Origin of the sequence: Pseudomonas sp. Tri1, assembly GCF_017968885.1 — a bacterium.
In the GTDB taxonomy this organism is placed as follows: Bacteria; Pseudomonadota; Gammaproteobacteria; order Pseudomonadales; family Pseudomonadaceae; genus Aquipseudomonas.
The window spans coordinates 3,319,754-3,377,424 of the sequence record NZ_CP072913.1 but is presented as its reverse complement, the minus strand read 5'-3'; the positions used below and the strand labels follow the sequence as shown (position 1 = coordinate 3,377,424).

General features: G+C 59.8%; 44 protein-coding genes (1 of these 44 cut by a window edge). 13 read left to right on the top strand and 31 right to left on the bottom strand.

Annotation, left to right across the window (positions count from 1 at the left end; genetic code table 11):
* The 4 genes from J9870_RS14405 to J9870_RS14390 form a co-directional block, all read right to left on the bottom strand.
* Nucleotides 1-121, bottom strand: partial view of an alpha/beta hydrolase gene (locus tag J9870_RS14405; RefSeq protein WP_210638694.1) — the 5' portion only. The gene continues 656 nt to the left of window position 1, outside the view; 121 of the gene's 777 nt are visible here — the first part of the coding sequence; it begins with the start codon at nt 119-121; its stop codon lies off the left edge, out of view.
* A 23-nt stretch (nt 122-144) separates the two neighbouring features.
* Nucleotides 145-651 carry a cytochrome P460 family protein gene (locus tag J9870_RS14400; RefSeq protein WP_210638693.1) on the bottom strand — a complete coding sequence of 169 codons (507 nt, stop codon included), beginning with the start codon at nt 649-651 and terminating at the stop codon, nt 145-147.
* A gap of 20 nt (nt 652-671) precedes the next feature.
* Nucleotides 672-1,748, bottom strand: coding sequence for an alpha/beta hydrolase (locus tag J9870_RS14395; RefSeq protein ID WP_210638692.1), 1,077 nt, complete (start codon nt 1,746-1,748; stop codon nt 672-674).
* Between the two features lie 378 nt (nt 1,749-2,126).
* Nucleotides 2,127-3,638 (bottom strand): methyl-accepting chemotaxis protein, encoded by a 1,512-nt coding sequence (locus J9870_RS14390; protein WP_210638691.1) that lies wholly within the window; start codon nt 3,636-3,638, stop codon nt 2,127-2,129.
* Nucleotides 3,639-3,822: 184 nt separating this feature from the next.
* Here J9870_RS14390 and J9870_RS14385 point away from each other — a divergent pair, with 184 nt between their 5' ends.
* Nucleotides 3,823-4,971: a PatB family C-S lyase gene (locus J9870_RS14385; protein ID WP_210638690.1), complete on the top strand. Its 1,149-nt coding sequence runs from the start codon at nt 3,823-3,825 to the stop codon at nt 4,969-4,971.
* Nucleotides 4,972-5,036: 65 nt separating this feature from the next.
* Here J9870_RS14385 and J9870_RS14380 read toward each other — a convergent pair whose 3' ends face one another.
* Together J9870_RS14380 and J9870_RS14375 are read right to left on the bottom strand one after the other, a co-directional pair.
* The gene (locus tag J9870_RS14380; protein WP_210638689.1) at nt 5,037-5,441 is read right to left on the bottom strand and encodes a VOC family protein; all 405 of its coding nucleotides are present in this window, start codon (nt 5,439-5,441) and stop codon (nt 5,037-5,039) included.
* Nucleotides 5,442-5,544: 103 nt separating this feature from the next.
* Complete coding sequence (locus tag J9870_RS14375) at nt 5,545-6,045, bottom strand: CinA family protein (protein ID WP_210638688.1); 501 nt, start codon at nt 6,043-6,045, stop codon at nt 5,545-5,547.
* 167 nt (nt 6,046-6,212) lie between these two features.
* Here J9870_RS14375 and J9870_RS14370 point away from each other — a divergent pair, with 167 nt between their 5' ends.
* Nucleotides 6,213-6,824 (top strand): Yip1 family protein, encoded by a 612-nt coding sequence (locus J9870_RS14370; protein ID WP_210638687.1) that lies wholly within the window; start codon nt 6,213-6,215, stop codon nt 6,822-6,824.
* A gap of 86 nt (nt 6,825-6,910) precedes the next feature.
* Here the strand turns inward: J9870_RS14370 and ligD are convergent, their stop codons facing one another.
* Genes ligD through J9870_RS14350 form a run of 4 tightly spaced genes read right to left on the bottom strand, consistent with a single transcriptional unit; the run spans nt 6,911 to nt 13,057 of the window.
* Nucleotides 6,911-9,529: a DNA ligase D gene (gene ligD, locus J9870_RS14365; RefSeq protein WP_210638686.1), complete on the bottom strand. Its 2,619-nt coding sequence runs from the start codon at nt 9,527-9,529 to the stop codon at nt 6,911-6,913.
* Nucleotides 9,526-10,689, bottom strand: a complete 1,164-nt coding sequence (locus J9870_RS14360) for a carboxylate-amine ligase (RefSeq protein WP_210638685.1) — start codon at nt 10,687-10,689, stop codon at nt 9,526-9,528. Before J9870_RS14360 ends, ligD begins: the two co-directional genes overlap by 4 nt.
* Nucleotides 10,661-11,662 carry a class I SAM-dependent methyltransferase gene (locus J9870_RS14355; RefSeq protein WP_210638684.1) on the bottom strand — a complete coding sequence of 334 codons (1,002 nt, stop codon included), beginning with the start codon at nt 11,660-11,662 and terminating at the stop codon, nt 10,661-10,663. Before J9870_RS14355 ends, J9870_RS14360 begins: the two co-directional genes overlap by 29 nt.
* A 9-nt stretch (nt 11,663-11,671) precedes the next feature.
* Nucleotides 11,672-13,057, bottom strand: coding sequence for an iron-containing redox enzyme family protein (locus J9870_RS14350; protein ID WP_210638683.1), 1,386 nt, complete (start codon nt 13,055-13,057; stop codon nt 11,672-11,674).
* 244 nt (nt 13,058-13,301) lie between these two features.
* Here J9870_RS14350 and J9870_RS14345 point away from each other — a divergent pair, with 244 nt between their 5' ends.
* The gene (locus tag J9870_RS14345) at nt 13,302-14,639 is read left to right on the top strand and encodes a cation:proton antiporter (protein ID WP_210638682.1); all 1,338 of its coding nucleotides are present in this window, start codon (nt 13,302-13,304) and stop codon (nt 14,637-14,639) included.
* A gap of 65 nt (nt 14,640-14,704) precedes the next feature.
* Here J9870_RS14345 and J9870_RS14340 read toward each other — a convergent pair whose 3' ends face one another.
* The 4 genes from J9870_RS14340 to J9870_RS14325 form a co-directional block, all read right to left on the bottom strand.
* The gene (locus J9870_RS14340) at nt 14,705-15,241 is read right to left on the bottom strand and encodes a hypothetical protein (RefSeq protein ID WP_210638681.1); all 537 of its coding nucleotides are present in this window, start codon (nt 15,239-15,241) and stop codon (nt 14,705-14,707) included.
* 427 nt (nt 15,242-15,668) lie between these two features.
* Nucleotides 15,669-17,600: a PAS domain-containing sensor histidine kinase gene (locus J9870_RS14335; RefSeq protein WP_210638680.1), complete on the bottom strand. Its 1,932-nt coding sequence runs from the start codon at nt 17,598-17,600 to the stop codon at nt 15,669-15,671.
* A gap of 116 nt (nt 17,601-17,716) precedes the next feature.
* The gene (locus J9870_RS14330) at nt 17,717-20,059 is read right to left on the bottom strand and encodes an ATP-dependent DNA helicase (protein ID WP_210638679.1); all 2,343 of its coding nucleotides are present in this window, start codon (nt 20,057-20,059) and stop codon (nt 17,717-17,719) included.
* A gap of 67 nt (nt 20,060-20,126) precedes the next feature.
* Complete coding sequence (locus tag J9870_RS14325) at nt 20,127-21,806, bottom strand: VRR-NUC domain-containing protein (RefSeq protein WP_210638678.1); 1,680 nt, start codon at nt 21,804-21,806, stop codon at nt 20,127-20,129.
* Nucleotides 21,807-22,028: 222 nt separating this feature from the next.
* Between J9870_RS14325 and J9870_RS14320 the strand changes: the two genes are divergently transcribed.
* Nucleotides 22,029-22,253 carry a YgdI/YgdR family lipoprotein gene (locus J9870_RS14320; RefSeq protein ID WP_058543094.1) on the top strand — a complete coding sequence of 75 codons (225 nt, stop codon included), beginning with the start codon at nt 22,029-22,031 and terminating at the stop codon, nt 22,251-22,253.
* A 42-nt stretch (nt 22,254-22,295) separates the two neighbouring features.
* On the opposite strand, the gene J9870_RS14315 is transcribed toward J9870_RS14320, so the two are convergent.
* The 9 genes from J9870_RS14315 to J9870_RS14275 form a co-directional block, all read right to left on the bottom strand.
* Entirely contained in the window at nt 22,296-22,682 is a 387-nt protein-coding gene (locus J9870_RS14315; RefSeq protein ID WP_348772627.1) for a hypothetical protein, read from the bottom strand.
* A gap of 159 nt (nt 22,683-22,841) precedes the next feature.
* The gene (locus tag J9870_RS14310) at nt 22,842-24,695 is read right to left on the bottom strand and encodes a polyurethanase (protein ID WP_210645058.1); all 1,854 of its coding nucleotides are present in this window, start codon (nt 24,693-24,695) and stop codon (nt 22,842-22,844) included.
* Nucleotides 24,696-24,816: 121 nt separating this feature from the next.
* Nucleotides 24,817-27,837 (bottom strand): autotransporter serine protease, encoded by a 3,021-nt coding sequence (locus J9870_RS14305; protein ID WP_246883147.1) that lies wholly within the window; start codon nt 27,835-27,837, stop codon nt 24,817-24,819.
* A 182-nt stretch (nt 27,838-28,019) separates the two neighbouring features.
* A complete protein-coding gene (locus J9870_RS14300) occupies nt 28,020-29,363 on the bottom strand; it encodes a TolC family outer membrane protein (protein WP_210645053.1) in 1,344 nt (447 codons plus the stop codon).
* Nucleotides 29,364-29,377: 14 nt separating this feature from the next.
* On the bottom strand, nt 29,378-30,712 hold the full coding sequence (locus tag J9870_RS14295) for an HlyD family type I secretion periplasmic adaptor subunit (protein ID WP_210645052.1): 1,335 nt from the start codon (nt 30,710-30,712) through the stop codon (nt 29,378-29,380).
* Nucleotides 30,709-32,487 carry a type I secretion system permease/ATPase gene (locus tag J9870_RS14290; protein WP_210645050.1) on the bottom strand — a complete coding sequence of 593 codons (1,779 nt, stop codon included), beginning with the start codon at nt 32,485-32,487 and terminating at the stop codon, nt 30,709-30,711. The genes J9870_RS14295 and J9870_RS14290 overlap by 4 nt, the downstream gene beginning before the upstream one ends.
* A 117-nt stretch (nt 32,488-32,604) precedes the next feature.
* A complete protein-coding gene (locus J9870_RS14285; protein WP_210645048.1) occupies nt 32,605-33,042 on the bottom strand; it encodes an AprI/Inh family metalloprotease inhibitor in 438 nt (145 codons plus the stop codon).
* Between the two features lie 58 nt (nt 33,043-33,100).
* Nucleotides 33,101-34,558 (bottom strand): serralysin family metalloprotease, encoded by a 1,458-nt coding sequence (locus J9870_RS14280; protein ID WP_210645046.1) that lies wholly within the window; start codon nt 34,556-34,558, stop codon nt 33,101-33,103.
* Between the two features lie 331 nt (nt 34,559-34,889).
* Complete coding sequence (locus J9870_RS14275) at nt 34,890-35,795, bottom strand: LysR family transcriptional regulator (protein WP_210645044.1); 906 nt, start codon at nt 35,793-35,795, stop codon at nt 34,890-34,892.
* A gap of 129 nt (nt 35,796-35,924) precedes the next feature.
* On the opposite strand from J9870_RS14275, the gene J9870_RS14270 reads away from it, so the two are divergent.
* Nucleotides 35,925-37,388: an MFS transporter gene (locus tag J9870_RS14270; RefSeq protein ID WP_210645042.1), complete on the top strand. Its 1,464-nt coding sequence runs from the start codon at nt 35,925-35,927 to the stop codon at nt 37,386-37,388.
* Between the two features lie 193 nt (nt 37,389-37,581).
* Nucleotides 37,582-37,860, top strand: coding sequence for a DUF1652 domain-containing protein (locus J9870_RS14265; protein WP_003201764.1), 279 nt, complete (start codon nt 37,582-37,584; stop codon nt 37,858-37,860).
* A 46-nt stretch (nt 37,861-37,906) separates the two neighbouring features.
* Here the strand turns inward: J9870_RS14265 and J9870_RS14260 are convergent, their stop codons facing one another.
* The 5 genes from J9870_RS14260 to J9870_RS14240 all read right to left on the bottom strand — a co-directional run bounded on the left by J9870_RS14260 (nt 37,907) and on the right by J9870_RS14240 (nt 47,085).
* Nucleotides 37,907-40,378 (bottom strand): UvrD-helicase domain-containing protein, encoded by a 2,472-nt coding sequence (locus J9870_RS14260; protein ID WP_210645040.1) that lies wholly within the window; start codon nt 40,376-40,378, stop codon nt 37,907-37,909.
* Nucleotides 40,379-40,665: 287 nt separating this feature from the next.
* Nucleotides 40,666-42,312, bottom strand: a complete 1,647-nt coding sequence (gene pgm, locus J9870_RS14255) for a phosphoglucomutase (alpha-D-glucose-1,6-bisphosphate-dependent) (RefSeq protein WP_210645038.1) — start codon at nt 42,310-42,312, stop codon at nt 40,666-40,668.
* Nucleotides 42,313-42,402: 90 nt separating this feature from the next.
* Nucleotides 42,403-43,800 carry a PLP-dependent aminotransferase family protein gene (locus J9870_RS14250; RefSeq protein ID WP_210645036.1) on the bottom strand — a complete coding sequence of 466 codons (1,398 nt, stop codon included), beginning with the start codon at nt 43,798-43,800 and terminating at the stop codon, nt 42,403-42,405.
* 96 nt (nt 43,801-43,896) lie between these two features.
* Nucleotides 43,897-45,372, bottom strand: a complete 1,476-nt coding sequence (locus tag J9870_RS14245; protein WP_210645034.1) for a hypothetical protein — start codon at nt 45,370-45,372, stop codon at nt 43,897-43,899.
* Nucleotides 45,373-46,059: 687 nt separating this feature from the next.
* Nucleotides 46,060-47,085: a zinc-dependent alcohol dehydrogenase family protein gene (locus J9870_RS14240; RefSeq protein WP_210645032.1), complete on the bottom strand. Its 1,026-nt coding sequence runs from the start codon at nt 47,083-47,085 to the stop codon at nt 46,060-46,062.
* A gap of 244 nt (nt 47,086-47,329) precedes the next feature.
* On the opposite strand from J9870_RS14240, the gene J9870_RS14235 reads away from it, so the two are divergent.
* Nucleotides 47,330-48,244 carry a LysR family transcriptional regulator gene (locus J9870_RS14235; protein WP_246883128.1) on the top strand — a complete coding sequence of 305 codons (915 nt, stop codon included), beginning with the start codon at nt 47,330-47,332 and terminating at the stop codon, nt 48,242-48,244.
* A gap of 24 nt (nt 48,245-48,268) precedes the next feature.
* On the opposite strand, the gene J9870_RS14230 is transcribed toward J9870_RS14235, so the two are convergent.
* Nucleotides 48,269-49,162, bottom strand: coding sequence for a LysR family transcriptional regulator (locus J9870_RS14230; RefSeq protein ID WP_210645030.1), 894 nt, complete (start codon nt 49,160-49,162; stop codon nt 48,269-48,271).
* 100 nt (nt 49,163-49,262) lie between these two features.
* On the opposite strand from J9870_RS14230, the gene J9870_RS14225 reads away from it, so the two are divergent.
* The 4 genes from J9870_RS14225 (at nt 49,263) to J9870_RS14210 (ending at nt 53,605) form a co-directional block, all read left to right on the top strand.
* The gene (locus J9870_RS14225; protein WP_053123197.1) at nt 49,263-50,432 is read left to right on the top strand and encodes a mandelate racemase/muconate lactonizing enzyme family protein; all 1,170 of its coding nucleotides are present in this window, start codon (nt 49,263-49,265) and stop codon (nt 50,430-50,432) included.
* 102 nt (nt 50,433-50,534) lie between these two features.
* Complete coding sequence (gene dctA, locus J9870_RS14220) at nt 50,535-51,842, top strand: C4-dicarboxylate transporter DctA (RefSeq protein ID WP_210645028.1); 1,308 nt, start codon at nt 50,535-50,537, stop codon at nt 51,840-51,842.
* 144 nt (nt 51,843-51,986) lie between these two features.
* The gene (locus J9870_RS14215; RefSeq protein ID WP_246883127.1) at nt 51,987-52,835 is read left to right on the top strand and encodes an isocitrate lyase/phosphoenolpyruvate mutase family protein; all 849 of its coding nucleotides are present in this window, start codon (nt 51,987-51,989) and stop codon (nt 52,833-52,835) included.
* Between the two features lie 26 nt (nt 52,836-52,861).
* Complete coding sequence (locus tag J9870_RS14210; protein WP_210645026.1) at nt 52,862-53,605, top strand: NAD(P)-dependent oxidoreductase; 744 nt, start codon at nt 52,862-52,864, stop codon at nt 53,603-53,605.
* A gap of 157 nt (nt 53,606-53,762) precedes the next feature.
* On the opposite strand, the gene J9870_RS14205 is transcribed toward J9870_RS14210, so the two are convergent.
* Nucleotides 53,763-54,353, bottom strand: coding sequence for a TetR/AcrR family transcriptional regulator (locus J9870_RS14205; RefSeq protein WP_210645024.1), 591 nt, complete (start codon nt 54,351-54,353; stop codon nt 53,763-53,765).
* Nucleotides 54,354-54,453: 100 nt separating this feature from the next.
* Here J9870_RS14205 and J9870_RS14200 point away from each other — a divergent pair, with 100 nt between their 5' ends.
* Nucleotides 54,454-55,212, top strand: a complete 759-nt coding sequence (locus J9870_RS14200) for an SDR family oxidoreductase (protein WP_210645022.1) — start codon at nt 54,454-54,456, stop codon at nt 55,210-55,212.
* A 260-nt stretch (nt 55,213-55,472) separates the two neighbouring features.
* On the top strand, nt 55,473-56,207 hold the full coding sequence (locus J9870_RS14195) for an NAD(P)-binding domain-containing protein (protein ID WP_210645021.1): 735 nt from the start codon (nt 55,473-55,475) through the stop codon (nt 56,205-56,207).
* Nucleotides 56,208-56,605: 398 nt separating this feature from the next.
* On the opposite strand, the gene J9870_RS14190 is transcribed toward J9870_RS14195, so the two are convergent.
* Nucleotides 56,606-57,541: a helix-turn-helix domain-containing protein gene (locus J9870_RS14190; RefSeq protein ID WP_210645019.1), complete on the bottom strand. Its 936-nt coding sequence runs from the start codon at nt 57,539-57,541 to the stop codon at nt 56,606-56,608.
* Nucleotides 57,542-57,671: the final 130 nt, after the last annotated feature.

Below are 57,671 nucleotides of genomic sequence, written 5' to 3'. Positions count from 1 at the left end.
TTGAAGCATCGGCAAAGGCGCCGTGCACCAAGACAACGGTGGGTTTTTCAGTTTGTGCGAGCGCGTTGGCCGCGATGAACAGGCTGGCGCTGCACGCCAGTGCAGTCATGACTTTTTTCATTGGGAACTCCTTGGATGACAGAGCTATTGGGCGAATCGGGTGAAGACGAAGTCGTGGTTCTGCACGCGCGCCTGATGGCAGGCGAAGCATGTCTGGTGCTGTGCCTCATCGGCGGGTTTGCCGTTGATAAAGCGGCCAAAACCCCAGCCGCCGGTGGCGGCATATTTGCTCGAGTCCTTGACCATGACCTGCACGGTGGTCGCCGCGCCGGGGATCGAAGCCGGCTCGAACTCCGGCGACTGGACGTGTTTCCACGCCAGCTTGACCAGCACCGTGCCGTCCGGGAACGGCAGTGTTGAATCCTGATAAGCCTCGATCGCCAGGTCATTACCCAGTACCGCTCTCAGCTCGTTCAGGGGCTCCGCCTCCTGGGCCGGAGCTATCAGCGCCCATTGGCGATACCCATCGGGAAGCTTTACGCCGTAGATCGGTGACGCCTCGCCGCTGCCGGCGTCGCCCAGGGCGATGCCGGTCGCGGTCAGTGCGGCCACCGCAATGGCAGCGGACACTGCCAGTTGCTTGAGTTTCATCGTTGCTCTCCCGGCTGGCGTCATTGGAGGTGATCGGCGTCGATCACGGCCTGGGCGAACGCTTGCGGGGCCTCTTGCGGCAGGTTGTGGCCGATACCGCCATCGATCAGGCGATGTTGGTATTGGCCGGTGAAACGCTTGGCATAGGCCTCGGCCGGAGGGTGCGGTGCGCCGTTGGCGTCGCCCTCGAGGGTGATGGTCGGCACGCTGATGGACGGAAAGGTCGCGAGTTTCTTCTCCAACTTGTCGTACTTGGCCTCGCCCTTGACCAGGCCCAGGCGCCAGCGATAGTTGAAGATCGAGACGGCAACATGATCGGGGTTCTGCAAAGCAGCGGCGCTTCGGTCATACGTCGCGTCGTCAAAGTTCCACTTCGGCGACGCCAGTTTCCAGATCAGCTTGGCGAAGTCGTGGGTGTTTTTCTCATAACCGAGGCGGCCACGCTCCGTCGCAAAGTAGAACTGATACCACCACTGCAACTCGGCGGCCGGCGGCAGCGGCGTCTTGCCGGCTTCCTGGCTGCCGATCAGGTAGCCACTCACCGCCACCAGGGCTTTGACCCGCTCCGGCCACAGGGCCGCGACGATATCGGCGGTGCGGGCGCCCCAGTCGTAACCACCGAGCACGGCCTGCTTGATCTTCAGCGCGTCCATGAAGTCGATCAGATCGCTTGCCAGCGCAGCAGGCTGGCCATTGCGCAGGGTCTTGGCCGACAGGAAGCGCGTATCGCCATAACCCCGGGCATAGGGAATCAGCACGCGATAGCCCTTCTCGGCCAGTGCCGGCGCTACGTCGGCGTAGCTGTGAATGTCATAGGGCCAACCGTGCAGCAGGATGACCACCGGCCCATCGGCAGGACCGACCTCGGCATAGGAAACGTCCAGCAGGCCAGCCTTGACGTGTTTCAACGGGCCGAAAGACGTGTGGCTGCCCGGCGTGATGGAGGCGATGGTGCTGGCAGGTACATCCGCGGCGCTCGCCTGTGATGAGGCAAAGCCCAAGGCGCCCAGTTGCATCATGGCGAACATCAGGATGGATGGACCGAACAGGCGCCGAGGCCGTGCGGTGGATGTGTGGTTCAACAGAGTCGTGTCCATGGTGAATCTCCCTTGCTAGCGGTGGTGAGCCCCTGAGACGGTTTGTGCTATCTCGATGGAGCCCATTTGACGCCGGCCAGGTATCCCGGATGTGTCACGGACGGGCCTGAAAGAAACAGTCCGTATCGACAGGGAGGCTGGATACAAAGAGATACATTTATCGCGAGCAAGCTCGCTCCCACAGGAGATTTGTGATGACCGCCCGACCTGCGTACACCCGAGAACCGGTGTGGGAGCGAGCTTGCTCGCGATGACGACGGCACATTCAACATGGATGCTGGCTGACTCTCCGCTATCGCGAGCAAGCTCGCTCCCACAGAGGATTTGTGATGACCGCCCGACCTACACCCGAGAACCGGTGTGAGGGCCGTGCTCGGCTCAGGCCGCCCCGCCCTTGCCATGAAACGCCTGCCCCAACACCGCCAACCGCTGCGCCAACGGCGGCAAGCACTGGCTGCTGCGAGTCAGGATGCCAATGTTGTCGGCATTGCGCTCAGCCACGGCCTGGACGGTCTGCAACCGCTCATTGATACCCATCGACGCCTTGGACTGTTCCTGGGTGGTGCTGGCGATCAGGTCGTTGAAGTGGTTGATCACCGCAATGTCTTCCACCACGGCGTGCAGCAGTTGTGAGGCGAGTTGGCTGGCGGTTACGCAGCGTTGCACTCCGTCGCGGCTGTCTTGCATGGCGACAGCGGCTTGGCGACTGCCCTGTTGCAGCTTGGCGATGATCTGCTGGATTTCCGTAGTGGAGGTCGATGTCTTTTGGGACAGGGTCCGGACTTCGTCCGCCACCACGGCGAAACCGCGCCCCTGCTCGCCGGCCCGGGCGGCTTCGATGGCCGCGTTGAGGGCCAACAGGTTGGTTTGTTCGGCGATGCCATTGATCACATCCAGCACCTGACCGATCTGTTGCGCCTGTTCGGCCAGGACCTGCACGGTTTCATTAGTCAGATTGATACGCCCGGCCAGTTCGACGATTTCTTCGCGGGTCTGGTCAACGGTGCTACGCCCTCGGTTGACCTGCTCGTTGGCCTGTCCGGCGCGTTGCAGCGTCTGATCGACGTGGCCAGCGATGTTTTCCATGGCCTGGATCAAATGGCTGATCGCACCGCTCATCTGCGCCACTTCGTCCAACTGGTGACGAGCGCCGTTTTCCAGGGTCAGGCCGACCTGGGACAGGTCATGGCCAAGGTCCGAAAGGTTTCGGGTATCGCGCACCACGCCGTCCACCAGGTTGGTCACCTGCTCCAGGAAATGATCGAAACGCTCCGCCGAGGAGACTTTGACACCCTGGCTGCGCTGGGCATCGGCGTTGCTACTCAACTTCGTCGCGGCTGCCAGCACCTTGTCGAGCACCTCCTGGTTGTCCGTGGCGTCGGCCAGGCTCTGGTTCGCCAGGTAAATCAGGATCACGCTTTCCACCACCACGTAGAACGCGTGAAGCAAGACCATGTTCCAGCCGCCATGGGCATCCATGACGAACACCGGATAGCCCTGATGCTGAAGCCAGTGGAAACCCAGGTGGTGGACGGCAATGGTGGCGGCGGCCACGACAATCGGCAGCCAGTCCCGGTAGAACGTCAGCACCGCCAACAGCACGAAAATCCCGAAGTGGAACTCGATCACGCCATGGGTCTGGTTGATGTGTAGCGCTGCCATGACCATCAGCGCCACGGCGATGATGCAGCGCATGGCACGGCTGCCGCCCAAGCCGCGATAAAGGGCGGTGGTCAGCACGCAGGTGCTCGCCCCCACCAGCAACGCCTGGGTGAACGTCGAATGCATGAACGCCAGGCACACGGAATACAGCAACGTCAGCCAGAGCAGCCCCAGCATAATGCGATCGGCTTTGCGGTAATGATCGTTGAAGCGCACGGGCGAGGTCATGGGGGCTGTCCTTTTCGGATACTTGGAGGGTCCGTTACCAATGCCGGTTTCAGGCCTTATCGGCATCTCGCAATGGAACTGTAACTGATTACCATCAATTGGTGGCATTGCGCCACTAACCTTTTATCCGCGACCTTTGCTTTATGATGTCCGCCATCTCAACTCCCGAACTGATGGAACCCCCATGACTTTCGATTTCGATACGGTGTTCGAGCGCCACGGTACCGGCAGCACTAAATGGAGCCGTTACCCGGCCGATGTGTTGCCGATGTGGGTGGCCGATATGGACTTCCCTGCTCCGCCGGTGATCATCGATGCACTGCACAAACGTCTGGAACACCCGATGCTGGGCTACAGCGTGGCCCAGGACAACCTGCGTGCGGCCATCGTCGCGGATCTGTGGAACAAGTACGCCTGGCGCGTCGAGCCCCAGCAGATTGTGTTTCTGCCCGGCGTCGAGCCGGGTTTCAACATGGCGCTGCACGCGCTGGTAGAACCGCAGCAGAATGTCGTGGTACAGGTGCCCAACTACCCGCCGCTGCGCAACGCCCCGGGTCACTGGCAACTGAACAAGGTGGAACTACCGTTCGACCCGGTCGATGGCGAGTTTCATACGCCGCTGGCCGCGTTGCGCGAGGCGTTGCAGGGTGGTGGCGCGCTGTTGCTGAGCAATCCTCACAACCCGCTGGGCAAGGTGTTTGACCGGGAAGAACTCAAGGCCGTAGCAGACATTTGCCTGGAGCAGGACGCCTGGATCATCTCCGATGAGATCCATGCCGAACTGTGTTTCGACGGTCGAGTGCACATCCCCACCGCGTCCCTCAGCGCGGAAATTGCCGAGCGCACCATCACCCTGATGTCCGCCAGCAAGGCCTACAACATCGCCGGCTTGAAAACCTCGTTCGCCATCATCCAGAACGCCAAGGTCCGCGAGCGAGTCAACAGCGCCCGGGCCGGCATGGTCGACAGCGTCAATGCCCTGGGCCTTGAAGCCACCCGCGCGGCCTACAGCGAAGCCGGTCCGTGGCTCGACGGCCTGAAGGTGTACTTGCAAGCCAACCGCGATTACCTGGTCGAAGCAGTTGACACTCGCCTGCCGGGCATCACCATGACGGTGCCCCAGGGCACTTACCTGGCCTGGCTGGATTGCTCCGGGTTAGGGCTGGACGACCCGCACGGGTTCTTCCTCAAGGATGCCAAGGTCGGCCTGAGCGCCGGGCTGGATTTCGGTGACGATGCCGGGCAGTTCGTACGCCTGAACTTCGGCTGCCCGCGGGCGCTGCTGGAGGAAGGGATTGCGCGGATGGAGCGGAGTTTGAAAGCCAGGGGCTGATTGCACAGACCAGGGGGTTCCTGTGGCGTGGGAGCCAGCTCCCTCGCCACAATTGGCTCAGCGTCTTACCCGTGCATCTCTGGCGTATACACAAAGCACAACTTGTTCCCCTCCGGATCCCGGCAATACGCCCCGAAGTACCCAGGCGAATAATGTGGCCTGGGGCCCGGAGCACCTTCGTCGAAGCCGCCCAGGGCAATGGCCTGTTCCCAGGCGGCGTGCACGGTTTCCGGAGAATCTGCGGCGAAACTCACTTGCATGCCATTGCCCCACGTGGCGGGCAGGCCGTTGAACGGCAGTTGCACGAAGACCTGTGGCCACGGCTTCCCAGGTTGATGCCAGCCCTCCCCAGGTGGCCCCGAGTCGTTTTCGCTCGCCATGCGCACCAACCCCAGGCAACCGAGAACGGCATCATAGAAGGCGACCATTTTCGGCAAATCGCGCGCGCCGATCTGTATGTGGCTGAACATGTCGTGCTCCTCGTATTTCGACGGTGCGGTTGCTCAGGACGGCGCCTTGGCAATCACCCAATCTTCCCGTTGCGCTCGTAATCACAAACCTGCTCGGCCCGCCCTATCTGCGTTCACCGGTCAAAGCCCGTTGATGAAAATAGCGCAGTTGAACGAGTGCGTGTTCAGCGGCCCACAACTGCACCTGGCCGCGACTGCCGAAAAAGCGTTCCTGGCGACTGAACAGTGCCCGTTGGCCATTCACATCGAACGCCCAGGCAAAACACACCGTACCGGCGGGGATACCATCCATGTCGTCCGGCCCGAGAATGCCGGTGGTGGCCACCGCCGCGTTGGCGTTAGCGTCGTGCAAGGCGCCGAGAGCCATTTCTTCGGCCACTTCGCGACTGGTGAGATTGAACATCTCGATGGTGCGCGGGCTGACCCCAAGCAGCCGTTGTTTGGCCTCCGGGGAATACACCACATAGCCGCTCTCGATCAGCGAACCGCAGCCCGGCACCTCGGCCAGTAACGTGACGATCTGGCCGGCGGTGCAGGATTCGGCTGTGGTCAGGCGAAGTTCATGTTCACGCAGATACTCACAAATGAAGTGGGCAACGGTCATGGCAAGCAGTCCTTTCATGGTGCTGATGGGTTGACCCTTGCCACTGTGATTCATTCCCTTTATCGCGCCATGGCCTGCACACGGCAAATAAATGAAACCGCTCCCCGCTCCTGTACCTCAAATTCATAGGAGCCTCGTGCGGAGGCTGTCTTGATCAGGAGGTCGTCATGTCTGCACCTTTCGTCAAACTGTTCACTCATCCCGAGTTCGCCTGGGCGGACATCCGCGAACAAGAGCAGGCTCACCCACGGCATTATCTGGGGCATTTGCTGTTACTGGCCTTGATTCCTGCGGTGTGCCTGTTCATTGGCACCACCTGGACTGGCTGGAGCCTGGCCGAAAACGAAACGGTACGGCTCAGCAGCGCCAGCGCACTGCAGTTGTGCGTGCTGCTGTACCTGACCATCGTCGCTGGCGTGGCCCTCATGGGGTTGTTCATTCGCTGGATGTCACGCACTTTCGACGTGCGTCCAACGGTCAACCAATGCATTGGTTTCGCGGCCTATACCGCCACGCCTTACTTTCTGGCCGGGATCTTCGGGCTCTACCCTAACCGTTGGCTGGCGGTCGCCGTATTGGCACTGGCCTCGGCTTATTCGACGTTTTTGCTGTTTGTCGGGCTGCCCAAGTTCATGAGTCTCAAGAAGGAACAAGGCCTGCTGTACTCGGCCAGCGTCTGGGGCGTCGGGTTGTTGGTGCTGGTCACTATCCTGGTGGAGATGATCCTGCTGTGGTTTAACGTGTTGCAGCCGGAATATCTGCGTTTTCCAGCGAGCTGACAGACACGCCAGGCATCCGGATGAAATACCTGAATGTTTTTTTGGCGAGGGAGCTTGCTCCTTCGCCATGGGGTGCCCTGCCAGCCCTACTTGTCAGCCTTCTTCATACCAATGCGCCGGCGCATGTCGGCGGTGATGCTTTGGCGGGTTTTCTTGAGGTCGGCCCAAGGCTCGTGACCGACTTGCGCCAGACGCTCATGCACGTTGTGCACATTCCATAGATTCGCCCCCTTGAGCTCGGCGACCTCTTCGCGAAAGATCGGTACCGACACCGGCAATCCCTCCCGGGTGCGGGCGGCATAGGCGCAGATAGTGGTGGCGCCCAGACCGTTGCGCAGGTAATCGATGAAGATCCGCCCTACCCGGTTTTTTGGCCCGGACACGGCCGAGAAACGGTCCGGTAGCAGCTTGGCCATGTGGCTGACGATCGCATGGCTGAACCCCTTGACCTCATCCCAACCCAGTTTTCGCGTCAGCGGCACCACCACATGAATGCCCTTGCCGCCGCTGGTCTTGAGAAACGCCTTGAGCCCCAGCTCATCGAGTACCGATAACGTCAGTTGGGTGGCCTCCACCATGCTTTTCCAAGGCAATGCCGGGTCCGGGTCAAGGTCGAGGACAAAGCGGTCGGGCTTGTCCAGGTTCACCGTCGTGGCGTTCCAGGTGTGCAGCTCCACCGTGCTCATCTGCACCGCGCCAATCAAGGCCTCGGCGTTATTGATGATCATCACTGGCTGCCCTGTTAGTGCTTTGTCCAGGCTGGTAATGCCAGTAATTGCCAAGTGCTCGGCATTCTTCTGGAAAAACAGCTCACCCGCGATGCCGTCCGGTGCCCTGACCAGCGCCACTGGGCGGTCCGCCAGCTCAGGGAGGATGAACTCGGCAACGCTGGCGTAATACTCAGCCAGTTGCAGTTTGGTGGTGCCACTGCTGGCGTCGATGACGCGATCCGGATGGGTGATGCGAACTTTGCCGTCCATGGCCGGCACTTCGCTGGCTTTGTGTCTGGCGTTCGCCTTGGATGTGCTCGATGGCGCTTGAGCGGAGGTTTTCTTTTGGGTGGAGGGCTTTTTCACCGGTTTCGCCAGCTCCTGAGTAATCTCCTTGGCCGGTTTGTCATTGCGCAGTCCATGGAACACCGCATGGCGCACCGAACCTTCCTTGGTCATCTCGGCAAACGCCACTTCGGCCAACAAGGTCGGTTCGAGCCAGTGCACGCCTTTGGCTTCGTAGCCGGTGGGCGGGTTGACCACGGCGGCCTTTTTCGTCTCCAAGGGCAACAACTGTTGGTAGATGCTTTTGAGGGTGGTTTCGTTGAACCCGGTGCCGACCTTGCCGGCGTAACGCAACTCACCACTGTCGGCATCATGCAGCCCCAGTAGCAAGGCGCCGAAGGCGTTACGGGCACCCTTTGGATCGCTGAAGCCGACCACCACGAACTCCTGGCGGTTCTTGCACTTGAGTTTGATCCAGTCATTGCTGCGCCGGGAAACATAGGCGCTGCCCAGCCGTTTGCCGATCAGCCCTTCCATCTGCATCTGGCAAGCGCTGTTGAGCAGTGCCTCGGGGGTTTCTTCGAAGGCATCGGAAAACCGCAGCAGAGGGTCTTTGTTACGTTCCAGCACTGCTGCCAATGCGGCCCGGCGTTGCTCAACGGCCACTTTGCGCAGATCCATGCCGTTGAGGTACGGCAGGTCGAACAAGTAATACGCGATCTTGCCACTGCTGCCGGCCTCGAAGGCATTTTGCAAGGCCTGGAAATCCGGCACGCCCTGTTCGTTGGCCACCACCATTTCACCGTCGAGCCAAGCCGATTCCAGCCCCAACCCGGCCAGGGCCTTGGCTTGCTTGGGCAATTTATGGGTCCAGTCATGGCCGTTACGGGTGATCAGGCGCACATCGCCGTTTTCGATACGGGCCATGATTCGGTAACCGTCGAACTTGATCTCGTAAAGCCATTCGCCGTCGGGTGCCCGTTCGACCAGCGTGGCGAGCTCCGGTTTAAGCGTCTCAGGCATCGGCCCGGCCGTTGCGCCGCTGAGGGTAGTTTTCGCGGTCCTTTTCGTCGACTTGGGTCGAGGGGCTTTTTCGGGCGGCTTCACGGGCTTGGCTGGGGCGGCCTTGCCTCGATGCTTGGGCACGATCGAGCGATCGCTGAGCACGCTGTCCGGCTCAGCCTGCACCACGTCATATTCGCTCTCGGGCCGAGCCGCTTCATCCTGATGCTTGATCAGGAACCATTGCTCCTGCTTGCCGGGCATGTGGGTGCGCACCAGGTTCCATAGGCCGCTGAGCTTTTCGCCTTGCAGCTCGAACTTGAGCCGGCCTTTTTCATAGTCCTGATGGGCATCACCCTGGGGAATCCACACGCCCCGGTCCCAGACAATGACCTCGCCGGCGCCGTAATGGCCTTCGGGGATGCTGCCTTCAAACGTCGCGTAATCCAGCGGGTGGTCCTCGACATGTACCGCCAAGCGCTTGACCTTGGGATCCAGCGACGGCCCCTTGGGCACCGCCCAGCTCTTCAACGCGCCGTCCAGCTCCAGGCGGAAATCGTAGTGCAGCCGCGAGGCATCGTGCTTCTGGATGCAGAACTGCAGGGCGTGGGCGCTTTTCGCCGATTTGCCCGCGCGCTTGCCCGCTGGTTCCGGCGTGGCGGCGAAATCGCGCATGCGGTTGTAATCATCAAGGGTCTTGCTACTCATGGACCACCTGCTACGTGTTGCAAGGCCGGGTCGGCCGCAGGCCTCCCGGCGGTTTCCGCCAACAGTTGATCGACGACTCGGCTCAAGGCCTGTTCGGTGGAGTCCCCCAGCAATAACCCTTGTTCATAGAGAACGACCTGCCGGTCGGCACTGATGCCTTCCTGCACGATACGGCGTGCTTGCTTGAACACATCCTGGACGCCCAGTTGCGCCGCGGTTTCACCGAAGGTTTGCTCGGCCAGAGTGAGCCATTCACCGATAAGCATGGGTTGCTCCTGCCCCTGGACAATGAACTCCGCGAGAATCCCGTAACGCTTGGCCCGCCAGCGGTTTTCCTTGAGGATCCACTGGGACATCGGGCTGTAATGGGCACCGGGTCGCGGTTGGGCGATGGCATGGGCCACCATCAGGCGAAACAGCGAGACGATGCACAGGACGTCTTCGACCCGAGGGCAGGCATCGCAAATGCGCAATTCCAGGGTCGGGTAACGCGACGAAGGTCGTATCACCCACCAACAGTCGCTGGGTTGGCGTATGGAACCGGTGCGCATGAGCAGGTCGACATAACCGGCGAACGCCGACTCGTCCTCGAAAAACTCCGGCACACCCATGCGCGGCCATTCATCGCAGGCAACTTGTCGATAGCTGCTAAAGCCCGTGTAGGCGCCGTTCCAGAACGGCGAAGAAGCACTCAGCGCCAGGAACATGGGCAGCCAAGGCAGCACCTCATTCATGACCCGCACCCGGTCCTGATTGGCCGGCACCTCCACATGCACATGCAGGCCCGACAGCACACTGCGCCGCGCCACCCGCTGGTAATCGTCGAACAGTTGCTGGAAATGCAGTTCATCGGTCGGTTGCAGGACCTGGGTGGCCATTGGATGTGAACCGGCGCTGAGCAGCCCCAGGCCATGGGGCGCCAGTCGCTGGTTCAGGCCGGTCCGGACCTGGTTCAGGTAATCGGCGGCCTCGGCCAGGCTGCGAAAGATGGGCGATGCCATCTCTATCTGGCATTGGAACATTTCATGGGCAAAGTGCTTGCCCAACTGCTCCTGGCACGCAGCGACCGCCGTCGTGGGCGGCTCACCGGGCATGTGGCGGGTTTGCAGGTCGGTGATGAAATACTCCTCTTCAATCCCGAATTTCATGCGCCTGTTCATCGATAATCCCTCCGATACCCGCGCCGATGCGGGTTACAACCAACGCCACCACGGCGATCCTTTCCACGTCCTGATAACCCGGCGTGAGCAATTCCTCGCCAAACACATCCGGGTCCAATTCTCGATAAGTCCAGCCAAAATCCGTTGAGTCGCGCCACGGCCCCAGCGCTTCCAGGAACGGGTCGCGGCCATCGACCATTGCCACGCCGGTGTAGAGCACCAGCGAGCCACCCGGTGTGAGCCGAGGCAAGGCCTGCTCGATGATGCGCAGCGACAGCCCGGCGCCGAGTGTCCCACCACCATGGCGATAGGCGCGCTCGGACGGGTCGGCCATGTAGGGTGGGTTGGCGACAATCAGGTCGAAATTCCCCTCTACGTCCTCAAGCACGTCGCTACGGGCGATCTCGACGTTGGCCACCTCGGCCAGCGCTGCATTCACCGCACTCAGGCGCAGGGCCAGCGGGTTGATGTCCAAGGCCAACACCTGGGCCTCGCGCCGGGCCCGGGCAATCACCATGGCCCCGACACCCGCGCCGCAACCGATGTCCACGGCGCGGTGCACCGCCGTGAAACTCTGTTGCAGATGAGTATGGATCAGTTGGGCGAAGCGGTAGCTGTCCGGGCCGAAAAACACCGCATCGTTGGCTTGGGTGGGAAACTGCGAATGGGCGAACAACAAGCCATCCAGGCTCGACCAACGCACCCGGCTGTGCCACAGGCCGTCGCGTTCTTCCAACACTTGGGCTTGCTGCAATTGCCGCTGCTCATCGGCGCTGATCAGCCCCGGAGCAAACGGCCGTGACCAGCCAAACACATCCCGCAGGGTTTTGGCGCATTCGTTGCCGGGCCTTTGGTTGACCCGTTCATGGGTCAGGGGCGTCGGCGTGATGAAACGGTAACCGTCGGCCTGCAGGCGCCGGCCCAGTTGCAGCAGCGCCAGGTCAGCTTCGGACAGGCGTTCTTCCTGATTCATGCAGGGCTCCTAGCGCAATACGGATTTGAGTTCGATGAACTTTCGGGTCGCCAGCAGCCCGGCCGGATGACTGTGGCAACGGGCCGAGAGCCAGGGCATCAGGGTTTGCATCTGCTCATCAGGCGCCTGGCCTCGCAGGGTCTGCTGAAGATTCTGCACATCAGGATCGTCGATTGCCGTGTGTGGCTCGCTGGCCGCGCCGAGATTACGGCGCGGGCTGCCACGCGCGCCCTCCTTCAGCCAGTCACCGGCGATCCAGTCGTGCAGCAGCTGCTTTTCGTAAGGGCTGAATACCCCGAACATAGCTGCCCCCGCCCCCTCGATCAGGGTCCAGAACCGACTGTTCTGCGGGTCCTCATGACGCTTGATCCAGCCCTTGTTCTGCATTGCCGTCAAAAATCCCTCCAGCTGGCCTGGTGCCGAGAGCCACTGGTTGACGGTCTTGCCTTCGAACTTGCAGTAATCGGAATGCATGTGCTGGCCGAACGGGCGTTTACGCTCAAGCATGTCCAGTACTTCCTGATAAAGGTCGAATGACTCGATGATCGCTCGGCTGCCCTGCCCCAGGTCATTGAGGCGATAGCCCAGGGTAACCCGGCGCCAGAAGGATTCACGGCCGGCCTCCATCGGCATCAGTTGCAGCAGCGACTGCACAGCTTTGTGGGCATGGCCGGTGCTAGCGTTGTCGATGGTCACATGGAGGGTGAAGTAGTACGGATCGATGTCCAGTTCGCTCAGTTCGTAAGCGCTGATCAACAGATGCAAGGGCAACTGCTCGTAACCCAGGTTGTAGCCGATGACCTCGGGCAGGTATTCATCCCCTGCGTAGCCCAAGGCCAGTTGCACCGCGCCTTGCAGGTAACGTTCGTCGTCGATGTCCGGGGCATCCTGCAGGCCGTGCTCGGCGAGCAGCTTGCGGTAGATCACCACGTGGTTCTGTGCTGGGTTACCGTCGCCCAATTCTTCCAGATAGGTACACAGCAGCCCTTCGAAGCGGTGGTCGTGCCAATGCTTGAGCACCCCATACAGCCAGGCGCCGTCGACGAGTTTGGTGGGTGCCACGGCTTGCAGGAAATACAAGGCGTGAGCCTTGCTGCTGAAGAATTCGCGCGGGCCGCCGCCTTTGCGCCGCTCCAGGTACTCGGCGTATTGCCGGGCCACGCCAGCGCTGTGTTGCTCGACCCAGGCTTGCAGCGCCATAGGGTCATCGGGCATTTCCTGAGGGAGTGTCGCAGCCTGTTCGGCACATTGCTCGATAAACGCTTGGGCGACGGCTTGTTTATCAGCATCGTCGGGGCCCTGGAGCAGTCGTTCGTAGCATTGGCGCACTGTCCCGGCGTCAGTGACAGGTTGCACGGTGGCAGGCCGGGATTGGAGGGTTGTCAGCGCAGTCATAAGGGCCTCTTGGGTTCTTTGCAGGACGCTGAGTCAGCACGTCTCTATTTTTGCAGAGCGCTTTGTGCGACGAAAAATTCCCTTGAGTTGAAACGCCGCCGGATAAACGGAGCCGTGCCGTTTTAGTGGGAACCCTTGCGTCGCTCTAACCCTCGAATGAATGGCAAGTGCTAACGCTGGCTTCATTTTGTGGCGCCACAGGTTTCATGTCAGTCAGGGCCTTCCCCGTGTCCAAGGAGCCACAATGATCTTCACTGTATGGGTAGCGGTGCTCGGTGCCGTATTGCTGACCCTGGCCCTGACCTCTTCCTACTTGCGCTGGATGCCGGTCACCACCTCGGCGATGTGCCTGGTGCTGGGTGTCGCCATCGGGCCGTTGGGATTGGAGCTGTTGAAGCTGGACATCACCGACTCGTCGGGCTGGATGGAGCACCTCACGGAAGTTGCCGTGGTGTTTTCGTTGTTCGTCAGCGGCCTCAAGCTGCGCTTGCCCCTCAAGGACCGGACCTGGCGTGTGGCTTATGGGTTAGCCGGGCCGGTGATGATCCTGTCGATCGTTGGCCTGTGCCTGGCGCTGCATTATCTGTTTGGCCTCGGTTGGGGCGTGTCGATGCTGATCGGCGCGATGCTCGCGCCTACCGACCCGGTGCTGGCGGCGTTGGTACAGGTCAACGATGCGCGGGATGACGATCGAGTGCGTTTCGGCCTGTCGGGCGAAGCTGGATTGAACAATGGCTCGGCCTTTCCCTTTGTGATCCTGGGCCTGCTGATGCTGCGCGAGGATGGCAGCGGCTTTCTCGCTGACTGGGCCCTGCGCAGTGTGTTGTGGGCGGTGCCGGCCGGTTTGCTCATTGGCTATTGGATGGGGCGCGGTATCGGCAAGCTGACCCTGTCGATGCGCATCAAGAATGCCGACAGCACCTTGTCACCCAACGACTACTTGGCCTTGGCGCTGATCGCCCTGGCCTATGTCGCTGCCGAAGCGGTCCAGGGCTATGGTTTTCTTTCGGTGTTCGCCGCCGGGCTGGGCCTGCGTCAGGCTGAAGTGCAGTCCACCGACGGTGACTCAACGCCAGCCGAACACCGGGTGCAACCGGTGGTAGGCCACGAAGCCATCGATCCCCGGCAAGCGGTCCTGGGGGATACCGAGTCCCTCGACGAAGGCCAGGTGGCCGCTGGCGTCATGATGAGCGACATGCTCGCGTTCGGTAGCCTGGTGGAGCGCTCCATGGAAGTGTTCCTGGTTACCCTGCTGGGGGTCGTGCTGGCCAACCATTGGGATTGGCGGGCCTTGGCCATTGGTGCCCTGTTGTTTGCCGTCATCCGCCCGTTGAGTGTACTGGCGATGCCCTGGGGGCGACTGCTGGACGGGCCGCAACGGCTGCTGATCGGCTGGTTCGGCATACGTGGTATCGGCAGCCTGTTTTATCTGTTCTATGCCTTGAACCACGACTTGCAGCCTGGGGTGGCACAGCTGTGCATTAACCTGACCTTGTCGGTGGTGGCTTTGAGCATCCTGGTTCATGGGTTGAGTACACAGCCCACATTGGCGTGGTATGAGCGCCATAAAAAATCGGCTTGAGGCCTGTGGCGAGGAAACTCGTCCCCGCTCGGGCGCTTAGCGCCCGTATGTTTTCACAGGGCGCATCAACCGCCCGGATTGCTTATCTGGATATAAACCGAATACACCCCGAGCAATACCCAGAATGTGGCAAAGATCCACGGCGTGCGCACCGAAAACAGCAACGACTTGCGGTAGCCCTTGTGGGTCGATTCCCGCTCGCTGAACAGCGGCGAGTCATCGTAGGCCAAGCCCATCAGCGGTTCGGCGCGCAGCAATTCGCTTTGTTTGAAATGCCAGTGGTCAATGATGTCGTAGGCCGCCCGGATACCCGGCCAGGCGTTGAGCGAACTCAAAAATCCCAGCAGGGCCAGGAATGGCGGCACGATCAAGGTGAACAACTTGCCCCACTCCGGGTTCAGGTTAGCCATGCACGAGGCAAAGGCAATCACCAGGAAGGACTGGGCTGCCAGGTACGCATCGGTTCGATTGGCCAGGATGCTGGTTTCGTATTGGATTTCCCGGCGATAAAAGTCCAGTCGTTCCTTGGGGGAGCCGAACAGCTTGGCGTTGTGTTCAGTCAGTTCTTCTTCCGGGGTTGGCCCGGTGAGTATTCTGGGCATGTGTACAGGCGGCGCCTCGATGATGATTCGGACTCGTTAGAAGAACCGGGCACCGGGCAAGTTCCAGGCAAAGGACCAGAGGTCCAACGAAACGCTCGACCACCATCAAGTGTCTCTAAATCATCAAAGCGTATGAGGAGGGACACGTGGATTATCTTGGATGGGTGCAATGGCCGGCGATGGTGGTGACCGTATTGGCTGCCTGGTTGATCGGCTCACGCCAGCCGCGACGCCGGATGGCGGGGTTCAGCTGTTTCATTGCCAGTAACATTCTGTGGGTTGTCTGGGGGCTGCACTCAGATGCGTATGCGTTGATCGTGCTGCAGTTTTGCCTGTGCGCAATGAATTTGCGCGGGTTCCGGAAAAACACCGAGTAAACACCTGCCCCCTCGCCACATAGCGTCAGCAATAGATCACCGGTGCGTGTCTACTCCATCGTCTGCCCGATGATCTGCACCAGATCGATCTGTTTGAACGGCTTGGTCAGTCGTGGCAGTTGGCTGGCGAAGCCTTCCAGACGCTCGGCGTAACCGGTGGCCAGGATAATCGGAAGACTCGGTTGCTTCTCACGCAGCAATTTCGCCAGCTGTGCACCGTCCATCTGCGGCATGGCCATATCGGTGATGACCAGATCGATGTCCCGATTGCGCTCATACAGCTCCAGCGCCTGAGACCCCGAGGGGGCGCAAAGGACCCGGTGGCCCAGGTCTTCGATCAGTAAACGGGTGGAGGTCAGCACCAGGCTGTCATCGTCGACCACCAGCACCAGCAGCTCGTTTACCAGCTGCGAGGCCGGCGCTTGACTCAACGCTTTGCCCACTGCCGAACCTTGCGCCACAGGCAACCACAACTCGGCGACAGTACCGATGCCTTTCTGACTCTTGAGTATCAGGCGGCCGCCCAATTGCTCGGCCAGGCCATGCACCATGGACAACCCCAGTCCGGTGCCCTTGCCGACGCCCTTGGTGGTGAAAAACGGGTCCACGGCCGAGGCCAGTGTCTGCTCATCCATGCCCTCGCCTTCATCGGTGATCGACAGGCAAACGTAGCGACCGGGCGCCATCGGTTTGTCCGGTCCAGCCTCGCTCCCCTGGCGTTCATCGGCGGTAATCACTATTCGACCGCCATGGGGCATGGCGTCGCGGGCATTGGTCGCCAGGTTGAGGATCGCCAGCTCCAATTGGTTGACGTCGGCCCACACCGGCGAGAGCGCCTCGATGAAGTCGGTCTGGATGTGAATCGACGGGCCCATGGAGCTTTGCAGCAAGCCACTGATGCCCCGCACCAGCGCTGACAGCTCGACCGCTTCGGAGGTCAGTTTCTGTCGGCGGGCAAACGCCAGCATCCGTTGGGTCAGGGAAACACCGCGCAGCGCGCCCTGGGTGGCGTTGTCCAGCAATTGGGTGAGTTTCGGATCAGCTGGCATGCGCTTACGCACGATTTCCAGATTGCCGAGAATCACCGTAAGCAGGTTATTGAAGTCATGGGCAATGCCGCCGGTGAGTTGCCCGATGGCGTGCAGTTTCTGCGACTGGAACAGCGCTTCACGGGCCTGTTCCAGGGCCTGCTGCGCCTGGGTGGCGTCGGTGATGTCGCGGGTGATCTTGGCAAACCCCAGCAGCGTACCGGTGTCATTACGGATCGCATCGATGACCACATGCGCCATGAACCGCGTGCCATCCTTGCGTACACGCCATCCCTTTTTTTCGAAACGCCCTTCGCTGGCGGCGATGGCCAGCGCTCGTTGCGGTTCGCCGGCTTCACGATCCTCAGGGGTGTAGAACATCGAAAAATGCCGGCCGATGGCTTCCGCTGGAAGATAACCCTTGATCCGCTGCGCTCCCAGGTTCCAGTTGGTCACCTGCCCGTCCGGGTCGATCATGTAGATGGCGTAATCGGTGACGCTTTGCACCAGCAGGCGAAACTGCTGCTCGCTTTGTTTGAGGGTTTCCTCGGCCATCTTGCGATCGGTCAGGTCACGGGTGATCTTGGCGAAACCGAGCAACGCGCCACTCTGGCCATCGATGATCGGGTCAATCACCACGTGGGACCAGAATAACGTGCCATCCTTGCGCACACGCCAACCCTCGCCTTCGAAGCGGCCCTCGCGCAGGGCCGTGTCCAGCGCGCGTTGCGGTAGGCCGGCGGCGCGGTCCTGCTCGGTATAGAAACGGGAAAAATGCTGGCCCAGGATCTCGGACTTTTCGTAACCCTTGAAACGCCTGGCGCCGGAGTTCCAACTGGTGATGATACCCGAGGGGTCGGTCATGTAGATGGCGTAGTCGACCACCGCATCGATGAGCAGGCGAAAGCGCTGTTCTTCGTTTATGAGTGAGGTCTTGGGGGCGTTATCAAGCATCTGGCCGGGGCATCCGTGTGGATTCTTTTTTTGGAGTATGGGGCAAGTCAGGCGCCAGGAAAAACTCTCGAATCGGAACACCCTGTGGGAGCGAGCTTGCTCGCGAAAACGGGCAGTCAGTCAACTTTGATGCAGACTGACAGTCCTCCATCACGAGCAAGCTCGCTCCCACAAGGAGATTTGTGCGCCTCTTGAGTAACTGACCACCAACGCGGCAACAAGTGCTGCACCCTCGCCTCACCGAAGCGATCATCAATGAGCATCACCACTCCGCGGTCCTGTTGAGTACGAATGACCCGACCTGCTGCCTGCACTACTTTTTGCAGGCCGGGGTACAGATAGGTGTAGTCGTAGCCGTCGCCGAATATCGCGGCCATGCGCTGTTTCATTTGCTCATTGACCGGATTGAACTGCGCCAGCCCCAAGGTAGCGATGAACGCACCGATCAGGCGTGAGCCCGGCAGGTCGATACCCTCCCCGAACGCGCCACCGAGCACCGCAAAACCGATGCCCTGGCTGTGCTCCATGAAGCGTTCGAGAAAGGCCTGCCGTGGCGCCTCCCCCATGCCGCGCGATTGCGCCCAGGTAGCAATCTGCGGATGCCGCTCGGCGAACAGCCCGGCCACCTGTTGCAGGTAATCGAAACTGCTGAAGAACGCCAGGTAATTGCCGGGACGCTGACTGAACTGACGGGCCATCAACGCGACGATAGGCTCCAGGGATGCCTGGCGATGGGCAAAACGGGTAGAGATCCGACTGACAATCTGCACGTCCAACTGCTCGGCCTGGAACGGCGACTCGACATCGATCCACACCGTGTCCGCCGGCGTACCCAGCAGGTCGGCGTAATAGCGCCGAGGGCTCAAGGTCGCGGAAAACAGCACGCTGCTGCGCGCCGCTTTCAGTCTCGGGCGCAGGAAGCCGGCGGGCACCACGTTGCGCAGGCACAGGGTCGACAGGCTGCGCTGGCGGCCGAGTTCACGCTTGTGGATGTCGAACAGGAAATGTTCGTCGAAGGTTTCCGCCACCCGGCCAAACTGCAAGGCGTCGAAGTAAAACGCCTGCAATCCGCTGTCCAGGCCTTGGGGATGGTCGTTGAGGTAATCGCCGATGGCCGTGGTACAGCTTGCCAAGGCCTGGAGCAGCTTTTCCGGAGGCTTTTCATACGCCTGATAGGCCATCACCTGCGGCGCGTGCAAAGAATTCCACTGGCGATTGACCCGCTCCAAGGCTTTTTTCAGCGGTTCAGGGGCGGTTTTTCGCACCGCTGCCAGCGTCGACTGATCGAGCGTCGCGCTGTACATCTGCCGCCCCCGCTCCACCAGGTTGTGGGCTTCGTCCACCAGGGTCGCGACCGTCCAGCCATTGGCCTGCGCCAGGCCGAAAAGCAAGGCGCTGAAGTCAAAGTAGTAGTTGTAGTCGGCCACCACCACGTCGGCCCAACGGGCCATTTCCTGGCTCAGGTAATACGGGCAAACGCCATGGGCCAGGGCAATCTCGCGCAACGCCGCCTGATCCAGCAGCGTGACCTGGCTCGCGGCCGCCCGGGCCGCCGGCAGACGGTCATAGAACCCGCGGGCCAGTGGGCAGGATTCGCCATGGCAGGCTTTGTCCAGGTGCTCGCAGGCCTTGTCCCGGGCAATCATTTCCAGCACCCGCAATGGCATTGACGGCGCGCTGCGAGTGATGACTTGGGCGGCATCCAGTGCCAGCTTGCGCCCGGGGGTTTTCGCCGTGAGGAAGAACACCTTGTCCAGTTGCTGCGGCGCCAGGGCCTTGAGCATCGGGAACAGCGTACCGACGGTCTTGCCGATGCCGGTGGGGGCCTGGGCCATCAGGCAGCGGCCGGTGCTGACGGCCTTGAACACCGACTCGGCCAGGTGCCGTTGCCCAGGCCTGAAGCCGGCATGGGGAAAGACCAACGTCTGCGCACCGCGATTGCGCGCCTGGCGGTGGGTCATTTCCTGTTCGGCCCAGGCCAGGAACAGCGCACCCTGCTCCTCGAAAAAAGCCCGGAGTTGCGCGGCCTCGAAGCTTTGCGTGAGGCAGGTTTCCTTTTCGCTGATGATGTCGAAATACACCAGGGCTACGTCAATGCGTGGCAACTGCAATGTGTTGCACATCAGCCAGCCGTAGATTTTCGCCTGGGCCCAATGCAACTGGCGATGATTGGCCGGTTGCTTGCTCAGGTCGCCCCGATAGGTCTTCACCTCTTCGAGGCAGTTGCGCACGGGGTCATAGCCGTCGGCCCGACCTTTGACTTTCAACGTTTGGTAGTGGCCTTCGAGGCTGACTTCAGCCTGGTAACCCTCACTGCGCCGCGACGCCACGGTGCGATGGCCGGCAATGCCTTCCAGGGCCGTCGGCGACGGTGTGAAGCGCAGGTCAAGATCGCCCACCTTGGCGGTGAACTCACACAACGCCCGCACGGCAATGCTGTAGCTCGGCGTCGGGGTCATGCGCGCCCATCGCGAGCAGGCTCGCTCCCACATTTGAGCCGGGCTGGCTCGAGATGTCCTGTCACTGCTAGCCCCCTGTGAGAACGAGATTGCTCGCGCTGGGTTGTTCGGCCCATTGCACGTAGCAAACGGCGACGGGCATCTGGTGCTCCTGGCAGAACTCCAGCCAGCGCAGTTGGTTGTCTTGCAGGCGATCACCTGGGCCTTTGACTTCGATCATCCGGTAGGTCTTGTGCTGCGGCCAGAACTGGATCAGGTCCGGCATGCCGGCACGGTTGGCCTTGATGTCCAGCAGCAACCGGCTGAACCACTGTTTGAGGTGTGCGGCCGGCAGGCAATCGAGGGCCTGATCCAACAGCTCTTCGGACAGCGCCCCCCAGAACACGAAAGGCGACTGCACGCCCCACTTGTCTGCATAGCGGCGGACAATGGTGTCCCGATAGCGCCCGTCGTCCAGCTCGGCGAAGCAGGCCGCGAACAGCTCGGCGCGGCGGGCATGGAAATCTTCGTTGAGCAGGTCGACCGGTCCGCGCTGGAACGGGTGGAAAAACGCCCCGGGCAACGGTGCAAAAATCGCCGGCCAGCACAGCAGGCCGAACAGCGAATTGATCAGACTGTTCTCGACGTAATGCACCGGGGCGGTTTCGTCGTGCAAATGGGCCTGGACGTAATACTCGACCGACAAGGCCGGATCGACCCGCGGTAGCCGCAGGTCCAGGCGCTCCATCTCCCGGGCCATGGCGCGCGGCACCGGCGGCCCGCCGAGCTTGCGCCGCAGCCGGGGCAGGATACGAAGCAGCGCCTGGGTTTCGGCGGCACTTTGCGGCGATTGCGCCGCTGTTTCGCCCAGCTCCAGGGCCAGGGCGTACTCGCCAACGCGCTCCAGCACGCGGATCATCCGCAGCCGAGCGCCGGGATAGGTGCAATCGCGGTAGATGCACAGGGCCAAGGCGAAATCGCCGATGCGTTCGCCATGTTGGCCGACCTGGAACAGCAATTTGCCCCGGCGCCGTTCCAGCCAAGGGTTGTCCAGGGCCAGGGCATTGACTTGGGCGACGATGCCTGCGATCGCCTCGCCAGCTTCGAAGCGCTGTTGGCAATCGTGAAGAAACAGGCAGGCGTCGACGTCCTGGCGGCTGCGCAAGCCGCGGGACTCGCTGCTGAATTCGACGCTTTCGTAGGTGAATATTCCCAAGTCCGCCAGTACGAACTCCGACCAGTCCTGGTAAAGGTTGCCGAAAAACATCAGCCGCAGCCGGTCGCAGAGCTTCATGATCGTCAGGCTGAACAGGCGATCCTCAAGCTGCGGGCACCAACTGCGAAAGGGTTGTGGCTGGTTGAAGTGCTCATCCAAGGCCTGGAGCCATTCGGTCTTTTTCGCCTTGGGGTGTTCGATCAGGTGGCCCAGGCACCCAAGGATTTCCGACTTGAGCAGCACCTCGAACAGCTCGACGAGGCTCAGGGGCGCCTGTTCCTCGACCCAACCCAGCGCCAGCAGTGGCTCGACGGCGCGGCCAATATCACCTATTTCCGGATAATTGAGCTTGCTGTGGCGAAACCGTAACCCTTTGCGCATCACCATCCGTACCAGCAAACCCTGCGATGCACGCGGCAATGCGGCAAATTCGCCGATAAACCGCTGCTCTTCGGGACTGAGCACATCGGCATAGCGTTGCGTCAGCCAGGCGAGCACGCGCTGGAAGTTGTTCAGGTAGTAAAAGGGATCGTCGAGCGGGTTGGCTGTCACGGAAAGAAGCGCCACGGATGCTGAAGTACTGGTTATGCGTACAGATATCAGCTACGACCGCTCCAGGCAACTGCAAAAGATGAGCGGTCTCCTATATTTAGAGATGAAATCCCTCAGCCAGCGATGAACTTTCCTACGGCAAGCGAGACCAATGGCGGTTGACTAATGTGATGGCGCGGTCGAATCAGCTGTCCGCGTACTTTTGATTGAGAGGTTATGGATATGAACATCAGGTTTTTGGGCTTGCCCCTGGCCGCCGTAGCATTCATGGCTTTGGCCGGCTGCGCTTCGCCCACCGTGGTGACTTTGCAGAACGGTACCCAATATTTGACCAAGGACACCCCAAACACCCGCACCGCCGACGGCTTCTACGAATTCGAAGACATTTCCGGCAAGAAAGTCCGGGTTCGCGCCGATGACGTGGCGACGATCCGCAAGGAAGACTGAGCATCTGCCAGCCCTCTCCTGCGGAGAGGGCCTGTTATCAAGTCATCGAGTAAACCCGATGCCCAGTCCTGGCGTCGGACTTCCTTCTTCGCACCTGATCATCCCGCCTTTTCGCCGCAACGAATCACCTTGCAATCGCAGGCAGCGTTCATATTCCTGCTGATTGGAATGATCGATGCTGATATTTCCGGTTGTATCCGGCTTCTTTGTTTCCCCAAGGCTTATCGAGACCCAGGGCTTTTCGGGTTGTACTTCGAAACGCGGGCCTGGCGCCGGCGTCTCGACAGCCTTGCCAGCCTGGGCGGCGGGCAACTGATCCGACGTAATACCGTAGCGGGTCAGAATGGAATGATCCGGCAACTCCGCCAGTGCGCTGCTGGACGCCAGGACCCACATCAGGCCGACGATAGTGCCTTGTTTACTGCTCACTGCTTCACTTCTCCTAACGCTAACAACTGTGCCGAGGACGCTTGCTCCCGCTGCGCTGCTGGCCCTTGACTCGTAACGTCCAGACAGACGTCAGATTTAGGGCCGCTTCGCGACCCGGCGCGAGCAAGCGCCCTCGTCACGGACTCAAACAACCTCAGTTCAGGCGAACACGATGCCCTCGCCTCCAACCTCCCCCAGGCCAACACCCACCAGGGTCACGGAACTGACACCGACCTTGAGCACGGTGTCGTTGCCCACTTGGGTCATGTGCTGGCTGTAGTCATACCCCGCCCCAGCCCCCTCGACACCGAGGAACACCAGTTTGTCGCCGGCATCATAACCGCTGATCCGGTCCAGGCCGAACTCGCCATTGAAGATAAATGTGTCGTTGCCACCCCCCGACTGCATCAGGTCATTGCCCGCACCGCCGACGAAACTATCGTTACCCGCTCCGCCCACCAGCACATCGTTGCCAGCCTGGCCGAACAACCAATCGCCCGTAGCCCGCGCCACCAGCGTATCGTCAGCCGCGCTGCCTTTGACTGATGACGCATACGCCGTCAGGTGGCCGCCGGTGACCAAACCGTTGGCTGTCACGCTGTGACTCACTTCATCCTTGAACAATCCCCACAGCAAACCGGACTCTTTGCTGACCAGCGTGCCGATATCCCGCGTCATGCTGATCCCACCCTGGGCATCGCGGACATACAGCGTCCCCGCACCGTCGTGGGCGAAGCTGAAGTCCTTTATCGATTGCTGCAGTTGCAGGCTATTGCTGCCCTGCCCGCCCAATATCACGTTGTAGCCACCGCCATCGCGAAAGGTATCGTTGCCGGCGCGGCCTTCCAGGTAGTCGCTGCCTCGACCGCCCTGGATCAGATCATCCTTGTCGCTGCCAATGATGAAGGTGCTGCCGGTGTGGGTTTCGGCGTTGCGGTTGAGGTCCTGCACCCAGGTGTTACCACGCGCCGGGTCTGACAGGTTGGCGACGATGAGGGTGGAGTCCTTTTCCGTGAGGTCGTAGAACGCTGAGTCGAGGATCCGGCTCATGCCATCGCCGTAGCCGGTGGGCAGATGGGAAATCCAGGTGGGAATATTGAGGATGGAAAACGGCAGCACGTTCCACGTCGCCGACGCGTAGTGGTCGTTGAAGCTGACGATATTGTTGGTGGCCGACGCCTGTTGTGTATCGTGCACGCCCACCGACGACAGGTTGAAGGTCGAGCCGTCCAACGCACGGAACACCGGGTCGTTTTCATAGCCGATGTTCAATACCTTGTCAGTACTGCTCTGGGTCGGCGAGGCATAGGCAATGTAGTTGGCGCTGCCATAGAAACCAGACCACTTACTGGCGCTCAAGTCTGCCAGGCTGTTTACCGCCAGCCCGCCCAGGCTGTGACCACTGACCAACACGTCCTGGCCCGTAAGGCCGTGGGCCTGGGCGAATTTAGCGACGTCCCCGAGCAGATTGCCGAAGGCTTCGCCGACGTAGTTTTTCGCGTAATCCTTGGGCCCTAGCGCGGCCATCACATCGTTGATCACATCGCCAATGGAGTCGCTGATCAGGTGTTCGCGCGGGCCGCTGGTGCCACGAAACGACACACCGATTTCCTTCAGTTGCCCGTCGGCGCCGTACTTGCCAAGGATCTCCACCTGCGCTGTGGTATAGCCGGCCTTCTCGCCGAAGAATGTCCCCCGTCCGTCCACCTTGCCAGCGTAGCCCAGTTGCGAGGCGCTGATCGGCGTCCAACCGGCCTTTTGCAACGCCTCCAGGGCGAGTTTTTCCGAGTCTGGGTTCCATGGCACACCAGGGATCACCCCTTGGGAATCGGTGCCGCCGAGCAGCGCGGTGACCAGGGTCGCCGGCAGGCCAGTGCCGAAACCGTTGTGCTGGTATCCGGCGGCAAAGCCATGGTCGAGGTTGTGGTAGGAATACAGCATGATTGCCATTGCATCGCTGACCAATGCTTTGGACTCGGTGGTGTTGAAGTTCTGGTAGTCGTAGATACCCATGGTTGGTGCTCGCTTTTGTTGTTGGAATGCTAAAACCGGGTGGTACACCCTAGCGCTGCCAAGCAGCCCTAGGGTGCAGGCGCCCTCGCCACAGAAGTGCGTGTTCAGCCCTGCCCCTGGGTCAGAACTGCCAATCCAGCGTCAGGCCCACGCCATGGGTTTTATCCCGAGAACCGAGCAGGCCGTTGTAGTCCAGGTTGACCCGCACATCCTTGGCCACCGCCAGGCCGGCACGGGCGCCGATCACGGCGGCGTTGCGGTCCATGGACACGCTCTGCACCGCGAACGTGTTCGTGCCACCGACAAACGCCAGGTCTCGTTCGGAACGGATGTTGCTCAGGTTGTGCTGCCAGCCGAGGGTGGCGGACAACTGCAACTGGCGTTGCGCCGACAGTGTCAGGGTGTGGCCGGCCCGCGCGCCCAGTGTCGAGAGCACGGCATCGCGGCGGTCTTCAGCACTTCTGAGGGCCGCGGCATCGCCTTTTTCATGGAAGCTGTCGCTGTCCAGGTGCACGTAGGCCAGGTTGACGAACGGCTCCAGGGTCACGGGTTGCAGATCGAGGCGATACGCGGCTTCGCTGAACAGCTGGGCGGTTTGGGCGTCACGCTTGGCTTTTTCCTGGCCACTCACCGCGCCGAACTGGACGTCTCGTTTGACGTCGATGCGATGCCAGCTGTAGGCACCGCCGATGGTCAGGCGCAGGGCGTCGATTTCATGGCCCAGGTACGCACCCAGGTGATAGCTGTCAGCCTTGGCCGAGGAATGTGTGCCGTCACCTTGGCTCAATGAGCTGTCGCTATAACCGGTGACGAAGCCCAGGCGTGTCTGCTCGCTGATCAAGCCATCGACACCCGCCAGCAAGCCGCCGATGGAATGGGTCGAACTGGCGCTGTCATGGTCACCAGCATTTTTACCCCAGGCGCCGAGCACCTTGACCCAGGCGTTGCTGGCGGTGTCGCCCGGAGTGTTGGCGTCGTACAGCGCATCCTGGCGCAATCGATCCCCCACCGCTTCACGCAGGTAGCGACTGTCGTTGATCAACAGCGTGCCGATGGCCGGGTGAATTTCGCCGGACAGTTGCTGGAACGCCTGCTGTGCCGCGGCGGCGCTGGGTGACAACAGCAAGGCTTCGTAGAGTCCGTTGCCCGCGCCCAATTGCTCGGCGGCAGTCGCTACCGAGCGCTGGTTCGGCGTCAGGCCAAGGCTGCTGAAGGACGCGGCGTTACGCGCCACCGCCAGTTGAACGCCATTGACGGAGTACGCCAGGTCCCCGCCAAGAAACGCGTAGTTTGGCAGGACTTCACCGAAGCTTCCGTCGATACCGCCGGCCGCCTGAAGGATGTTGAATTGCCGGCCGAGCAGGCTTTTCACTTCGCCAGCGGTGAGCAGTGTCGAACTGTTTTCCAGGGACAGCGACACTGTTGCTCCCTCGATGGAGGCCTTGCCACCCGCGACAATCAGGTCGCTGGAGGTGGAGGACACTTCCACGGCATAGGTCGAACCGGGCTGGAACGTAACATCCCCGGCCACCTGCAAGGTGCCGATGGAACTGCCCGGGGCCACGCTGGCGCCGCGATTGGCGGTCAGGCTGGCGATGCGGCCGTTGCCGCCGAGGATGCCGCCGTCATTGACAGTAACGGCCGACGCCAGGGAGCCGTTGACCGCCAGGCGCCCCTCATTGACCAGGGTTGGCCCGCTGTAGGTGTTATTCCCGCTGAGCACCAAAGTGCCGATGCCTTCCTTGGTCAGGCCGCCATGACCGGAAATGTCGTTGCGCCATACATCCAGGCCGCACTGGATGCCGCTGCACACGCGCTGCGTAGGCTTGCCGGCATCGATGACCGCGCCGATGCCTGGCAAGTCCGCCACAAATTGGCCGGAGCCGTAGGCACCGTCGATTCGGAATTCGTCGGGAATGTCCTGCTCGGTCACCAGCATCGACGGACCGTCGATAGCCTTGCCCAGGTTGATCATGCCCCAGCCATACAGCGCATCGACACCCGGCGCGCCCATGTCGGTGGCGGTGCTGCGCAATACGCTGGCGACCTGGGCGCCGGTCATGTATGGGAAGCGCTCCATCAGCACCGCCACGCTGCCGGCTACGTGTGGAGCGGCCATGGAGGTGCCGCTCTTGTTGGCGTAGCCCACGGTCAAGTCATCGGCACTGGTGCCGCCAATCACGGCGCTGTAGACCCGGGTGCCCGGTGCCGACACGCAGAAGCTGGCGGTATAGCCGCAGCGCGATGAGAAGGTGCTGAGGGTGTACGGATCGGGGCTGGCGGTGTCGGGGTTGGTTTGCAGGGCGGCCACGGTGAGCCAGTTCGGTGCGATATCGGGCACGAAGTACGCCAGCCCGGCGATGGCATCCGGGTTGTTGAGGTTGTAGTCGTTGCCAGCGGCGAAGATCGTCACGATACCGCTGCGAGCCGCGGCGATGGCACCTTCGTAGGCGCCACCGGGCTTGGTGCCCAGCAAGGGTTCGATCTGGTCGAATTGCAATTGCGCGTCCTGCACGGTGAAGTGCGGGAACGCCGGGTCGCGGCCACCTTGGTCGAAGCGGTCGGTGATGCCGATGCCCCAGCTGTTGTTGATGATCCGAGCGCCGCTGGCGATCAGTGCATCCCAGCCTGCCTTGTACACCGCGCCATCGTTACCGAGGATGATGCCGTCCTCGGGGCCGGGGTCGCCGTTGTCGGCGCTGATGATCTGCGCATCGAACGCCACGCCATGCATCGGGCTGCCATCTCGACTGCCGGCGGCGATCCCGCCGACGTGGGTGCCATGGGAACCGAGCTTGCCGTCCGAACCGACGCTGGGTGAACCGTCGTAACGAAACGGGTCACCGGCCTTCACTGGGATATACGGGTCGGTGTACTCGCGAATGCCGCTGGTGACCAGGGTCACGACTTTGCCGCTACCGGAGAACTCCGGATGAGCCGCGTAGACCGGCTGATCGAAGATCCCCAGCTTGACGCCCTTACCGGTGTAGCCTGCGGCGTAGGCCTGTTGCGCGTTGATTGCCCCCAGGCCCCATTCGGCATTGAATTCGCTGCTGCGCCAGCTGTCGGGGTCGCCCGGCCTGCCGCTCTCGACATAGGGTGCGGCCTGAGCGGTGCCCAGGGTTGCCAGTGCGCAAAGCATGGCCTGGTTGAAGGTCTTGGGCAGAAACACACGCCCCGTCTGCCTGGGTTGTTTTTTGTTATCGATTTTCATCACGAACCATCCTTAGTTGTTGCAAAAATCCTTTGGTTTGCCCTGGCTCTTGAGGCTTGCTCTGGCTCCTGTGGCGAGGAATCACAAAGCACCGGTCTTCCATGCATCGGTCACCGGGTCCGGGGCACAAACGCCTCATCCACTTTGGCCAGGTCCTGCTCCCCCAAGGTGCCGGCGTAGTAGTGCAACTTGGTCCAGGCCATCAGGTAGTCATAGCGGGCTTGAGCCAGGTCGCGGCGGGTGGTGTAAAGCTGTTGTTCGGCGTTGAGGGCGTCGAGGTTGACCCGCTCGCCGCCGAGGATGCTTTGCCGGGTCGAGACCACCAGCGCTTCGGCGGAAGCAAGGGCTTTCTGGTAGGCCCGCAGTTTGTTCACGCCCGAGACGCAGGCGCTGAACTGACGGCGCAGTTCGATCAGGGTTTCGCGGGTCTTGGCGTCCAGTTCGTACTCGGCCTGCTCCATGCTGCGGCTGGCCTGGCGGGTCGAGGCCGAGACGCCGCCACCGGCGTACAGCGGCACGCTGACTTCCAGGCCAATGGTGTTGGTGTCGTAGCGTTGGTTGTAAGTGTTGCCACTTTCTGACTCGTTCTGGCGCATCGTCGCGTAGGCGCTGACTTTTGGCAGGTGTCCGGCGCGGTTGCGTTCGACCTCGAAGCGCGCCACGTCCACGGCCTGCCGCTGGGACGCCAGGTTGGGGTTGTTGCTCACTGCCAGTTCGTGCCAGGTGTCGAAATTGGCTGGCTGCAGGGGGAAGGTCTGAAAGGTGTCGTTCAGCGGCGCAAGGTCACCGATATCCAGGGCCGGAACGCCAATCAGTGCGCCAAGCTCACGCAACGAGGCGTCTTGCTCGTTGCGGGCCTCGATTTCTTCGGCGGTTGCCAACTCATAACGCGACTCGGCCTCAAGGATATCGGTGCGGGTGCCCTCGCCTTGGCGAAACATGTGCTCGTTCTGGCGAAACTGCTGTTCGAAAGCCTTTTTCTTGGCCAGGGCGATGTCGATCTGGTCCTGGGCGAAAAGCGCCTGGGTGTAATAGCTAAGCACCCGCACCAGCAGTTCCTGGCTCTTGCCGCGAAAGCTTTCGTCAGCGAACAACGCCTGGGCCACACCTTTGCGATAGGCCGCATACGCTTCGTAGTCCAGCAACGGTTGTTGCAGGGTCAGGCTGGAACCGTAGCTGCTGTAGTTACGGTCATCATGCTGGCTGGCGCCGCGCTCGTTGAGATAGGTGACCTTGGACTTGTTGCGACCCTTGTTGTAGCTGTAGCCCAGCTGTGGCAACAGCCCGGCGCGGCCAATGGCGCGGTTTTCCAGGCCCGCGTCGCGCTCCTTGATCGCCCCCAGATACACCGGGTCATTGCGCAAAGCCTGTTCGTAGACGTCGAACGGGCCCATGGCCCAGACGTTATTGCAGACAGCCGCCGTCAACGCGGCGAGCCAGTAAAAGCGCTTCATACCCACAGACATCCTTATTCTTCGGTCAACGCAGAGCCGGCTCGGTCGAGCAGTGGTTTGAACAAGTAGTTGAGGAGCGAGCGCTCGCCGGTGCGCACGAACATTTCCGCCGGCATGCCCGGCTTGATCACCAGTCCGTTGAGCTTTTCCATCGCCACGTCGCTGACGCTGCTGCGCAGCACGTAATACGGCGCGCCGGTTTTCTCATCGAGCATCTGGTCGGCAGACACCAGGCTGACCTCCCCCGACACCCGTGGCGTGCGGTTCTGGTTGAAGGCGGTGAAGAGAATGTCCACCGGCAAATGGGCGCCGACCTTGTCGATCAGGTGCACCGGCAAGTGCCCCTCCACTTCCAGCCGCGTGCCCTGGGGCACGATTTCCAGCAAAGTGTCACCCTGGCGCACCACGGCGCCTTCGGTGTGTACGCCGAGATTGACGGCGATGCCGTCGGCGGTGGCGAGGATCTCGCTGTGTTGCAGCTCGAACCCGGCGGATTTCAGTTGCTGTTGCAGGGTTTCGCTCTTGAGCTGGGCCTCTGCCAACTGGCTGCGCACTTCTTTCTGGTATTCCTCGTTGTGTTGCTGCAGCTTCAGCCGGGACTCGACGATCCCCTGCTCCACCCGCCCGCTTTCGCCGCTGTTCTGCGCCAGTTCCTGCTGCACTTGTGACAATTGGCGTTGATAGTCCAGCAAGCGGTTGCGCGGGATGTAACCATTATCCGCCAAGGGTTGCAGGTTACCCAGTTGCAGGCGCAGGGAGTCGGCCTGGGCCGTGAGGTCACTGCGGGCCCGGCGCATGCCCGCCAGTTGCGCCGTGGCGCCTTCGATGTTGGCACGCAACGCGGACTGTTCCCGGGCAAACGCTTCGCGGCGACTGCTGAACAGTTGCCGCTGGCCTTCGAGCACCAATGCCAGGCGCGGGTCCGAGTCTTGGCTCAGTTGCGTCGGGAAACTCACTTGCCCGAGGTTGTCCCGCTCGCTCTGCCAGCGCGCCAGGCTGGCCCAGGCCATCCGATACTGGGCTTGCAACGATTGCACATCGGCGGCGGCCTGGGTCTGGTCGAGACGAAACAGCGCCTGGCCCTGCTTCACCGACTCGCCTTCGCGCACCAGGATCCTGCTGACCACGCCGCTGCTCATCGACTGTACGGCTTTGCGCTTGCCGGACACCACCACGGTGCCCTGCACCGGGATACCCTGGTCCAACGGCGCCAGGCTGGCCCAAGTGAAAAAGCTGCCCGCACCAAGAATCACCAGTGCCCAGCCCAGGCGGGTGAAGAACCGCGCGCCATGTTCGGGACGTTCGAGGATTTGAGGTTGTTCGAGGTTCATGTCGCGATCCTTGCTCATGCGCCGCTGGGCTTGTTGGTGGCCTGATACTGGCGACTCATGCTCAGCCCGTTAGGGGTTGCGTGGGGCCGGTCCCGTTGTGGCGTCTCCGATTGGCCGGACAGCGCCCGCAGTACTTCCTGGCTCGGCCCGAAGGCCTGCAGCCGGCCTTCGTTGAGCACCAGCAACTTGTCGGCCTGGGCCAGCGCCGAGGATCGATGGGTCACCAGCACGACGCTGGTGCCTTGCGCCTTCATCTGCGCGATGGCGCTGGCCAATGCCGCCTCACCGACCGTATCGAGGTTGGAGTTGGGCTCGTCGAGTACCACCAGGCTCGGCCGGTCGTACATCGCTCGGGCCAAGGCCACCCTTTGCTTCTGCCCGCCCGACAAACCACCGCCGTCCTCTCCCAGCACCGTGTCGTAGCCCTGGGGCATGCGCAGGATCAGTTCATGGACACCGGCCTGATGCGCAGCGTCGACAACCTTTTGCGGGTCGGCTTCGCGAAAGCGGGCGATATTCTCGGCAATGCTGCCGCTGAACAGCTCGATGTCCTGGGGCAGATAGCCGACGTGCGGGCCAAGCAGGTCACGATTCCAGCGGTGGATATCGGCCCCATCGAGCCGCACCGTGCCGCCCAGGGTTGGCCATACACCCACCAGCACACGGGCCAGGGTGGATTTACCGGAGCCCGACGCCCCCAGCACCCCGAGCACTTCCCCGGCCGCCAGGCTAAAGCTGACTTGTTGCAACGTCGCGTTGCGTTGCCCCGGCGGGCCGGCGCTCACCTGTTCGAAACTCACCTGGCCCTTGGGCGCCGGCAATGCCATGGCATCATCCTGTGCCGGGTAAGCCTGCAACAGCGCCTCGAGGCGGCGATAGGCTAGCTTGGCGCCGCTCCACTGCTTCCATACGGCAATCAACTGGTCGATGGGGCTCAGCACCCGGCCCATCAGAATCGAGCCGGCAATCATCATCCCGGCGGTCATCTCGCCCTTGATCACCAACAGCGCGCCCAAACCCAGTACCAGGGATTGCAGGCACAGGCGCAGGGTCTTGCTCAAGGAACTGATCACCGCGCCGGTATCGCTGGCCTGGTTCTGCAGGCCAAGGAACCGCGAGTGCACGGCAAACCAACGGCTGCGCAGCGCGCCAAGCATGCCCATGGCCTGAATGGTTTCGGCATTGTGCAAATGGCTGGTGGCCAACTGGCTGGACTGTTGCGAGTACACGCTGGCCTGCCCCAAGGGCTTTTTGGTCATGAGTTCATTCAGGCAGGCCAGGCCAATCAACAACAACGTGCCGACGGTGGCAAACACACCGAGCCAGACGTTGAACAGATAGATCACCAGCAGGTAGATGGGGAACCAGGGTGCGTCGAAGAATGCGAACAAGGCAGGCCCCGTGACGAACTGGCGGACATGAGTCAGGTCGCCCAGGGATTGTCCGGCGTTGCCCTCGCCCTGGAGCAGATTGCGCTCGAACGCGGCTTTATACACCTGGAGGTTGAAGCGTCTTTCCAACTGGCTGCCGATGCGGATGACAATGAAGCTGCGCAGCATTTCCAGCAGCCCGATAAATACAAAGAACCCCACCACCATCAACGACAACATTGCCAGGGTGGTTTCGTTCTGAGAGGAAAGCCCTCGGTCATATACCTGCAGCATATAAATCGAAGGTGCCAGCATCAGGACGTTAATCAGCGCAGTAAAACAACCGACGCTGATCAGAATGTTTTTATAATCGCCCAGCGCCTTAAAGAGTGGCACTGCTGCCGCGTTCCTTGCCCTATTCATGCATCGTCCTTGCTATAGGCTTCGCCAGATACCCGGCAGACTCAACTACCCATCTTTAATAATTAAATCGGGCCACGCCTGTTAAACAGGCATGGGGTTTATGATTGTACGAGTTCGTTAACGTGGGGCCTGGGCCTTGTTTCGTTCAAGGATAAGTAACAGGCCTGACTTCAAAGTAACTTGGTAGTGCTGTTCCTGGCGCAGGCCCAGATGAACTCTGGTGTTCTGCTTGCCGATCAGGGAAAGACCGTCGGGCTCGGTAAACCAATGCACCGGCTCATCCCCCAACCAGTGGCCCAGGCAATCGGTTTGCCCGCCCAGGGTCTGGTCTGCCCTGAGCTCGATGAGGCAGGTATTGGACGGTTTGTCCTGCAACGCCTGGGTTTGCGCACTTTCCTGCGGCCCCGACAAAACGGCCAGCCACTGACCGGCCAACTGTGAGGGTTCTGCTAACAACAGGCTGCGCGCCATGGCGGTTTCTCCACAAAACATCATCAACGTAGCGAATAACCAGGCGGTTGCCTGGGGGCTACAGGGTGTAAATTCTTTGCGCATTGCTTTCATCCTGGCCGGGGAGTCCCGCAGGGGCAGTTACCCCCGCGGGAGCAGATCATCAGGCCACGATATCCGAAACCGCTGCCTGGCCAACGGTGCTGACCAGGAAGTCAGCCACGCCGTGGCCGGAGAAGTCCACCGATAGCAGGCTGTTGCCACCCGAGGTCGACAGCACCGCATCGCCTGCCGCACCGGTGAACGCGTTCACGAAGTGCAGGCCGGCGCCCTTGGTGATGCCGGTCAGGTCGATCTTGTCCAGGCCGCTGACGAAGTCGAGGATTTGATCGACAGTACCGGGTCGCGAATCGGTACTGGCGGCGAACACGAAAGTGTCCGAGCCCGAACCGCCCCACAGTTTGTCCGCACCACCGGCGCCCCAGAGGATATCGTTGCCGGCCCCACCCTTGAGTTCGTTGGCCACCGAGTTGCCGATCAGCAGGTCGCTGCCCGAGCCGCCCGTGGCGTTCTCGATGACCGCGCCCTTGGCAATGGAAACGTTACCGACCATACCGCCAACGTCGGAGAACGAGGCGTCATTGAGGTTGATTTTCTGGTTTTGGGTGAAACCGGAAAAATCCAGGGTGTCGCGACCGCCGGCGTCCCACACCGAAAACACCACTTTGTCCGAGGACGAGGATGCACTGAGGAAGTCGCGACCGGTGTTGGAGTTGAAGCCATAGGTCGTGTCGCCAGTGCGGGTGCTGGTGTTGGCGCCGTAGAGTTTCTGGATAGCTGCGATGTCATCCATCAGCGGACCCGACGCATAGGCCTCGACGCCGCCCTTGCTGAAGTTCTGATCGGTATTGCTTTCACTCCAGTAACTCATGACGCTGTAGCCACGGGTGTCCTGGCCATAAGTGGCGTCATCGTAGGTCGGGCTGCCTTCACCGGCGTTGTAGTCGCCGGGGTGTGCCAGGCCCAGGGTGTGGCCGATTTCGTGGGTCAGGGTCTGGCGACCGTAGTTATTCAGGTCCGGGTTCTTGTTCTGGGTGTAACTGCTGTTGATCAGGTACCAGGACGTCCCGTCGTAGCCGGCACCGGTCCCCGGCAGATAAGCAAACGCCGCAGCGCCATCCTGGCCGCCGCTGTAGTTGCCGAAGGTCATGTGGCCGTCGCCACCACTGGCCTTCTCGGTGAAGGTGACGTTGGCCACGTCTGCCCAGGATTGCATGGCGAGGGCTGCCTGGCCCTTCTGCTGGGCACTGAACTGGCTGAAACCGCTGATCCCGTGCTTGTTCATGGTGCTCGAAGAGGCGGAGGTCAGGAAGGTATAGGTCAGCTCGATCTTGCCGCTGCCGTCCCGGTCCTGATACGCCGCGCCGTCGCGTAGCAACTGGGTAGCCGCCTCGTCGACAGAGTACGACGGTTTACCGTTGACGGTCAGATTACCGCCCCGGTCGTATTGATGGCTGAAACTATTGATCTGGTTGAATGCGCTACTGGCAGCCGCTAAGGATTGCGGCGCCAGGAACAATTGCTCGGAAGACTCAATAGCGTTGGTTTTGACTTTCGACATAAACACACTTCCTTGTTTGCAATGGAACAGTTTTTGTCAGACAGACAATCTCTGGCGAGATCGTCCTATCACTCGCCCAATGAGGACGTAAGAAAGCTGACACAATTCGAAATCAAACGTCCAGCCATTTTTTTATTCAATTAGTCGAATTCACCTGCAACTCCCGCAAACAACGGGATTGCGCCTGCGCTAGTGCCGGCGTGCGGGGAAGAACTTTAAGATTGTCGGACAAAAGTCTATTTAAATATTAAATATCGATAAATGCCGAATTACCGACGGCGTCGCAGTTCTATCAACTAAGTGCCAGTGAAGTGCTATTAATTAATACCTACTAAACCGCCGCGATTTTGCGTCCGCATACTTCCCGCAGACAGCCTCTGAACCAACGATGCGCCGGATCGGCATCCATCCGCGGATGCCAAAGCATGGAGATGGTGAATCCGGGCACCGCAAACGGCAGCGCAAAACTGTGCATGCCCTCGCGCAGACTGGCGGTGTAGCGTTCCGGAACGCTGGCGATCAGGTCGCTGGAGCGGGCAAGCCCCAGGGCCGTGGAAAAACCCGGGACAGTGGTCACGATGTCCCGCGCTAGATTCAAGGGCCCCAAGGCCTCGTCGACGGGGCCATGATCCAGGCCGCGCAGGGAAATGCCAATGTGCCCGCCCGCCAGGTACTCGGCGGTGCTCACCGCTCCCTGGCTCAGCGGGTGCCCCGAGCGCACTACACCGATCACGCGGTCGCCAAACAAGGCCTGGGTGCGCAACTCCGGGCTGGTGCCCGTGTCTACCACTGCGGTTTCCAGGTCCACGGTGCCCTCGCGCAGGGCCGTGCTATCCCTGTCTGCCTTGTCCACAAAACGCAAGCGTACAGCGGGTGCCTGTGCGTTGATGTGGGCCATCAGGTCCACCGCGAAATTCTCCACGAACCCTTCGCGGGTGCGCAGCGTAAAGGTCCGGCTCAATCGCCGCAGATCCGGGGCCAGCGCTGGGCGCAGCACCGCTTGGGCATCCTGGACCAATTGGCTGACCTGCTCGCGCAACGCCAGGGCCCGGGGCGTCGGAACCAGGCCGCGCCCAGCCCTTACCAACAGCGGATCGCCAGTGGTTTCGCGCAACCGTGCCAACGCCCGGCTCATGGCCGATGGGCTCAGTCGCAATCGTCGAGCGGCCTTGGCCACACTGCCTTCAGATAGCAGTACATCAAGGGTGACAAGCAGATTGAGGTCGGGAGTAGACATTTGCCGGGCCCTGGCATGGAGAGATGGCGTTGTATGCAGCTATAACATGCAAATGGTGCGTCTTCCGCCATGTTATGCCCAGGCGTAACGTTCTGATAGCTCCGTTTCGCCAGCCGCAGAGAAGAACACATGAACAAGCCAATCAATGCACCACACCGCCTGTCGCCAGCAACCGGGGCACAACGGGTCGTTTCAGCGCGCTGGGCGTTAGCCAGCCTGGCGCTTTCGACGCTACTGGCGTCTCTGGGCGCCAGTGTCGCCACCGTCGGCCTGCCCGCCCTCACCCAAGCCTTCGACGCCTCTTTTCAGCAAGTCCAATGGGTCGTGCTGGCTTACTTGCTGGCGATCACTACGTTGATTGTCAGCGTCGGGCGCCTGGGAGATGTGGTCGGACGTCGAGCGCTGCTGCTGGCCGGGATTCTCCTGTTCACGCTCGCATCGGCCTGGTGTGGCCTGGCGCCGTCCCTGGGGTGGCTGATTGCCGGCCGAGCACTGCAAGGGTTGGGGGCGGCCGTCATGATGACGCTGACCATGGCCCTGGTTGGCGAGACCGTCGACAAGGATAAGACCGGCAGCGCCATGGGGCTGCTGGCCACGTTGTCGGCGGTTGGCACGGCGCTGGGGCCCTCTGTCGGTGGTGCGTTGATCGCCCGGTTCGGCTGGCAGGCCTTGTTCCTGGTCAACCTTCCCCTCGGGCTGCTGACGTTTTGCTTGGCATGGCGTTCATTGCCCGCCCGGCCCGCGGCGAAAGCGGGGAAGATCCGCTTCGATGTGACGGGTACCCTGTTGCTGGCCGCGACACTGGCTGCTTATGCCCTGGCCATGACCTCAGGACGTGGGGACTTCGGTTGGTCGAATATTGTGCTGCTGCTGGCTGCGATCCTTGGGGCCGGGCTGTTCATCCTGGCCCAGGGTCGGGTGGCTTCGCCATTGATTCCCTTGCCCCTGTTTCGCGATCGCCTGCTGGTCTCGGGGCTGGCCACCAGTGCGCTGGTCGCGGCGGTCATGATGGCGACTTTGCTGGTCGGGCCTTTTTACCTGTCCATCGCCCTCGGGCTACCCGCGGCACTGGTCGGGCTGGTGCTGGCCGCCGGGCCGTCCGTTGCCGCGCTCGCTGGAATGCCTGCCGGGCGCCTGGCAGACCGCTTCGGCGTGCGCCCCATGCGCCTCGTCGGTCTGGCGACCATGGTCTTCGGCTGTCTGATGCTGTCGCTGATGTCGCCGATCCTTGGCGTAGGCGGCTATGTCGCCGCTATCGTGGTGACAACCCTCGGCTATGCGTTGTTCCAGACTGCCAACAACGCGGCGGTCATGACGGATGTACCCGCCCAACGGCGTGGTGTGATTGCCGGGATGCTCAACTTGTCACGAAACCTGGGTTTCTTTACCGGTGCCTCGGTGCTCGGCGCGATATTTGCGACGGCTTTGCCGACGAATGGCATCATTTCCGCCACCCCTGAAGCGGTTGCAAACGGCTTGCGAATTACCTTCGCCAGCGCCTTGGCGCTGATGATTTTCGCAGCGGGCATCGCCTTGAAATACCGTGAGCCAGAGCCTTCGATTGACCCCCAGGACACCGCCTGCAAAGGATGATGGCACTTTGAGCAATAGTGTTTAAGTCGTGATGCAGATCAAAAAAAGTGAACCAATCGCAAAACGGACTGAAAAAAGCCACATGCCTTTCATTTTCAGGTGCTACTTTTAGTTCTCACTGGTAGAGCCATGACGGCTCTTCCTTCCTGACATGAGCAAAAGGAAGCGCTCGATTGAAGAAGGCGGGCAACACATGAATAAAGGATCTTTCAGCAAGGTTACGTTCCCCAATGCCTGCCAGTTAATGCGCTGGCACTTCCATCCCATGGGATTTGAAGCCAGCATGGACGCGCCCGGCAGTATGGTCGCCAGGTTGTTTGACCGTGCCAGCGGCGAAACCATGATCGCCATTGCGGGTATCCCCTGCGCGACCGTGATGAACGCTCCGGATGTGGAACGAATAATCGAAGCGGTGGAGGCCGAGCTGGAAGCCTTCGTACCACCGGTGGGCTTACGACGATTTGCCTCCTGACAAAAAGAAGCCCACATCGATGTGGGCTTTTTTGTCGGCGTTGGTTTTAGCCGTTGCGAGTGCGGCGATGGTCAGCGAAGAACGGCTTGCCCGTCCCGATCCGATCCGAGGCCTTGGGCGCATTGGCCGCTTGCCCATCTGGGCCGTCAACGTACCAATAGCAATGTTGCACCGCGCGAGTAATACCCACGTAGGCCAGGCGCAGGATTTCGTCTTTTTGTGCCGTGTCGTACGGCTCGGCATCCCCGTTCTGGCCGAGCCCAGCCATTCGGTAGACCTGATTCTTGTAGGGCGAGCTGGTCAAATGTTGGCAGTCGCCCAGCAAGAACACCGCATCGGCCTGCAAGCCCTTGGCGCTGTGATAGGTCATCTGCCTGAGGCGCCGGGCTTCGTATGGCAAGCTAGAATCTACATTAACTGTTGAGCTTATATGTTGTTGTATCAGTAGCTTATCGCTGCTTTTTCGATACAGCATCAAGATCGAGTCGCCCTTGCGGTAGTGTTCCTCCAGCCGCTGCGCCAAGCCCTCGTCGTCCCGATCCAGCACGTTGACCGGGTTCAGCGAACGGGGTTTGCCACTGGCCTTGGCCTTTTTACCCGGAATCGCTGTTGCCGCACGCACGACGTGCTCGGCAGCGTCAATGATGTGCTGGTGGCTGCGGTAGTTGTCAGTGAGCATCACCCGGGTGCTTGTCGGCGACGGGAATTGCTTGTCGAACCCCATGAAATAGCTTGGGGAACTGCCGCGCCAGCCATAGATCGATTGCCAATCGTCCCCCACACACAATAAGGAGGAGCGCTGGGCGCCACGTCCGACATGCATGGCAGGGCCACGGCTGCGTATCTCGCGAAGACTTGCACGAAGCCAGGAGACGATCTGCGGCGAAACGTCCTGGAATTCATCGATCATCAAGTGTGACAAGGGGCGCAGCAGTGAATCGCTGAGCAATTTGAAGTTTTCCGGCGAGTGCTCGCTAAATAGCGCGAACATCCGGTTGTAAGTCATGACAGGAGGCGACTGATCGAGCAAATGATCTTCGAACGCTCGCCAATAGCGGCTCAAGGCCTCGAAGAAATAGCGATCCGGGTCATCCTGGGCAAAGCACATCCGGCCCACCGCCTGCGGAACATCCAAGCCAAGGTTCTCGATAAAACCGGCGGCGGCGACAAAACAATCCAGCAATGGCGCTGAACCGAGTTCACCCTTGACCTTGTAATCGAACCCGGGACCGGCACTGGCGTCACCAGCCAGGGACGCGAGCAGGCGCTTGGCCGACTCATAACTTTCTAGCCATATCAGTGGCTTACGACAGAAAGCTTGAAACAGTGTGCGCTTTACCGCCCATTCCGCGCGCAGACTCAACTTGGCGCCCGGACGACTTAGCCGGGCGTCTTCCCGCGGGTCGAACCCCAGGACGACCCAGGCATCCAGGGATGGAATGTAGCCGTGGCAATGGAAGGTCGAACCGTTGATCTCAAACCTTTGGCGCTTTGGCTCGATGCCTTTGATCGGCCAGGCCCCGGCACGAAACCACAGGTCTTCGATGGCGTCGCACAACTCCTCATCGCGCTGGGCGGCCAACTCGGTCACGGCTACCCGCTTTTGCACATCCGGGTGATCGCGCTCCAACTCCTTGAGCTGCAATGCATGTCGGGACAACGGCTTGATCAGCTCACGGAAACGCTCATCTCGCTGGTAGAGGCGGTGATAGCAGGCGTTAAGCTGCTGGCGCTGGGCATCGTTGATGCGCAGATCGAAGGGGTTGTCCTGGGCGTCGTCATCGCCCGGTCCGGCACGATGGCTCAGGGTCTCGAAGGCCTGGAGGCGCTCAAAGCCAGGCAGGCTACGCACCATGGGCAAGATGCGCGAGTGGAAGGTGCGCACCAGGTCCCGGGCTTCCTTGAGGCTGATCGTTCGCCCCCACAGGGCAAACATATCAATCAGCTTCTGGATGAAGTCCTTGCGCGACTCTCGGGTAAAGGTCACTACCGTCATCGAGTCCAGTTCGTAACCCAGGTAATGAGCCAGCAGGACGATGCGCAGCACCAGGGTCGTGGATTTACCCGCTCCCGCTCCGGCCACTACCGAGGTCGCCGGCGTATCGCTGAAAATCATCTTCCATTGTGCCGCGCTGGGCTGCGCTTGTGCCGGCAGCAACCGGGCGACGTCTGCCTTGATACGTTTCTTCAGTTCGGCGGACAACGGCAGGCGCCAGTCGTCGAACAGCAGGTCATCGACCTTCGGCGCCGGGTGTTCGGTACTGCGCGAATCACGGATCAACAGGACCTGGCGACCCTCTTCCAGCCCTTCGGTCCTGCCTTCTTGATAACCGTAGTCAAAACCGGCCGTGTGGCCGCTGCGAAAGCCATCGGCCTGGCCGTGTAGCCAGGATGCCCTGTGCTGGGCTCGCAAGCGCGTCAGGCCATGGCCAAAAAATCGGGCGGCCAGGCGCTTGAACAGCGGCATCTGGGCCAACGGCAACAGGTCAGGGGGAAGATCGGGAGTGTGTTGCGACACGCTGGGAGGCTCCGGTGTTCTAAACCATGACGGCTATGGTGTCTGGATTTGCCGTCAGGTTCCACCCAAAAGCTTTAAAGTCATGGATTTAGGCGATGAAGTGAAAGTGCTATAGCACAAGGGCATCATCGGGTGCCTGGCTGACCGCTGTCGCGAGCAAGCTTGCTCGCAACGAAGGTTTTAACCGACACAATCCAATATAAATCAGCAAGTTAAATGCATTTCTTCGAGTTGATACTGCGACAGACCCGTGACAAGGAAGCGAGCTTCCTCGTCACGGGCGAGCATCACTTACCAGTGATCGCTGCATCCACCAGCGTCTGTGCCTCTACCACCAACTGCTTGAGGTGGGCGTCGCCAATGAAGCTTTCGGCGTAGATCTTGTAGATGTCTTCAGTACCCGACGGACGCGCCGCGAACCAGCCGTTTTCGGTCATCACCTTCAACCCGCCAATAGCCTGGTCATTACCTGGCGCGTGACTGAGGATGCTCTGGATCGTCTCCCCGGCCAGTTCGGTGGACGCCACCTGGTCCGGCGACAGCTTGCTCAGCAACGCTTTCTGCTGCGGGCTGGCCTTGGCATCCACGCGCACCGAGAACGGTTCACCCAACTCATCGGTCAGGGCGCGGTAGGCCTGGCTTGGGTCGCGCCCGGTGCGAGCAGTCATTTCAGCTGCCAGCAGCGCCGGGATCAGGCCGTCCTTGTCGGTGCTCCATACGCCACCGTCCTTGCGCAGGAACGAAGCGCCGGCGCTTTCTTCCCCACCAAAGCCCAGGGAACCGTCAAACAAGCCGTCGGCAAACCACTTGAAGCCTACCGGCACTTCGTAGAGGCGGCGGCCCAGACGCTTGGCCACACGATCGATCAGGCCGCTGCTGACCACGGTCTTGCCCACGGCAGCATCGGCGCGCCATTGCGGGCGGTTCTGGAACAGGTAATCGATGGACACCGCCAGGTAGTTGTTCGGCGCCAACAGGCCGCCGGAAGGCGTCACGATGCCATGGCGGTCATGGTCCGGGTCGCAGGCGAAGGCTACGTCGAAGCGCTCCTTCAGGCCAATCAGCCCTTGCATGGCGTGGCTGGAGGATGGGTCCATGCGGATCTGTCCGTCCCAATCGACAGTCATGAAGCGGAAGGTCGAGTCCACCTCGGTGTTGACCACTTCCAGGTCCAACCGGTAATGCTCGGCAATGGCCGGCCAGTAGCGCACCCCGGCACCGCCCAGCGGATCGACGCCCAGGTGCAGCCCAGCAGCGCGAATGGCATCGAAATCGATGACATTGATCAGGTCCGCCACATAGGTGTTGAGGTAATCGTGACGGTGGGTGGTATCGGCCTTCAGCGCTTGCTCATAGCTGATGCGCTTGACGCCAGCCAGTTGGTTGGCCAGCAGTTCATTGGCCTTGGCTTCGATCCACTTGGTGATGTGGGTATCGGCCGGACCGCCGTTGGTGGGGTTGTATTTGTAACCGCCGCTTTGCGGTGGATTGTGGGACGGTGTGATGACGATACCGTCCGCCAGGCCCGTGGTACGGCCTCGGTTGTAGCAAAGAATGGCGTGGGAAACCGCCGGCGTCGGGGTGTACTCGTCGCCCTCGGCGATCATCACGGTCACACCGTTGGCGGCGAACACTTCCAGGGCGCTGGTGCCCGCCGGGGTCGACAGCGCATGGGTGTCGATGCCGATAAACAGCGGCCCGTTGATACCTTGGGCTTCACGGTACAGGCAGATCGCCTGGCTGATTGCCAGCACGTGCCATTCGTTGAACCCCAGATCGAAGGAACTGCCACGATGACCGGAGGTGCCGAACGCTACACGCTGGGTCGCAACCGAGGCATCGGGTCGGCCGGTGTAATAGGCCGTTACCAGTCGCGGGATATCGATCAACAATTGCGCCGGTGCCGGCTTGCCCGCAAATGGACTGACTGTCATGCAAAACCTCTGGGTGGAGTGGCTCAGGAAATGGGATGCAGTTTACTGACAGTTCGACCATGGCGCGATGGGTTCGATCCATCTACTCCATCAGGATGGCTCGAGCCTCAAGGCATCGGCCAGCGCGCAGAGCGCAGCGTCCAGGTCAGCCGAACCATTCAAGGCGTGGCTCAAGCGCATATGCTGCGAATACAACCCATGGATGCTGAACAGTTCCCCCGGCGCGATGACGATTCGCTGAGCCAGCAGGCGCTGGAAGACCCGCCGCAGATCGACCGGACGCGCCGAGCACATCCAGATCGTCGCGCCACCTTCAGGCGTGACCCAGTGCAGGCTGTCTCCCAGCCGCTCGCGGAGCAAGTGTGTCGCCGACACGGCGCTTTCACGCAGCAAGCGCCGCAAAATCAGCAAGTGCTGATCGATCCGACCGTTGCTGAACAAGCGGGCGATGGCTTTCTGGCGGATCGGCGACAGTCGAAAGGCGCGCAACAAGAAATGTCGCTGCAATTGCAGGGTCAACTGACGCGATAACACATAGCCATAAGGCGCCTCTGGCCCAATGGTTTTCTCGAACGTGGAATAGACGATCAACCGGTCAGGATCGAGCAGATCCCGAAAAGGCGTGACACCTGTTTCGAATGCCAGCTCGGTGTAGCTGTCGTTCTCCAATACCCAGGTGCCGTGCAGCCCCAGCAGACGGGCCACCGCACGGCGGTTGTGGTCAAGCGTGAGCGTCCCCCTCGGCATGCTCAAGACCGAAGACAACACCACCAGGCGCACCGTTTCGCTGGCCAGCAGTTGCGCCAACTGATCGGTATCGAACTCCCCACCCGTCCGTAACGGCAGTTCGATAACCCGGATTTCGGCGGCCTGCAGCAAGCGCAGGACGGTCCAGTCACAGGGCGACTCAATCAATACCGTAGCGCCCTTGAGTGCCAGTACCGCAATGAGGATTTCCAGGACACCGCGCAGATCAGCGCCGATATAGACGTCATCGGCACTCCAGCAGCGGGCCGCGGAAGAGGTGTAGCGGGCGGCCAGTGCTGCACGCAGCTCCAACTCGCCCCAAGGTTGCGAAAGTGCCTGGCAGGAGCGCGGATACTGACGCAGCAGTTCGCGCTCAAGCAGCAACAATGGGCTATCGAGTGGCTGCATCGACGCCGGCTCATCCGCGCTGAGCACCAACATGCCCGGTCGCCGCGCATTGACATACAAGGTCTCGAGCAAATCGTCACCACCGTCCAGAGTGGCGGTACAAGGCACCGGCAGCGCGTAATAGCCGGACTTGGCGATCGAATAGACCCGCCCTTCCTTCTCCAGCAACGAATAGGCGTACTGGATGGTGGAAATCGACACGTCCAGGCGCTCGGCCAATTGTCGCAGCGACGGCAGGCGTACCCGCGAATCGGCACCCAATTCGTTGATCAGGGTCGTCAGGTATCGATAAACCGCCTGGTAGGCGAAGTCTGTTTCCCGGCAGCCTTTCACAGGATCAGCCCCAATGAACCGGCAGTAACCGACCTTGCCGGAACACCCGGAACAAAAGCCGGACAGGGGGTGGATGAATCCGTCAAACCTCGCTCCTCAGTGCCTGGCCGAGCGTTCGCACAGCCCATCGGTGCCCTGCCCGACTTCTGCTGTATCAACGGCCTGTGAGTCGGTCGCCGAGGCGACGTCCTGCTCCGGTGGCGCAATTCTGGCCCGGTACAGCTTGCCGAGCAGATCGATGGGCAAGCCGCTGACGTCGATCATCCACTGCGTCACCTGGTCGGCAATGGTCGCGCCCTGCATGGCCTTGTGCAGGTCTGGCAGCGCCACCAGCATGCCGGGGTGGCAGCAACGCAGGAAATGCTCCAGCCCTGCCCCTTGCTCCACGAAGGGGGCGAAGAGCATGCACACCAGTTGCGTTTCGTTGAGGCCCAGGTTTTTTTGCGCTTCGATGGCGGCCCGAGCACGGCGCTCGGGGATGCTCGAAGGCGTGCCAAACAGCTCCCGAGTGTGCAGGCAGGCATGTTCTGGCAGTTGCTTGCGATGCATGATCATGATCGCCCGCTGCACATAATCACCGTAGCCCGTTTCGTAGCTGCGCCCTTGCAGGTAACAGGCCTGCAGGCCATGCAAATGTGCCGACAGGAGTGGACTGACGTACTCGTTTTCGGGCGCCGAGGTGACAAGGCTATCGGTCTGTACCCGCAGGAACTCGTTGAACAGCGGCCAGTTGGTTTCTTCCGAGCGAGCGACTATCAGGTCGTCGATACCGATATGACCCACCCGCCGGCAAGCTTCGAAATGACCTTCGGGCTTCCACGCATCGAGGCGATCCTGGCCATAGAATTGCTGGTAGAGATCGCCGCCCAGGGTATCGAGTTGCGCAAAGAGGCTGTCGAAGCCGCCGCTGTTGTCGGTGGCCAGGCCGATCTTGCGGGTCGCCCGGCGAAGGCCCGACATGAATTGTTTTTGTTGGCGCGGCGTATCGCTGCTGACCAGTGAATCCACCCCCGACTCCCAGCGCGCCATGTGCTGATAGAACTCCGCCATCGTCAGGTAGCCGTCGTCGCCCACCTCCAGGGGGCTGTCGGCCGAGCGCAGATGCCCCAGCATCAGCATGTCGGTGCGGCTGGCTTCATGCCCGGCTGTCGACAGTGGCTGATTGTGCTTGAACGGCATCACTTCGCGGTTATCCGCCATCAGCAGCTCGACCCGGGGATCGTCGTAGACAAATAGTGCGCTGTAGCAGCGGTGGATGTTTTCCAGGGTCGACTGGGAAGTCTCACTCAAGCGCGGCGTGGCGACGCGCAAGTCAAAGGTCACCGGATGCCTGCCCGCGATGCTCAGTTGCGCGGCTCGCAAGGCCGTCAACACGTAGAAACTGTCCCGACTGCCGTTCTGGACCGTCAGCACACGATAATCGCCAATCCGCTCAATGCCTCCGGCGGCGACAATTAAACGCTGGATCAAAAGCTGCAACGCGGTACGTTCTGCACGGGAATAAAAACCCAACAGTCGTTGCAATATCTGCTGATATACGTGAGTCATTGCTTGCTCATGAATTGCACTCATAGCCATTTACCTGGAAATTCGAATATCGGCGTCGCACTCGCACCAACGTGAGCGTGCGACGTGTAGATCAAGTGAAGTGTTCTAGTACTGCAGAGAGTATTAGCAATACGCTCAAGCTTTGCTTGTCGTAATTATTTGATACACACGTTAGGGGCCGGCCCGCTCCATTTCAGAATCGCCCTGGAAGCCGCTAAACCATTGGTCCCTGACAGATTAACGGCATGTCCTAGGAGATTTCCGACAACGTCCCACAGACAATGAGTACGAGAAATAAAGAACAAGCCGAACTTTAGTTTGCTTCCTGCCGCGCCCTGCTTTCCCCAAAGTCGACAGATAGCCTTATACCAAGTAACGCTAGAAATGCCTTGAACAGGCAGTGAAGGCTCGAAACCTTCGAAAAAGTTATACCGCGCCACGATTTCTTCCTTGAGATGGAAATCAGCGTTCAATTATCAGGACTTAAACAATGATTAGAAGATACAGATCAGGGACAAAAACCAGTTCAGATGTCGGCGGGCAAACAGATTGGGTTCTGTTTTGCAGCGACCAGGGACTGCCCACTTCCGCGCTCGTCAGGCAGGCACGGGCGCATCATCGTCAGGCGGGTGGCGTCATGGCAAAGAAAGGAGGCCGGTTCAGGCCGAGGGTAGCGCAAGAGCCGGAAGATGGCTCTTGCGCAAGACAGGATCAAGCGGGATCGACTACCTGGAGGGCAACGCGTTCACGGCAAGGGCATTCGCCCATGTAGCGGTGAGCCTCGACAAACTCGGCGAATGGAAACACTCGAGTCTTGAGGGGCAGCAGCACGCGGTCGGCGGTCAGTTGATTGATATCACGCAGCGCCCGCTGCAAAGCCACCTGGTCCTGGACGATGCCCAGTTCCGGCTTGCCGGTGAAGTTGCCAATGCAGTGCACAAAGAACTGAATGTTCTTCTGGAACGCCGCACAGGCCGGAAACGGTGTCTGGTTGCCGCCTTGCAGGCCATACAAGACCAGGCTGCCTCGCGGCGCCAACACATCACCAAGCAGCGACATTTGCGGCCCGCCAAGGCCGTCGAACACCACGTCGACACCACGGTTGTCGGTGAGCTTGTTGATTTGCATCAGCAAGTCCTGCTCTTCGGTGACGATGACTTTCTCAGCGCCCAGCGACAGCAGATACTCACGTTCGTCAGCCGTCTTGGTGGCGGCGATCACCCGCACACCCAGGGCCTTGCCCAGTTGCACGAAGGATGGGCCGGCGCAATGGCTGGCATCGGTCACCAGGGCAAATTGCCCGGGCTTGACCCGTGCCAGGTCCATGTAGGCAAAGTAAGCGATCAGTAGTGGTGTGTAGTGCACCGCGGCTTGGATCGGGCTGAGTACATCGGGATAACGGGTCAGCGCGGTGCGCGGCAGCACGATGACCTCGCCGTACACCGGGTAATCGTTCGGGCTCTCGGCAGGAAAGCTGGCGACCTTGTCGCCCACGGCCAGATCATCGACACCGTCGCCGACCGCCGTGACCACGCCGGCCATTTCATGGCCCAGGCCCGAAGGCAGGCGAGCCTGGGACGACGCCAGGTTCTGGCGCCACAGGGTGTCGTACCAACTGATGCCGATCGCTTCGACACGGACCTGCACTTCTCCTGGGGCAGGAAGAGCCGCCGCATGCTCTTCGCATTTGAGCACCTCGGCACCGCCAAACTTGTGAAAACGGATCGTGCGGGACATCGCAAACCTCGTCAAAGTAACCTCTAATGCCATGAACTCTATCCGGGCTTTGTACCCAAGACCATCAGTGGCTATTAATAGTCGACATGCCTGTCATTGATTCCGCAGCAAGAAATCGGATCCGTTCTGTAGGAAAAAGCAATTAGCCGGTGCAGAGTACCAGCCTTTCCCCGTAAGATTCATGCCGGCCATTGTTCCCATATGGCCGCTCACGTCAAGCTTGCCGAATCTGCCAGGACCCCAGATGAATCGTAATGACCTGCGGCGTGTCGATCTGAACCTGTTGATCGTGTTCGAAACATTGATGCATGAACGCAGTGTGACTCGCGCGGCCGAGAAATTGTTCCTAGGCCAACCGGCCATCAGCGCCGCGCTGTCGCGCCTGCGCAGCCTGTTCGATGACCCGTTGTTCGTGCGCACCGGCCGCAGCATGGAGCCTTCGGCCCGGGCGGTCGAGATCTTCGCCCTGCTCTCCCCGGCCCTGGACTCGATTTCCACGGCGGTCAGCCGTGCGGCGGAATTCGACCCAGCCACCAGCACCTCGGTGTTCCGCATCGGCCTGTCGGACGATGCCGAGTTCGCCTTGCTGCCGATGCTGCTCAAGCGCCTGCGGGCCGAAGCCCCGGGCATTGTCCTGGTGGTGCGCCGGGTCAACTACATCCTGATGCCGGGCTTGCTGGCGTCCGGTGAAATCTCCATCGGTGTCAGCTACACCGAGGATCTGCCAGCCAACGCCAAGCGCAAAGTCTTGCGGCGCAGCATGCCCAAAGTGCTGCGGGCCGACACGGCCCCAGGACGGCTGACCCTGGACGAATTCTGCGCCCGCCCCCACGCCCTGGTGTCCTTCGCTGGTGACTTGAGCGGTTTTATCGACGAAGAACTGGAGAAGCTCGACCGCAAGCGCCATGTGGTCTTGGCCGTACCGCAGTTCAATGGCCTGAGCACGCTGCTGGCGGGCACTGACATCATCGCCATCGTGCCCGACTACACCGCCGACGCCCTGACCGCCGCCGGTGGCGTACGCGCCGAAGACCCACCGCTCCCGGTGCGCAGCTTCGAGCTGCACATGGCTTGGCGCGGGTCCCAGGATAACGATCCGGGCGAGCGCTGGTTGCGTTCGCGGATTCAGATGTTTTTTGGGGATCCTGAGAGTCTCTGAATCAAACCGGAGCAGCGCAACGCGTCATGTGGAAGGCTGCGTGTCACTACCCGCCCGCTCCCAGAAATCTTCGGCAGACTGACTGAGGATTGCTTTTGGGCGGGTCAGATGAATTTCCAGAGGTATATCCCAGCTTTCGTCGAGCGCTCTGACTAAGCGCCCATCTAGGATTTCTTGCTCGGTAAGGCTCTTAGGCAACCACGCCACTCCTTTGCTTTCCAGAGCCATGGACATGAGTACCGCTGCAAGGTGGCTGCTGAAGAGTGGCTTGAGGTGAAGGTAGTCTTCCTTGCCACGCAGTCTGTGGGCGACGATTCGCCCCAGTCCAGACTCATGGGTGTAGGCGAGGTATGGCAACGCTGCAGGCGAGGTGCCGAAGTTAGTGGAAGCACTCGCAAGCGGTACGAGGACGTCCTCCCCCACCTTCTTGCTGATGAATTGATCAGGCGCCAGTAAAGGCGGAACGTCGGGATGCCGGTGGCAGAGCAGAAACTGAACCTGACCATGTATCAGCATCTGCTCACAGACCGCCATGCTGTCAGAGTGTAGCTTCACGGCCTCAATGGGAGCACCGTTTTCTGAGCTTCGAAGCCACTTGGGAAAAAATGTAAACGACAGGGAATGAGTTGCCGCGAATTGCAGCGATTTGGCGGCTATTCCTGCTACCTCTTGAGCCTCACTACGCATCCTGTACAAGTGCCGGGCAGCTTCCTGAGCACTGGGCAAAATTTGCCTTCCTGCCTCGGTAAGGATTGCTCCTTGTGGTGTGCGCACAAATAACTCGACGCCCATCCAATTCTCCAGAGAACGTACTCTTCGACTGAAGGCTGGCTGAGTAACATGGCGTGCCTCAGCGGCACGGACAAAACTGCCGTACTCCGCAAGCGCTGAAAGATCTTCGAGCCAAACGAGTTCCAAGGGGCCATGCCTCCTGTGCATAGGGTGCGGCATTAATAGCATTGGGCGGGTGACATCGCAAAGCATAACGTGGGGCCACAAACAACAAGAGGAACCCGTCATGCGTATCGTAGACATCCGTGAAAAAACTGTTTCTATTGCCTCCCCAATTGCCAACGCCTATATCGACTTTTCCAAAATGACCTGCTCAGTCGTCGCTGTCATCACGGATGTGATTCGCGATGGCAAACCTGTCATCGGCTACGGTTTCAACTCCAATGGTCGCTATGGCCAAGGCGCCCTGATGCGTGATCGTTTCCTGGCGCGTATCACCGAAGCGGATCCAGACACGCTCGTCGACCATGAAAACAACAACCTGGATCCGTTCGCCATCTGGAAAGCCCTGATGACCAACGAAAAGCCAGGCGGCCACGGCGAGCGCTCGGTCGCGGTTGGCACCATCGACATGGCTGTATGGGATGCCGTCGCCAAGATTGAAGGCAAACCTCTCTATCGCCTGCTGGCTGATCGTTACCGTAACGGCGTGGCCGATGACAAGGTCTGGGTCTATGCAGCAGGTGGCTACTACTACCCTGGCAAAGACCAGACCAAGCTCAAAGCAGAAATGCAGAGCTATCTGGATCGTGGCTACGACGTCGTCAAGATGAAGATTGGTGCAGTACCGCTGGACGAAGATATCCGTCGCATCGAAGCGGTACTCGAAGTGGTGGGGGACGGTCGTCGACTGGCGGTCGATGCCAACGGTCGTTTCGATCTTCAGACCGGTATTGCTTACGCGGAAGCCATCAAGAAGTACAACCTCTTCTGGTATGAGGAGATCGGCGACCCGCTCGATTACGCACTCCAGGCTGAGCTTGCCAATCACTATGAACTGCCCATGGCGACCGGTGAAAACCTGTTCTCCCACCAAGACGCCCGTAACCTACTGCGTCACGGCGGCATGCGCCCGGATCGCGACTTCCTGCAGTTCGACTGTGCGCTGTCCTACGGGCTCGTGGAGTACATGCGCACCCTGAAAGTGATGGAAGAAATGGGTTGGTCGTCCCGTCGCGTAGTTCCACACGGCGGTCACCAGATGTCCCTGAACATCGCAGCCGGTCTGCACCTGGGCGGCAATGAATCTTACCCCGACGTGTTCCAGCCTTTCGGCGGCTTCGCTGACGGAATCAAGGTGGAAAATGGTTATGTCGGTCTGCCAGATATTCCAGGTGTTGGCTTCGAAGCCAAGTCCGCCTTGTACGCAGTAATGCGTGAGTTGGGCGAAGGCTGATCAACCTCGATCTGCGGCCCCTTTGAAAGAGGCCGCAGACTCAGGCGTCACCCACTGACGCCAAGCCACATGCCCATCACAAAAATAAAATGAGGTGCTTCCGTGGAAATCTCCAAATCCCGCTGGTATAGCCAGCTGTATGTGCAAGTGCTGATCGGCATCGTGATCGGTGCAGCTATCGGTTACTTCGTACCCGATATCGGAGCCAAGCTCCAACCCTTTGCCGATGGTTTCATCAAACTGATCAAAATGCTGTTGGCACCCATTATTTTCGGTACGGTCGTTGTAGGTATCGCGAAGATGGGCAGTATCAAAGAAGTCGGGCGGATTGGCGTAAAAGCGCTGATCTACTTTGAGATTCTATCTACCATCGCCCTGGTTGTCGGCCTTATCGTGGTCAACATCGTCAAGCCTGGCGTCGGTATGAACATTAACGTCAGCGCGCTTGATGGAAGTGCTATCAGCAAGTACAGCCAGGCTGCCAGTGAACAGGGCGGCACCATTGATTTCTTCCTCAATATCATCCCCCACACGTTCCTCGGCGCATTCTCCAATGGCGTCATGCTGCAGGTCATTCTGCTTTCGGTTTTGATGGGTGTTGCCCTGGTTCAGATGGGCGAAACCAGCAAGCCGCTGATCAACACCATTGATCTGTTCCTGCAAGGCCTGTTCAAGATCGTTGCAATGGTCATGCGCTTGGCGCCGATTGGTGCGGGTGCCGGTATGGCGTTCACTATCGGCAAGTACGGGATTGGCACCTTGCTGTCACTCGGTCAGTTGCTGATCGCGCTCTACATCACAACCTTGATTTTCATCGTGGTGGTGCTGGGTACGGTGGCCAGATGGTCGGGCATGCCGCTCATGCAATTCCTTCGTTACTTCAAAGATGAAATTCTCATCACGCTTGGCACCTGTTCAACCGAAGCCGTGCTGCCACGAATGATGGTGAAGCTTGAAAAGCTTGGCTGCAAAAAGTCAGTAGTGGGCATGGTGTTGCCAACGGGGTACACCTTCAATGCGGACGGCACCTGCATCTATCTCACCATGGCCGCCATCTTCATCGCCCAGGCGACCAATACGCCACTGACGTTTGTGGATCAGATGATTCTGCTGGGCGTATTCCTGCTAACGTCCAAAGGCTCGGCTGGCGTGGCAGGTGCGGGGTTTGTGACGTTGGCTGCAACGCTCACAACTATCCACTCCATTCCTCTGGTAGGGCTCGTTTTGCTCTTGGGCATTGACCGGTTCCTGAACGAAGCGCGGGCCGTGACCAACCTGATTGGTAACGGCATCGGCACCATTGCCATTGCCAAGTGGGACAACTCGTTCGATGTCGAGGCCTGTGAGCGTGAAATTGCCGCCATGAAACATGAAAAGGCAGCAAGGAAGGCATTGCTGGCGCAGAAATAATCCGCAAAGCGATCCGGTCATTCCACGTCAGAAACGGTTATGACCGGTAGTGCTTTCCAGGTCTCGTTCAACTCGGAACGAGCCCAACGAATTACTTGAAAGAATTTGATGGAGCCAAAAATGATTGAGCGATCTCATCATTAATTGCGCAAGGCGTTTGGTGATTTACTTCATGGAGCAGTTTGTAAATTTGCTGCTTCCGTATTCGATCCCATCTCGGTTCGTATGGCATCCAACCTTGGTTTTGAGGTTGCAATCCAAGGTAGTTCCGTCGCCTCGCTTCAAGTGCTCGGAGCTCCGGACATTTCTCTGCTCACGCTTGATGAATATGTCGAGCAGGTTTCCGGAGTCGGGCGGGCCAGCCAAATCCCAATCATTGGGGACGCTGATCATGGGTTTGGTAACGCGCTTAATGTAATGCGAACGGCCTCCGAGCTGCAGAAGGCCGGTGTTGCCGCCCTAACGCTGGAAGATACCCACCTACCGGCCAAATACGACGAGCAGTCACACGTACTTATCGAAATGGAAGAAGCCGCAAGCAAGATTTACGCTGCGAGGTTTGCCCGTTCAGATGATGCCCTCAGCATCATCGCGCGTACGAATGTGGCCGTTACCACTTTGGAAGATTCCATTGCACGCACCACGGCCTATCAAAAAGCTGGGGCCGATGCGATTTGCCTTGTCGGAGTACAGGATTTCCAACACTTGGAAGCACTCACCTCACATCTTTCCGTGCCGATCATGCTGATCAATTATGGAAATCCTGCTCTGAGCGATGTTGAGAAACTGAGTGCAGTCAATGTGCGGATCGTGGTCAATGGGCATGCCCCCTATCTGTCCGCAATCAAAGCAACCTACGAGGCGCTGCGCGAACAAAGCGGCACGGAGGGGAGCGAGCTTTCCCTCCCTGAGCTGCTTTCTAAATACACGCTCTCGGACAATTACCGAGAGCGGGCAAAGACCTATTTGAAGTCAGAGCACGATTCGAATTGAGTTTGAAGCAGGTGAAATATAGCGTCATGAAAAAGACAATCCTTGCCTTCAGCCGCGTCTCACCCGGCCTGCTTGAACCCTATAAAGATAAGTACAACGTCATCATCATGAGTCCCGAGCTTGGTGACATGGATGCCCAGTTTGAAGCCGCCATTTCCAGCGTGCACGGACTGATCGGCGGTAATCGTCGTCTGGGTGAAGCTGAGCTGGCTTCGGCTGAAAACCTTGAGATCATTTCGAGCATATCGGTTGGCTACGACAACTATGACCTCAGCTATCTCAATGGCCGCATGAGCATTTTGTACAGCGGCAATAGTCGTAAACCACATCTGGAACAAGAGCTCGGGGCGAGGTTCGTCTCGCAAGAAAAGCTTTTAATCGAGGCTGATTTTGTCTGTCCGGTCGTGCCATTGACGGACGGAACGAGAAACATCATCGGACGCAAAGAGCTAGCGTTGATGGGCGCGGAAAGTATCTTGATCAACGTTTCTCGTGGCCCTGTGGTTGATCAGGACGCACTCATTCAAGCGCTTGAAGAAAAGACGATACGAGCAGCTGGTTTAGATGTTTATGTGAAAGAGCCGCTAGCGAGTTCAAGGCTTTTCAAATTAAAGAACGTGGTCACCGTACCTCATATCGGCTCTGCGACAACCGATACGCGCAATGCAATGGCACAGCGTGCTCTGGAAAATTTGCTTATGGGTCTCGAAGGACGGCGACCGAGAGACCTCGTGAATGTCCACGGGCTAGGACACAGGTGGACGGAGTGACGACAAGGACGCTGGCAGTATGGCCGCCGTACTGGATGGAGCGCGGCTTATAGGTTGGGGCACCTACTCAAGCTCAATCCGACTCTAAACAAAACCGGCTTTTGGTCGATGCGCTCCGTTTCCTGTTGTCGCCGACGCGTGTCCTGATTTTTGGATGCTAGACGTTATTCTTTTTCAGGCTTTCGGGGCTGCCTGCGCATAGACCATCCATCACCAAGTTCATCAGTCTGTCGAGACGCGAGCGCCATTCGCTCTGGGGATCCATTTGCCATATTCCAGCGATGGCTAGAAAAAAGTCGTCGTTAGTAATCCCGCTACGAATCGTTCCGGCCTTTTCATTTGCCCTCAAAAGCGACTCTGCAGCTGCCTGGACTGGAGCGTATCCCGACTTCCCTGGGAACTCGTAAATAGACGCAGCTTGTTGTATCGCAGTAGCGAGTCCTGCCTTTGTCATTGCATATTCAGCGAGGCAGTCCATCCATTCTCGGAGGGCCTCCTTAGGTGGTTTTGTCGCGAGGAGCTGTTCCGCCAACGATGCCACCTGCTGCATCTCGAATTGATAAACCTCGAATACCAGCTTCTCTCTGGTGGCGAAGTGGCGATAGAACGTGCCCTGTCCCACCCCAGCCTTCTTCGCAATCGTGCTCAACGGAACCGCAGGATCGCTAGTCAGCTCCACCACCGCGACCTCCAGTATCCGTTCACGGTTTTTCTTGGCGTCAGAACGCATCACCAACTCGTCAGTCATGAGCAAAGTTTTCCTTCATTGCGTTGCCAAACGGACAATTGTCCGGTACTTTTCTGCAAGTGGACACTTGTCCGCTCAAGCATCGTTTCTGGAGTTTACTATGAACAGCACTGGCAACACGATTCTGGTTACTGGCGGCACCTCAGGCATTGGCCTCGGTCTGGCGCTTAGGCTTCACAAGGCGGGCAACAAAGTCATCATCGCGGGACGTCGCAAGGCTCTGCTCGACAAGATCGCGTCGGAGCATCCAGGTATTGAATCAGTATTGCTGGACGTCTCCGATCCACAATCCATCCAGCGCAGCAGCGAAGCGCTTGCGGTCAGCCACCCAAATCTGAACGTCCTCATAAACAATGCTGGCATCATGCATTGGGAGGATCTGACTGACCCGGAATACCTGAGCACCGCCGAAGATATCGTGACAACGAACTTACTTGGCACGATTCGCATGGTATATGCATTCACCCCCCAGCTGATCAAGCAGCCGAGTGCAACGATTGTGAATGTCAGTTCGGCGTTGGCATTCGTCCCGCTACCTGCGACACCGACATACAGCGCAACCAAAGCGGCAGTTCATTCGTTCACTCAAAGTCTTCGAGTGCAGCTAGAGGACTCGCCGGTCGAGGTTATCGAGCTTGCGCCGCCGGGTGTACGTACCACTTTGCTTGGACAGGAAAACGACGAACACGCCATGCCCTTGGACGAGTTTCTGGATGAAACCTTCGAACTGCTCGAGATCTCTCCGACCCCACGCGAACTTGTCGTCGAGCGCGCCAAGCCATTACGGTTTGCTGAAGCGAGCGGTTCACATCATGAGATATTGAAAATGCTTGCGGGATACAAACAGCCGGCAGAATGATGTCAACCGTGTGAGTAGCATCTGATGCCATCGCTGTAACCAGATGGCATCTGCTTGCCTGGACGCTCAGTCGCCTCTCGCTCAGCGTGCTTGAAGTTTTAACCAGATAAGTACGAAGTCGCCATGATGGATCTCGAGGTCGGTGCCACGGAAAATCAGTTTGAAGCTCTCATTCACAGCGCTCAAGGATTGATAGGCACCGCTTGTTGAGAAGACAAGCAATAGCTTGATTATTGTTCGTAGGTGAGGATGTTATTGAAATGAAAATCGGAATTATCGGCGCAGGCAACATTGGGGCGACTCTTGCCCGCAAGCTCGCTGCGTGCGGCCATGAAGTCAAACTGGCAAACTCGAAGAGTCCTCATACCCTTCAAAACCTTGCCAACGAAATCGGTGTAAGCGCGGTGACTAAAGAAGATGCTGTGTCCAACGTGGATGCCGTTATCCTCTCGATCCCCTTTGCAAAATACCCGGATCTCCGGCAAACGTTGAGTAATGTTCCCGAGAAGGTCGTCGTCATTGACACCTCCAATTACTATCCGGGGCGAGACGGGGCAATTAAAGAAGTAGATGACGGTAAGCCAGAAAGCGTTTGGGTAAGCGAGCAAATTGGACGCCCGGTCGTTAAGGCATGGAATGCCGTCCTCGCAGCGACTCTTGCCGAGCACGGCCAACCAGCCGACTCGTCCTCACGCATAGCCCTACCTGTAGCTGGTGGTGACATCAATGCTGAGGCAATCGTGCAGGATCTTGTAGAGGATACCGGCTTTACCGCGCTTGCCGCTGGAAGCCTTGAAGACTCATGGCGCCAGCAACCAGGCACACCTGCCTATTGCACCGAACTGAAGTTGCCAGAGTTGAAGTCGGCCTTGTGCGCGGCAGACAAGTTGAGGGCGCCTCAAAACCGGGATGCCCTGATGGCCAAGTTCATGATTCCCGGTGGCAATTTCACACACGAGGAAATTGTTGCCATGAATCGGGAACTAACAGCCTGACTATCGGGAGCCCCCTAACCTCCATCCACTAGCAGTCTGGAAGTACACTGAAGGCCACCCAGTTCCATCTTGGTTTTCTGTCAAAAATCGCCATTCGCGATCGCTCGCATATTGGCGGAGATTGGGGGCGACAATGGGGGCATAACGCACTTTTTTTGCCCTTAAACTACCGTTCTAGAGCCAAGTAAAAATGTTTTTTGGCGATCCGGAAAGCCTTTAACGGATCTCCACTGTATTAAAAGTCCTTCCCAAAGTGACTCACGGGCGGTGTTGAACTGTTTCAGTTGGCTTGCCATGCAGTGCATGCGATGGCATTAGCGGCAAAGGCAACCGCTGCCCCCCTCACAACTGATCACCTTCAAATACCTTTCGCTTCAGAAGCGATAAAGCCCCCCATTTCACTCTCGCCGCAGGAGAGTGTGGGGAGCAATGCCAAATGCCTTGCGAAAAGCGTGGCTGAAATGAGAGAAGTCGGAGAAGCCGAAATCCAGCGCCGCCTGAGAAATACTGCGAACTTGACCGCGCTCAATCGCGTCGCGGCTCGCGAGCAATCGCGCCTTCCAGATTTCCGCGACCGGCGATTTCTGATAACGGGCGAAAGCGCGCGTCACAGTGCGCGTGGAGACATGGTGAGCTTGAGCAATGCGCTCAAGCGACAGGTCCGCCTCGGTCAAATACTGGTGGATGTAATTCATGATCCGGCCATACAGGTCCAACTCGTCATGAGTCTGCTTTAAATCCTGGAGTTCCAGACTGACCACCAGAAGGTCGAGCAACGTGCTGGAGTAACGACTGGATATTCCCGTGTTATGGAAGCCTGAAGGCATACCTGCGGCTTGGCGTAACATCTCGCGTAACGGAATCACCCCTGGACGACGATCATCCAGAACCACAGCGGTGCAATCTGCTATGCCGGGCAACCGCTGGCTGAGCAGTTGTCGCGGAATGCGGACCAGGTGATTGTCCGTACCACCGAAGCTGAATCTAAACGGCTGGGATGCGTCATAAAGAAACAGATCGTCCGCCGTCAGCTTCGTCCGTCGGTCAGCCTGCTCCAGTTCGCCATAACCGCTCCTGGTAAAGCCCAACCACAAATCGTCATTAGGATCACTGCGTAGGTGCTGGGCGGACCGCTCCCAATAGTGCAAGGGTGCGGACAACGTGCAGATGTCCAATACGCCCATGCTATGCACCTCCAGCGCCCCGTCAAAATCGCTCTGCGCCAACAGTTTGCTGTCTGCATCCAGGCAGTGGTGACAAACCACCTCCTTCCAGTAATCGAACCGCAGGGGTGCCGTAACGGCAAGAGTTGAATACTGACATGTCTGGCTCATTGCATTCACCTCGCGGCGGCGGTTCAACAAAAAAGCTTGGTAACGTTTTTTGCGAGCCAAGCAATTAGCAGGCCATCCCCATAGCCTCATTCCCGCTGTCAGACACCTTGGAAGATAGCCGCCTGCGAAC

Excerpts from the sequence above, each read along its gene's own strand:
- J9870_RS14205 (WP_210645024.1), bottom strand. The coding sequence starts at position 54,353 with ATGACTGACGAGTTGGTGATGCGTTCTGACGCCAAGAAAAACCGTGAA.
- J9870_RS14210 (WP_210645026.1), top strand. The coding sequence starts at position 52,862 with ATGAAAAAGACAATCCTTGCCTTCAGCCGCGTCTCACCCGGCCTGCTT.
- J9870_RS14200 (WP_210645022.1), top strand. The coding sequence starts at position 54,454 with ATGAACAGCACTGGCAACACGATTCTGGTTACTGGCGGCACCTCAGGC.
- J9870_RS14355 (WP_210638684.1), bottom strand. The coding sequence starts at position 11,662 with ATGAATCAGGAAGAACGCCTGTCCGAAGCTGACCTGGCGCTGCTGCAA.
- J9870_RS14270 (WP_210645042.1), top strand. The coding sequence starts at position 35,925 with ATGAACAAGCCAATCAATGCACCACACCGCCTGTCGCCAGCAACCGGG.
- J9870_RS14240 (WP_210645032.1), bottom strand. The coding sequence starts at position 47,085 with ATGTCCCGCACGATCCGTTTTCACAAGTTTGGCGGTGCCGAGGTGCTC.
- J9870_RS14295 (WP_210645052.1), bottom strand. The coding sequence starts at position 30,712 with ATGAGCAAGGATCGCGACATGAACCTCGAACAACCTCAAATCCTCGAA.
- J9870_RS14400 (WP_210638693.1), bottom strand. The coding sequence starts at position 651 with ATGAAACTCAAGCAACTGGCAGTGTCCGCTGCCATTGCGGTGGCCGCA.
- J9870_RS14340 (WP_210638681.1), bottom strand. The coding sequence starts at position 15,241 with ATGCCCAGAATACTCACCGGGCCAACCCCGGAAGAAGAACTGACTGAA.
- J9870_RS14305 (WP_246883147.1), bottom strand. The coding sequence starts at position 27,837 with ATGCTTTGCGCACTGGCAACCCTGGGCACCGCTCAGGCCGCACCCTAT.
- J9870_RS14225 (WP_053123197.1), top strand. The coding sequence starts at position 49,263 with ATGCGTATCGTAGACATCCGTGAAAAAACTGTTTCTATTGCCTCCCCA.
- J9870_RS14370 (WP_210638687.1), top strand. The coding sequence starts at position 6,213 with ATGTCTGCACCTTTCGTCAAACTGTTCACTCATCCCGAGTTCGCCTGG.
- J9870_RS14320 (WP_058543094.1), top strand. The coding sequence starts at position 22,029 with ATGAACATCAGGTTTTTGGGCTTGCCCCTGGCCGCCGTAGCATTCATG.
- J9870_RS14350 (WP_210638683.1), bottom strand. The coding sequence starts at position 13,057 with ATGACTGCGCTGACAACCCTCCAATCCCGGCCTGCCACCGTGCAACCT.
- J9870_RS14235 (WP_246883128.1), top strand. The coding sequence starts at position 47,330 with ATGAATCGTAATGACCTGCGGCGTGTCGATCTGAACCTGTTGATCGTG.
- J9870_RS14265 (WP_003201764.1), top strand. The coding sequence starts at position 37,582 with ATGAATAAAGGATCTTTCAGCAAGGTTACGTTCCCCAATGCCTGCCAG.
- J9870_RS14395 (WP_210638692.1), bottom strand. The coding sequence starts at position 1,748 with ATGGACACGACTCTGTTGAACCACACATCCACCGCACGGCCTCGGCGC.
- J9870_RS14375 (WP_210638688.1), bottom strand. The coding sequence starts at position 6,045 with ATGACCGTTGCCCACTTCATTTGTGAGTATCTGCGTGAACATGAACTT.
- J9870_RS14195 (WP_210645021.1), top strand. The coding sequence starts at position 55,473 with ATGAAAATCGGAATTATCGGCGCAGGCAACATTGGGGCGACTCTTGCC.
- J9870_RS14345 (WP_210638682.1), top strand. The coding sequence starts at position 13,302 with ATGATCTTCACTGTATGGGTAGCGGTGCTCGGTGCCGTATTGCTGACC.
- J9870_RS14385 (WP_210638690.1), top strand. The coding sequence starts at position 3,823 with ATGACTTTCGATTTCGATACGGTGTTCGAGCGCCACGGTACCGGCAGC.
- ligD (WP_210638686.1), bottom strand. The coding sequence starts at position 9,529 with ATGAGTAGCAAGACCCTTGATGATTACAACCGCATGCGCGATTTCGCC.
- J9870_RS14290 (WP_210645050.1), bottom strand. The coding sequence starts at position 32,487 with ATGAATAGGGCAAGGAACGCGGCAGCAGTGCCACTCTTTAAGGCGCTG.
- J9870_RS14310 (WP_210645058.1), bottom strand. The coding sequence starts at position 24,695 with ATGGGTATCTACGACTACCAGAACTTCAACACCACCGAGTCCAAAGCA.
- J9870_RS14390 (WP_210638691.1), bottom strand. The coding sequence starts at position 3,638 with ATGACCTCGCCCGTGCGCTTCAACGATCATTACCGCAAAGCCGATCGC.
- J9870_RS14280 (WP_210645046.1), bottom strand. The coding sequence starts at position 34,558 with ATGTCGAAAGTCAAAACCAACGCTATTGAGTCTTCCGAGCAATTGTTC.
- J9870_RS14245 (WP_210645034.1), bottom strand. The coding sequence starts at position 45,372 with ATGAGTGCAATTCATGAGCAAGCAATGACTCACGTATATCAGCAGATA.
- J9870_RS14360 (WP_210638685.1), bottom strand. The coding sequence starts at position 10,689 with ATGAACAGGCGCATGAAATTCGGGATTGAAGAGGAGTATTTCATCACC.
- pgm (WP_210645038.1), bottom strand. The coding sequence starts at position 42,312 with ATGACAGTCAGTCCATTTGCGGGCAAGCCGGCACCGGCGCAATTGTTG.
- J9870_RS14300 (WP_210645053.1), bottom strand. The coding sequence starts at position 29,363 with ATGAAGCGCTTTTACTGGCTCGCCGCGTTGACGGCGGCTGTCTGCAAT.
- J9870_RS14285 (WP_210645048.1), bottom strand. The coding sequence starts at position 33,042 with ATGCGCAAAGAATTTACACCCTGTAGCCCCCAGGCAACCGCCTGGTTA.
- J9870_RS14330 (WP_210638679.1), bottom strand. The coding sequence starts at position 20,059 with ATGACCCCGACGCCGAGCTACAGCATTGCCGTGCGGGCGTTGTGTGAG.
- J9870_RS14190 (WP_210645019.1), bottom strand. The coding sequence starts at position 57,541 with ATGAGCCAGACATGTCAGTATTCAACTCTTGCCGTTACGGCACCCCTG.
- J9870_RS14275 (WP_210645044.1), bottom strand. The coding sequence starts at position 35,795 with ATGTCTACTCCCGACCTCAATCTGCTTGTCACCCTTGATGTACTGCTA.
- J9870_RS14335 (WP_210638680.1), bottom strand. The coding sequence starts at position 17,600 with ATGCTTGATAACGCCCCCAAGACCTCACTCATAAACGAAGAACAGCGC.
- J9870_RS14380 (WP_210638689.1), bottom strand. The coding sequence starts at position 5,441 with ATGTTCAGCCACATACAGATCGGCGCGCGCGATTTGCCGAAAATGGTC.